A 56,921-nucleotide genomic window follows, 5' to 3' on the forward strand; every position below is an offset into this window, starting at 1 on the left:
TTTCTCGGCGCTGTCGTTTTGGTATGTGCCGAAGTTCGGCCTGCGGCTGGTGCTGTTCGTGGGCACGTTGACGATGGCGATCGGCTTCCTGTGCATGCGCACGCTCGACCTCCATTCGAGTTTCCTCGAGTTGGCGTGGCCCACGCTGATCCTGAGCACCGGCATCGGATTCTGCACCGCACCAACGACCTCGGCGATCATGGGCGCGGTCCCCGACGAAAAGCAGGGCGTCGCGTCCGCGGTCAACGACACGTCGCGAGAGATGGGCGGGGCCCTGGGGATCGCCGTGGCCGGCTCGATACTGGCCGGCCGTTACTCGCACGAGCTGGCGCCCAGGTTGGCGGGGTTCCCCGACCCGGTGCGTGGCCCCGCGACCGATTCGCTGGCCAAGGCCGTCGAGGTGGCCGGGAAACTGGGGCCGCAGGGTGGCCAGCTGGCCGAGGCCAGCAAAGCGGCGTTCATGACGGCGATGCACGCCTCGACGACGGTCCTGGCCGTGATCGTCGCCGTCGCCGCGATCCTGATCGGGCTGTGGGCTCCGGGCCGCGACGGGCGGCAGCTGAGTCTGGTGCGCCGGCTCGTGGGTTGCCGGCGAATGCTTGCTGAAGATCCGCTGAAAACGCCTCGGGCGACCCCGGATGGGCGATACTCTGCGCGAAGCGGTGTCCGTGATGGGGAGGCGGACGACGTCGAGACAGCCGGGGGAGCCGAATGTCGTATGTGATCGCAGCGCCCGAATATGTGGCTAACGCCGCATTGGATTTGGCGAACATCGGATCCGCGATCAGCGACGCAAACTCCGCCGCTTTGGGCCCGGTATCCAGCGTGGCACCCGCGGGCGCCGACGAGGTGTCGGCCGGCATCTCGAGCCTGTTCGACGCGCACGCCCAGGTCTATCAGGCGCTAAGCGCCGCCGCGCAGGCCTTCCACAGCCAGTTCGTCCAGTTGATGAGCGCCGGCGCCGAGCAATACGCCCTCACCGAGGCGGCGAACGCCTCTCCCCTGCAAACCGTCCAGAACATGGTGGCGGGCAATGTCCCCGGGCAGGCGCTCTCGACCGCGCAACCGCTGGCCGGCACCGCGGCCTCGGCGGGCTCCGCGGCGGCGGGAGTGCCCGCGGCGGCGGCGGGGGCCGCCGGTGGCGCGGCGCCGGCCGCACCGGCGACACCCCTGGCGGCGGCGGTCACGCCGGCTCCAGCGGCACCGGTCGCGCTGGCGCCGACCGGCACGCCGCTCGCGGCGGCGCCGGCGGTGGCGCCGGCGGTCGCGCCGCTTGCACCGGCGGGCACGCCGGCCGCCGCGGTGCCGGCTGAAGTCGCCACACCCGCACCCGTTGGCGCGCCGGTGGCGGCGGCGCCGGTGGAGGGGCCGATCGAAACCCCGGCAATCTCTCCGGTGACGGCCGCGCAGGCGATGCCGGTCACCACGCCGCTCACCGCGGCGCCGGCGGCAACCCCGAACTATTCCCCGGCGACGCCGCCCTACTCCCCGACGGCGGCGGCCGCTTCCCATGAGGAGCAACCGGCGGCGACCGGCGCACCGATCGAGATGCACCCCTACTCGGCCTGATTCACGGGCTCCCGCTCGGAGCCGCCAGCCATCCGGCGAAAACGGCATTGCGGTGTTGCGGCGGGTCTAGCATTAGCTCCAGCAAAGTCAAGTTGGGAGCGCGTGAAATGACTTTTCTGATCGCGGCACCCGACGTAATGCAAGTAGCCACACAGGATTTGGCCGGAATCGGCGCCGCGCTGCGGCAGGCCAACGGCGCGGCGGCGGGCACGACCACCGAGATCATCGCGGCGGGCACCGATGAGGTGTCCACCGCCATCGCGTCGGTGTTCGGGGCACATGCCCAGCAGTACCAGGCACTGAGCGCCCAGTTGGAATCGTTCCACCAACAGTTCGTGCAGCTGATGGGTGGCGGCGCGTCGCAATATTCGCTCGCCGAGGCGGCCAACGCCACCCCGCTGCAGACCATCGAGCAGGACATCCTCAACGTGATCAACACGCCCAGCGTGTTGTTGACGGGGCGCCCGCTGATCGGTAACGGCACCAACGGGAAGCCCAACACGGGAGCCAACGGTGCCGACGGCGGCTGGTTGTGGGGTAGCGGTGGGAACGGCGGGTACGGCGCCAGCGGCAAAAGCGGCGGTAACGGCGGAGCCGGCGGCTTTTTCGGCGGTGTCGGCGGGACCGGCGGGGCGGGCGGCGCGGGCGGCGGCGCGGGGGGCAGCGGCGGGGCCGGTGGGTTGTTCGGTGGCGTGGGCGGCGCGGGCGGTGCCGGGGGGAGCAACGCCGCCGGCGCCGGTGGCGTGGGCGGGCACGGCGGGACGGGTGGACTGTTCGGCACTGGCGGGCCCGGTGGTTCCGGCGGTACCGGGGTTACCGGCGGCAGCGGCGGTGGGGGCGGCAACGCCGCCCTGATCGGCAACGGCGGCGCGGGCGGCAACGGCGGTTTCGGCACGGCCCAAGACGGCGCCGGCGGCAACGGCGGCGACGCCCAGCTGATTGGGTTCGGCGGTAACGGGGGAAACGGCTTCACCGCCGGCACGAACCCGCCCGGCGTCGGCGGCCAAGGCGGCTTGCTCATCGGCGTGCCCGGCGCGGACGGTGTCGTCTTCAGTCCATAGCTCGACTCACGCAACGAATTCCGCTGCGCGGTGGCCGACCATCACGATGGTCGCGTGCGGACCGCGACTCGTGATCGCGGGCAGGATGGAACCGTCTATCACCCAAAGGTTTTCGATGCCCAACACCCGGCAGCCCGGGTCGACGACGGCGCCCATCGGCGCGGTGCCGCACAGGTGTTGCGACGTCGACCACACCGGCGACCCGACAGACGTTGCGGCACCGGCCAACTCGCGGGCCAGTTCACTCCCCCGGCGCAGCGCGGCGACGTCGTCGGGCTCGCTGTCGTAGCGATGCTCGATGTGCGGCGGCACGTCTGGGTCCGGTGAGACGAGCGTGATGCGACCGCGCGCTCGCGGCCGCATGAGCGCCACCCCGATGTGCGGCCAGTCGGGGTGGCCCGCGGTGCCATCGCCGGTCATCGCCACGAATCCGCCCGTGTACGGCCGGATCTCGATCCCGTCGGCGGTGCTGAGCACGACCTCCACCACGGGCCGGCCCGGGGCCACCGCCCAGTTGGTCGGCAACACCCACTCCGGGTGGTCGCTGAACGACGTCGCGACCGGCAGCGGCGCCACCACCGGAACGCCCACGGCGCGCAGCATCGCTTCGTCGCCGATGCCGGACAGCATCAGCAGGTGAGCCGACTCAATGGCGCCGGCGCACAACACGATTCGGTCGGCGAACAGCGTCGCCCGGCCCTGCGGGCCGACCACGTCGACGCCCACCGCGGCGGCGCCCGCGAACCGCAGCCGCACCGCGCGGGTCCGCTCCAGCAATGTCAGGTTGGGCCGCCCAAGCGCCGGTAGCAGGTACGCGGCCCCGGAGCCGGTGCGCACCCCGTCGACGATGTTCAGTGGGACCGCGCCCAGGCCCGAAACCAGTTCCGGCCCGGCGTCATTGAGATCGTCGATCCAAGGGAATCCGGCGCGTTCGGCCGCCGCAATGAATGTTTCCGTGGTACCGGTCATTTCGCGTGTCCGGCGCACCGCGATGGGCCCGGACTTACCGTGGGCCGGCCCGTCGAAATCGAGGTCGGTCTCGATCGCGCGGAAGTGCTCGAGCACATCCGGCCACGCCCAGCCGGGAACCGCTGCGCGATCGAAGTCGCGCGGCAAGCCGCGACAGAAGTAGCCGCCGTTGATCGCGCCCGACCCGCCGACGGTGGCCCCGCGCACGATCGGCAACTTGAGGGCGTGCCGATCGGTCAGCGTGGTCAGGTAGCGCCGGGCCAGGGGGCTGCCGACCCCGATCGGCAGCTGCAACCCGTTGGCGGTCAGGGCCAGCAGTTCCGGGTCGGCGAGTGCGGGCCCGGCCTCCAGGACGGTGACGGTGCGGGCGGGGTCGGCGGAAAGGCGTTCGGCAACAACGGATCCACCGCTGCCGGCACCGACGATCAGCACATCGCTGCGCGGGGCGGCCACGGTCAAAGCGGTTAAGTGCGAATCTGCGGCTTGAGCGCGCGCACGTTGCGTTCGCGCACCACACCCCACCACAGCCCGAGGCCGTAGGCCAGGTCGTCGACCCGCTTGAGCAACACGTAGGTCAGCAGCCCGATGGGTTCGGCGTCGTCGCCGGTGGCGTCCCGGCGGCGCAGCCAGTCCACCACGCCGTCCATGACGGCGGCCACCAGCACGACGCGTCTGCAGTGGCGCGACAGGATGGCCGCGACCAAGGCCAGCGGCCAGTAGTGCCGGCACAGGGCTGACGCCAGCTGCAGCGCCGCCGACCACAGTCCGCGAGTCGCGATCGTGAGGACGTCCACCAGCGAGGTGTCGGCGCCGCGCATCGCCTTGGCGATCCGCCGACCCGTCAGCAGCGCGACGACGATCGAGGCGAGCTGGCTGAGGCTCGTCCCCAACGCGACGAGGATCCAGGCCATCAGCGCCCAGCCGGAGATCACCACCGGGGCCGTCTTGTCCGGGTGGCGAACGGACAGCGGGGCCGCCGAACCGCCATAAAAGGCCTTGCGCGCGAGCCAATCCCGTAGCTCGGTGCGGTGATCGTGGGCCACCTGTGCGATCGGCTCGTAACGCAGCCGGGCGCCCGCTTCGATGAGCCGCCAGCACAGGTCGACGTCCTCGCCGGACTGCATCGTCTCGTCGAACCCGCCGACGCCGCGGATGGCCGAGCGGCGGCAGATGATCGCCGCGCTGGGGACGTAGGACACCGTGCTGTGGGGCAGGACCGGGGCTTCGCGCTCCCCCAGGTCCAGGGACGAGTGCACCGCCTCATAGCGCGCCACCACGTTCTCGCTGTGCGACAGGCCCACGATGCGCGGCGCGACCAGGGCGACGGTCGGATCGCAGAAGTGACCGAGCAGGGCCTCCAGCCAGCCGCGGCGCGGCGCGACGTCGGAGTCCAGAAACGCCACGAAGTCGGTGGTGCAGGCGGCCAGCCCGGTGTTGCGCGCCGCCGCCGGACCCTTGCTGTGGGCGTGCCGCAGCACCTCGACGTCGCAGTGCGCGCCGATGAAGTCTTCCGGCTCGATCGGAGGGGACGAACCGTCGTCGACCACGATGACGCGCAACCCGCGCAGCGAACTGACCAGGCGCCGCACCCCGGAGACGTTGTCCCGCACCGGGATAACCACCGTGACGTCGCGGTGCGACGGGCCGCCCGCCGGCCGGGGATGCGCCACGGTGGCGTCCAGGAGGGTGCGGGCCAGCTGGGCGCTGACGTCGTCGCGAACCTTCAGCCGGCCGTCGGAGAGCATGCTCTGGGCGGCGGGAGCCAACTTCAGCAGGCGAGTCGGTGAGCCGCCCAGCAGGGCGGAGCCGTCGCCGAGCACCCGCACGCGGCGATCGACCTGGACGGCGAACCCGTCCGGCAATCGGGTAGCGGTCATGTGATCATCCCGTCGGGCCCGGGCGACCACCGGGCGACTCGACGGACACAGTCGTCGACCATCTCGGCGAAGATGCGCTTGCCCTCGGCGGCCGTCGCGGTGGTCGGGTCCCCCAACACCCCGACCCGGCTGACCGCCGCGACGCCCCCGCGGCGCATCGAGGGGAGCAGGTCTCCCAACGGCGCCCGGTTGCCGATGAGCCACCGGTCGGTCAGCACGTCGGCCGGTGAGATGTGGAGCAATACCGATGTTTCGGTATGGCCGGCGTGGGCGTCGCCGCCGGGGGCGACGCAGGGGCACCATGCGGCGTCGCGGCCCTCGGCGCGCAGCGTGCTCACCGCGCCGCGCAACGCGCCGACGTTGCCGCCGTGGCCGTTGACGAAGACGAGCCGCGGGGCCCAGCAGGCCGCTGACCTGCCGTACTCCACCAGCAGCGCGGTCAGCGCTTCGGTGCCGATCGAGATCGTTCCGGCGAAGTCTTGGTGCTCGCCGCTGGCGCCGTAGGCGATGGCCGGCGCCACCAACCAGTCCTGCTCCAGGCGGGCCCTGGCCCCGCGCGCGACCGCCGCCGCAATCCGGGTATCGGTGTCCACCGGGAGGTGTGGACCGTGTTGTTCGGTCGACCCCAGCGGGACCATTAACGACGGCGAGGTGCCGAATAGCTGGCTCGACGCCATCGTCGCTAATTCGCCGAGTACGGGCACTGGCTGATGGTAGGACGAATTCACCTGGCGTGCACCAATTGTTGACCCTACAAAATTATTTTTTTCTGGGTTGTTCACCGAGCGGTCGAATTTGATGGCTCGTTCGTCACGGTTGCCTCGCAAGCACCACAATTTTCGCCGCCGTCGATTCACGCTAGAGGACCATTTCGCGCTGCTGGTGAAAACCGCTCATGCTCAATCTTGGGAAAAAGGCCCGACGTGCCCAGGTTTAGGCCGGCGGCACCCCGAGCGCCCGGGTGAAGCCGGCCGGCACCAAGAGGTCGCCCGGGCTGAGGTCGTGTACCGAGGAGCGCCCCAGACCCATCAGCGCCGAGTCGATGCCGCCGCGCAAGATGTCGAGGACGTTCTCCACACCGGCCTGGCCGCCGGCCGCGAGGCCCCATAGGTATGCCCGGCCGATCATCACAGCGCGCGCCCCGAGCGCCACCGCCTTGACGACGTCGCTGCCGCGGCGGATGCCGCCGTCGAGCAGCACCTCGACCTGGTCCCCGACCGCCGCGGCCACGGCGGGCAGCGCGCGGATCGACGCCGGCGTGCCGTCCAGGTTGTTGCCGCCGTGATTCGACACGGAAATCGCCGAAACACCGGCGTCCACAGCCCTTTTGGCGTCGTCGACGCGCATCACGCCCTTGAGCATGAACGGTCCGCCCCACAGCTGGCGCAGCCAGGCGATGTCGTCCCAGGTCGGCGGCGGGGTGCCCATCCACTCCCCGTATGCGGCGAAGAACGGCGGACCGGGCTCGCCGCGGCGCGCCTGGTTGGGCACCCGCAGGTCCGGCGGGCGCAGCGTCTTGCCGTACTTCCACAACCAGCGGGGCTTGAAGACCGCCTCCGGAGACTGCCGCAGGATGGTCCGCAGGTTCATCTCTTCGGGGATCTTCGGACTGCCCCAGTCGCGCCCGTGCGAGAACGACCAGTCGGTGGTGACGATCAAACCGACCGCGCCGGCCTGGCGCGCGCGTTCCACGCGCTCGGCGATGGCGTCGCGCCCGCCGAGCCAGTACACCTGGAAGAAGAGTTTGGGATTGGCGGCGATGACCTCTTCGATCGGCTTGCTGGCGAACGAGGACAGCCCCATCGCCGTTCCCCGCGCCGCGGCCGCGCGCGCGACGGCCACCTCGCCGTCCGGATCGACGGCTTGGACGCCGGTCGGCGAAATGACCACCGGAAACGAAATATCCTGTCCCATAACGGTAGTCGATTGGTCGCGCTTTTCCGGCGCGCCGACGACATGGGGCGCGAATCCGAGTTCGTTAAACGCTTCGACGTTGCCCGCGACGGTGATTCCCTTTTCGCTGCCCGCAAGCAGCGCCGAATAAACGGATTTCGGCAGCCGCCGCTTCGCGCGCTGCTGGGCGATGGCGACCGTTTCGAACCATTGGTCGGCCATGGCTATACGGGGCTTTCGTTGCACAGCCGCGCCGGCGGTCGCGACAGTGTCAGAAGTACTGGCCCGCTCGTCTTCCGGGAGTGGTCGGCGCGGGGCCGCGGTGTGCTGCGGTCGCGCGACAGCGCCTGCTCGCTGTGGCCCTGGACGCATTCGGGGTCCGGCCCGTCCATCGGCAGGCCGGTGAAGAACTTGGCCGCCATGCAGCCGCCCCGGCAGCTGTCGTAGTGCCCGCAGCTGCCGCAGGCCCCCGCCGACTGCGGTTCGCGGAGTTCACGAAACAGCGGCGCGTTCTTCCAGACGTTGTCAAATCCCCCGTCGGACAGGATGTTTCCGGCCAGGAAGCGGTCGTGGATGGCGAACGGGCAGGCGTAGACGTCGCCCACGGGGTCGATCAGGCACACCACCCGGCCGGCGCCGCACATGTTCAAACCGGCAAGGGCACCGGAGGAGCCGAGCGGCGCGAGGTGGAAGAAGGAGTCACCGGTGAGCACCCGCTCCCCCTTGGCGACCAGCCAGTCGTAGAGCTGGACCTGCTGGGCGGCGGTGGGGTGCAGCTCTTCCCACACGTCGGCGCCCCGGCCCGAGGGCCGGAGCCGGGTGATCCTCAGGGTGGCGCCGTAACGGCTTGCCAGCGCGGCGAATTCGTCGAGCTGGTCGACGTTGTGCCGGGTCACGACGACCGAGATCTTCGCATCCTTGAAGCCAGCGGCCGCGAGATTCTCCAGCGCCCGCACCGCCATCGCGAACGAGCCGGCGCCGCGGACGGCGTCGTTGACCTCCGCGGTGGCGCCGTCGAGCGAGATCTGGACGTCGACGTAGTCACTGGCCGCCAGGCGCGCCGCGACCTGCGGCGTGATCCGGACGCCGTTGGTGGAGAACTTCACGCCGACGTGGTGCGCGGTCGCGTAGTCGACCAGCTCCCAGAAGTCGGGCCGCACGGTGGGTTCGCCGCCGCCGATGTTGACGTAGAACACCTGCATGCGTTCCAGCTCGTCGATGATGTCCATGCACTGGCGGGTGGACAGCTCGCGCGGGTCGCGCTTGCCCGACGACGAGAGGCAGTGCACGCAGGCCAGGTTGCACGCGTAGGTCAGCTCCCAGGTCAGGCAGATCGGGGCGTCCAGCCCGCGCTCGAACTGCTCGATCAGCCGCGGAACCGTGACGGTCATTGAGCCTCCTGAAGTACCAACATCTTTGAATCCGCCAACACACCCAGCGCGTGCAGGTAAGGCTCCTGCCCCGGGTCGTCCACGCCCGCGGCACGGCAGGCCGACCGGACGTCGGGATGGTCGGCCAGCGACCGCACCACCGTGAGGATGGTGCGGTTCTTCAGGAAGGACAGCTTGCGGGTGCCGAAGTGATAGAGCAGCGCGCCGAACGGCTCCGGCCGCACCGCCACCTGCGGATGCAGCCGCCAGCCGCGATCGGGGTCGAACACGCGGATCAGTAGACCCCGCACATCCCGTCGATGGACACCTCTTCCACGAGGGTCTCGGTCACGAGCTCGGTCTCGGTCTGGTTTTCGTGCTCCATGAAACTTTTCCTCCCGTTGGGACTCGACAAGGATGGATCGTTCTGGACACAATATGGCATCGAGTGCCGCAATGGAAGGGCGGGTCCGAACATGCCGCAGCCGCGGGTGGGCCGACGCCGTTCGACGACGCCGGGGCACATCACCGACGTCGCCCTCGACCTGTTCGCCGCCCGGGGGTTCGCCGAGGTGAGCGTCGACGACGTCGCGCACGCGGCCGGCATCGCCCGCCGCACGCTGTTTCGCTATTACGCGTCCAAGAACGCGATCCTGTGGGGCGACTTCGACGCCCACCTCGCGCACCTGCGGGAGCTGCTCGACAACGTCGACCCGCGGGTGCCCCTCGACGAGGCGCTGCGCGGGGCGCTGTTGGCGTTCAACACCTTCGACGAATGCGAAACGGTCCGCCACCGCCAGCGCATGCGGGTCATCCTGGAAACCGCGGAGCTGCAGGCCTATTCGATGACCATGTATGCCGGCTGGCGCGAGGTGATGGCGGGCTTCGTGGCCCACCGGCTGGGCGTCAAGACGACCGACCCGCTGCCGCAGACCGTCGCCTGGACGATGCTCGGGGTGGCGTTGAGCGCCTACGAGCACTGGCTCTCCGACGAATCCGTCCCGCTGCCGGCCGCGCTCGGCGATGCGTTCGACGTCGTCGGGGCCGGGCTGGAAAGGCTGGACCGATGAGCGGGGGCACCGAGCACCTGCTGCACATGCTGCGCTCGCAGGGCCGGTTCTGCGCGGGCTCCGGCTCCCCGATGTACGGGGAGCTCTTCGAGCTGGTGGCCGGCGACGTCGAGGCGGGCGGCGTCTTCGCGACCATCCTGTCCGGGCACGAGGACGCACCCTCGCGCCACGCGGTGCCGCTTCGGCTGCTCGGCGGGCTGCACCGGTTGGTGCTCGACGGCCGGGCGCCGCAGTTGCGGCGCTGGTATCCCAGCACCGGCGGCGCCTGGGACGCGGCGAGCGCGTGGCCCGAAGTCCTGCGCACCGTGGCGGAGCATGCCGACCCGTTGCGCGCCGCGCTCCATCAGCCGCCGCAGACCAACGAGGTGGGCCGATCCGCCGCGCTGATCGGTGGCCTGCTGCTGCTCAACCGCGGATTGGGTTTGCCGATAAGGCTTTTCGAGATCGGATCGAGCGCGGGGCTGAACATGCGCGCCGACCACTACCACTACCGGCACCAGGCCGGCAGGTGGGGGCCGCCCGACTCGCCGGTCACCATCAACGACGCGTGGCGCGGCGCCCTGCCGCCCGACGGCCCCCTGCGCGTCGTCGAGCGAAACGGCTACGACATCGCGCCCATCGACGTCACCGGCGCCGAGGGGGAAGTGACCGCGTTGAGCTACGTCTGGCCCGACCAGGACGCCCGGTTGCGCCGGCTGCGCGGTGCCATCGCCGTCGCCCGGAACGTCCCGGCGCGACTCGAGCGCCGCACGGCGGCCGAGGCGGTCGCCGGCCTGACCCTCGCCGCCGGCGCGCTGACCGTGCTGTGGCATTCGATCACCTGGCAGTACCTGTCCGACGAGGAGCGCGCCGCGGTCCGCGACGCGATCGAGGCGCTCGGCGCCCAGGCCGACGCCCGGTTCCCGTTCGCGCACCTGACGCTGGAGCCCGCGCGGGACGGGCCCGGCGCGCCGATCCGGTTTTTGGTGCGGGCCCGCAGCTGGCCGGGTGGCGAGTTCGCGGTCCTCGCCGAGTGCCATCCACATGGCCCGCCCGTGAATTGGCTGCAGGTTTCGCTGGGTTAGTTCTGAGCCTCGGGGTTCGCGATCCGGACGGGCGCCCCATCCAGCCAGGCGACGACGGCCTCGACGGTGTCTTCGTAGAAGGCGCTGAGCATTTCGCGGGTGACGTAGCCGAGGTGGGGAGACAGCGTCACGTTCGCCAGCGCCCGCAACGGATGGTCGGGCGGCGGGGGTTCGGTGTCGTAGACGTCGAGCCCGGCCCCGGCGATGCGACCGGTCCGCAGCGTGTCGATCAGCGCGGCCTCGTCCACGATGGGGCCGCGCGAGGTGTTGATCAGGTAGGCATGCGACTTCATCAGGGCCAGCTCGGGCCGGCCGACCAGCCCGCGGGTGCGCTCGGCGAGCACCAGGTGGATCGAGACCACGTCGGACTCGGCGAAAAGTGCCGCCTTCTCGACCCGGCGGGCGCCGGCCGCCGCGGCGGCCTCGTCGGTGAGATTCTGGCTCCACGCAATCACTTGCATGCCAAAGACTTTCGCGTATTCGACCATGCGCTTGCCGGTCCGGCCCAGCCCGAGCAGCCCAAGCGTCTTGCCGGCCAAGGTCATACCGGTGGTCGACTGCCATCCCCCGTCGCGCATCCGCCGATGTTCCTCGGCCAGATTGCGCACCGTCGCGATCAACAGGCCCCAGGCCAGTTCCGGGGTCGCGTCGCGAACCGAGGAGAATCGCGGGTTGGCGAAATCCGAGTGGGCGACCAGCACCCCGCGCTCGGTGGCCGCGGCCATGTCCAGGTTGGGCAGGCTCCGGCCGACGATGGTGATCAGCTTGAGGTTAGGCAGCCGCTCGATGAGCGTGCGCGGCAGCGCCATCCGCTCGCGCAGGGTGCAGATCACGTCGAAGGGCCGCAACGCGTCGGCGGCCTCGGCCTCGGACAGGTGGCGGTCGAAAACCGTGAGCTCACAACGGGTCCGCACCGACGACCAGTCGGCGAGGTCAAGGGCCACGCCGGCGTAATCGTCGAGTATCGCGACTTTCGCCATCCGGGCGCGCTCGCCCGCCGTCAGCCCAGCACCTCGGCGATGGGTGCGGCGGCGGCGATCTTGGCGCGGACCTTCATGACCTTGCCGGGCATCCCACCGCCGACCACGCCGACCAGCACCCCGTCCCGCTCGTAGTAGGCCAGGAACTTGCGGCCGTCGTCCTCGACGAGGTGGACGGTGTCGGTGGCCTCGGGCTCGCCCAGGCACTGGATCTTGACGTCGTACTGGTCGCTCCAGAAATACGGCACCACCACGGCCGACGGCACGTCCTGTCCGAGCATCGCGGGCACCACCACGCGGGCCTGGTCGGCGACGTTGCTCCAATGTTCCACGCGCGCTTGGTGTCCCGTCGTGTCGCGCCAGGAGGCGACGTCGCCCAGGGCCCACACGTTGGGCGCGCTGGTGCGCCCGGCCTCGTCACAGATGACTCCGTTGTCGACGTCGACGCCGCTGCCCTCGAGCCACTCGGTCGCCGGTCGCGATCCGATGCCGACCACGACCAGATCGGCGGCGAGTTCCGTCCCGTCGGTCAGCACCACGGTGTCGACGTGCCCCTCGCCGCGCACCTCCGCCACCCCGAGCCCGAGGCGAACGTCGACGCCCTCGTCGCGATGCAGCCGCGCCACCAGCTGCCCGATCTGCTCGCCGAGGATCGCCGCCAGCGGCGTCGGCTGCGGTTCGACCAGCACCACGTCCACGCCCAGGCTGCGCAGGCTGGCCGCCACCTCGCAGCCGATGAAACCGGCGCCGACGACGACGGCGCGCTGCGCGGCGGACGCGTGCTCGCGCAACGCCATGCTCTCGTCGAACGAGCGCAGCACCCGGATCCCGTCCAGATCTCCGAACGCGGGAATGCGCCGGGGCACCAGCCCGGTGGCGATGACGAGTTCGTCGTAGCCGAGCGCGGTTCCGTCGGACAGCGTCACCGTCTGCTTTGCCGTGTCCAGCGCGGTGGCCGCGGCACCCAGGCGCAGCGTGATGTCCTTCTCGTCGTACCACTCGCGCGGTTTGAGGGCCACGTCGTCGACCTCTTTGCGCAGCACCTCCTTGGACAGCGGCGGGCGGTCGTAGGGCAGGTGCACCTCGTCGCTGACGATCGTGATGCGGCCGGCGTATTCGGACCGGCGCAGTTGCTCGGCCGTGCGGGCAGCGGCGAGCCCACCGCCCACGATCACGATGCCCTTTTCAGTCACGTGGAGTTCATACCACGGTGGCCGGTCAGTACTTCAACGCGCCCTTGTCGACGGGGACCTGCGTGCCCGACAGTGTGCCCGAGCCGTCACCGGCCAACCAGACGACGACGTCGGACACCTCGTCCGGCGTCATGAATCCCTTGTACTGCATCGGCATTGGCGGGAAGCTGTGCACGTAGCGGGGGTGCTTGGCAAAGATTTCCATCATCGCCTCGGGCTCGATCATCGGGGTTTCGACCGAGTAGGGGTGGATGGAGTTGACCCGGATGCCGTATTCGCCGAGTTCGATCGCCAGGGTGTTGGTCAGGCCGGTGAGCCCGAATTTGCTGGCGGCGTAATGGCCGTTGCCGGGCGTGGCCTTCAGGCCCGCGGCCGAGCTGACGACGACGATGGAACCGCCGTTGCCGGCCTCGATCATCGCGGGAATCGCGGCGCGCAGGGTGCGCCAGGTGCCGGTCAGGTTGATCCCGATCACGGTGTCCCACTGCTCGTCGGTGAGTTCCCAGACCCGGCCCCAGCCGAGCACCCCGGCGTTGGCGACCAGGACGTCGAGCCGCCCGAATTGTTCGACGCCGTCGGCCACCAGTTGACGCACCGCGGCGTCGTCCCGGATGTCGACCTCGCGAGCCAGCACCTTGCGGCCCTCGGCTTCGACCAGGCGGACGGTCTCGCTGAGATCCTCGGGCGTCGCCGGCGTGTAGGTCAGGGTGTCCGAAGCCCGCGCGCAGATGTCGAGCGCGATGATGTCCGCGCCCTCCCGGGCGAGCCGCACCGCGTGCGACCGGCCCTGCGCCCGCGCGGCGCCGGTAACGAATGCCACCCGTCCTTGCAGTGATCCAACCTGTGCAGCCACGAAGACAGGCTAGCAGCGGAACTGAAACGTGTTCTAATGCGGCCCGGATTCAGATTTCGGAGATGATCTGGGCCCGCCGGCTGTTGTACTCCTGGTCGGTCAGCGCGCCGCTGGCACGCAGCGTCTCCAGCTCCTGGAGCCGCTGCGCGATCGACGGTTGCTGGGGCGTGGCGCCGGGTGCGGGACCGCCCGCGGCGGGCTGGGGGGCCGGGGCCTGTTGTTCGGCCGCCCGGCGCACCACGGCCGAGATCTGCTGACGCAGGACCGGATTGGACCGCAGGTCGCCCGCCTGGTTGAGCGGGACGTTGTTGGCCTTGAGGATCTGCAGGATCTCCATCAGCGGGCCGGCCTGCCCGCTGAGGTCGTAGGTCCGGTTGTCCTCGCTCAGGGTGAACTGCGCGGGCACCAGCCCGTTGACCAGGGCGCTGCGCTCCCAGTCGATGCGGTATTCCTGCGTGGTGGGGTTGACCAGAACCACCACCTTGCGGGCGTTGAGGTTGCCGAGCCGGGTGAGGTGGGCGATGACGCGGTCCTCGCTGTCGAACGGCAGGAACCCCGGCCCGGAGATGTGCAGGTGCACCTTGACCACTTGCTGGTTGTTGATCCACGTCCCCGTCTCGGTCAGCCCGGTGATCTGGGCGAGCGCCAGCACGCCGGTCTGCTCGAGCTCCGCGTTCTTGGCGGACGACTTCGCCCCGAAGTTGGCCAGCGCGATGGCGATCACCACGTCGGCGACGGTGATCAGCAGGCCGACGTAGAGCATCCACGACAGCAGGTCACCGAAACCCATGGTGAAGTAGACGACCAAAAAGATCGGTCCGACCAGGCCGCCGCACAGCAAAACGATCAACTGTGCCTTCAGGTAGCGCGCCAACACGTGTCTCTCCTCGCCTCGCTGGGAAGTCCGTGTCAGATTAACGCTGCCGCCAGCGCCACGCTCGCAAAGCGAGCGCCCGTCACTCCTCGGCGGGCTCGGACGCCGCGGCCGGTGCGGGAGAGTAGGCCGGTGTGCCGGGTCGTACCGCCGCGGCAGGGGCGGCGGATGCCGTCGTGGGCAGCCCCGCCAGCGGGGTGATCGGCGAAGCGGCCGCGGCCGTCTCCCCGATACCGAGGTCTTCGGCGCCGGCGGCCTCCATGGCGGCGCCGGACTCGGCCAGCGCACCGCTTCCACCGGCCGCGGGGACCCCGCCGAAGTTTTGGCCCGCGACCAGGCTGCCCGTGAGGCCGGCCCCGCCGGGACTGAACGATCCCGCGGTGCCGACGGGCGCGGCGGCGGGGTCGGCGCCGACGCTGCTGATCAGCTGGCCGGCCACGCCGCTACCGCCCGCGCCGAAGGCTCCGGGCGCGACGCTGGCGGCGGTGGTCGGGGCCCCGGCGGCGCCGGTGCCCGCCTGGACGGCCATCGCCGCGGCCTGCGCGGGGGCGCTGACCACGCTCATCGCGCCTTGCTCCACGGTCTGCAGCGGCGACGCGTTCGTGGCCTCGGCGAGCGCATACTGCACCCCGCCGCTGCTCATCAGGTTGACAAACTCCTGGTGGAACAGCGCTGCCTGGGCACTGAGCGCCTGGTAGACCTGCGAATGGGCGTCGAACAGCGCGGCTATGCCGGCCGAGACCTCGTCGGCGCCGGCGGCCAGGACCCCCGAAGTGGGGCCCAACGCGGCCGCGTTGGCGGAGCTGATGGTGGACCCGATGTTCGCCAGGTCGGATGCCGCTCCAGCCAGGTATTCGGGCGTCGCGAAAACGAACGACATCCGAACCTCCCGGGCACGTCAGCGACGAAAGCAATAATCGCCCGGCCATTTGACACGGACGCAATAAGCTGAACCTATATTAACCCGCGCGGCCCGCCTCCAGTTTGGCCAATTACGCGGCCCAAAAACGCACGAGGCCCGGGCTGCCCTTATCGGCGGCCCGGGCCTCGTGTGACAGAGATTTACTTGATGATCTTGACGACCCGGCCGGCGCCGACGGTGCGGCCACCCTCGCGGATCGCGAACCGCAGGCCCTCGTCCATGGCGACGGGCTGGATCAGCTTGACCGAGATGTTGGTGTTGTCACCGGGCATCACCATCTCGGTGCCCTCCGGCAGCGTCACCACACCGGTCACGTCCGTCGTGCGGAAGTAGAACTGCGGGCGGTAGTTGTTGAAGAACGGCGTGTGCCGGCCGCCCTCGTCCTTGGACAGGATGTAGACCTGGCCCTCGAACTCGGTGTGCGGCGTGGTGGTGCCGGGCTTGGTCACGACCTGGCCGCGCTCGACGTCCTCGCGCTTGATACCACGCAGCAGGAGACCGACGTTGTCGCCGGCCTGACCCTGGTCGAGCAGCTTGCGGAACATCTCCACACCGGTGACGGTCGTCTTGGTGGTGGTCGGGCGGATGCCGACGATCTCGACTTCCTCGTTCACGTTGACCACGCCGCGCTCCACACGACCGGTGACCACGGTGCCGCGGCCGGTGATGGTGAAGACGTCCTCGACGGGCATCAGGAACGGCTTGTCGGTCTCGCGGACCGGGTCCGGGATCGACTCGTCGACGGCGTTCATCAGCTCCTCGACGGACTCGACCCACTTGGCGTCGCCCTCGAGCGCCTTTAGCGCGGATACCCGCACCACCGGGGCGTCCTCGTCGAACTCCTGGGCGGCCAGCAGCTCGCGGACCTCCAGCTCGACGAGCTCGAGCAGCTCCTCGTCGTCGACGGCGTCGGCCTTGTTCAGCGCGACCAGGATGTAGGGCACGCCGACCTGGCGGGCCAACAGCACGTGCTCGCGGGTCTGCGGCATCGGGCCGTCGGTCGCGGCGACCACCAGGATCGCGCCGTCCATCTGGGCGGCGCCGGTGATCATGTTCTTGATGTAGTCGGCGTGGCCCGGGGCGTCGACGTGCGCGTAGTGGCGCTTCTCGGTCTGGTATTCGACGTGCGCGATGTTGATCGTGATACCGCGCTGACGCTCCTCGGGCGCGTTGTCGATCTGATCGAACGCCTTCGACTCGTTCAGGTCCGGATACTTGTCGTGCAGGACCTTGGTGATAGCCGCGGTCAGGGTGGTCTTGCCGTGGTCAACGTGACCAATGGTCCCGATGTTGACGTGGGGCTTGGTCCGCTGGAACTTCGCCTTCGCCACTGTTATGTCCTCCGACTTGTTGGTGCTTTGTTAAGCAGTGTTGATTTTCTGGGTTTCGGCCGCGGTGTTAACCGGGCCAGCTTACTCGCAAGCGCTAAAGCTGATTGCTCGGCCTCACTGGCCCGTCGCCTTCGCGATGATCTCCTTCGACACGTTCGCCGGAACCTCGGCGTACGAGTCGAACACCATGGAGTAGTTCGCCCGGCCTTGAGTCTTGGACCGCAGGTCGCCGACGTAGCCGAACATCTCCGACAGCGGCACGTGCGCCTTCACGACGCGCGCACCCGCCCGCTCCTCCATGGCCTGGATCTGGCCACGGCGGGAGTTCAGGTCGCCGATCACGTCGCCCATGTAGTCCTCGGGCGTGGTGACCTCGACGGCCATGATCGGTTCCAGAATCACCGGCTGCGCTTGCGCCGCAGCCTTTTTCAGCACCTGCGAGCCGGCGATCTTGAACGCCATCTCCGACGAGTCGACCTCGTGGAAGGCGCCGTCGAGCAGGGTGACCTTGAGGTTCACCAGCGGGTAGCCGGCCAGCACGCCGTACTGCATGGCGTCCTGCGCGCCGGCGTCCACCGACGGAATGTATTCGCGCGGGATGCGCCCACCGGTGACCTTGTTCTCGAACTCGTAGGTCGCGCCGTCCTCGCCGTGGAACGGCTCGATGCTGATCAGCACCTTGGCGAACTGGCCGGAGCCACCGGTCTGCTTCTTGTGGGTGTACTCGACCTTGTCCACCACCCGGCGGATGGTCTCCTTGTACGCCACCTGCGGCTTGCCGACGTTGGCCTCGACCTTGAATTCGCGGCGCATCCGGTCCACGAGGATGTCCAGGTGCAGCTCGCCCATGCCGCCGATGACGGTCTGGCCGGTCTCGACGTCCTGGTGCACCTTGAAGGTCGGGTCCTCCTCGGCGAGCTTCTGGATCGACAGGGACAGCTTCTCCTGGTCGCTCTTGGTCTTGGGCTCGATGGCCACCTCGATCACCGGGTCGGGGAACGTCATCGACTCCAGCACGATCTGGTGGTTCGGGTCGCTCAGGGTGTCGCCGGTGGTGGTGTCCTTCAGCCCGATCACCGCGTAGATGTGCCCGGCCGAGGCGGTCTCCACCGGGTTCTCCTTGTTGGAGTGCATCTGGAACAGCTTGCCCAGCCGCTCCTTCTTGCCCTTGGTGGCGTTGATGACCTGGCTGCCCGAATCGACCTTGCCCGAGTACACCCGGACGTAGGTGAGCTTGCCGAAGAAGGGGTGCGTGGCGACCTTGAATGCCAGCGCCGAGAAGGGTTCGTCGGTCGACGGGTTGCGCACGACCTCCTCGTCCTCCTTGCCCGGCGCGTGCCCGACGGCCGGCGGCACGTCCAGCGGCGAAGGCAGGTAGTCGATCACGGCGTCGAGCATGGGCTGCACGCCCTTGTTCTTGAACGCGCTGCCGCACAGCACCAGGTAGGCCTCGGAGCTGATGGTGAGCTTGCGCAGCGCACCCTTGATCTCCGCGACCGACAGCTCCTCGCCGCCGAGGTACTTCTCCAGCAGCGCCTCGTCGGTCTCGGCGACGGCCTCGAGCAGCTTGGTGCGGTACTCGTCGGCCTTCTCCGCCAGCTCGGCCGGGATGTCGATGGTGTCGTAGGTCTCGCCGAGCTTGGTCTCGCCGCGCCACACCTTGGCCTTCATCTCGACCAGGTCGACGACGCCCTCGAAGTCACCCTCCGAGCCGACGGGCAGCTGGATCGGGATGACGTTGGCGCCGAGGCGCTCCTCCATGGTGCGCACGGAGAAGTAGAAGTCGGCGCCGATCTTGTCCATCTTGTTGACGAAGCAGATGCGGGGCACGTCGTACTTGTCGGCCTGCCGCCAGACCTGCTCGGACTGCGGCTCGACGCCCTCCTTGCCGTCGAAGACGGCTACGGCGCCGTCGAGTACGCGCAGGCTGCGCTCCACCTCGACGGTGAAATCGACGTGGCCGGGCGTGTCGATGATGTTGATCTGGTTGCCGTTCCAGAAGCAGGTGGTGGCCGCGGAGGTGATGGTGATCCCGCGCTCCTGCTCCTGCTCCATCCAGTCCATGGTCGCGGCGCCGTCGTGCACCTCACCGATCTTGTAGCTGATACCGGTGTAGTAGAGGATGCGCTCCGTCGTCGTCGTCTTGCCGGCGTCGATGTGCGCCATGATGCCGATGTTGCGGACCTTGGTGAGGTCGGTCAGCACGTCCTTCTGTGCCACAGAAGTCTTCCCACTCTTTCGATTGCTTGGTTGCTGTCTAGTTGCGCCCGGCCACTATGCCGGTTGCGCTTCTACCAGCGATAATGCGCGAAGGCGCGGTTTGCCTCGGCCATCTTGTGGGTGTCCTCACGCCGCTTGACGGAGGCCCCGAGGCCGTTGCTGGCATCCAGGAGTTCGTTTGCCAGCCGCTCGATCATGGTCTTCTCCCGGCGCTGCCGCGAGAAGCTGACAAGCCAGCGCAGCGCCAGCGTGGTGGACCGATCCGGGCGCACCTCGACGGGCACCTGGTAAGTGGCGCCACCCACGCGGCGACTGCGCACCTCGAGGGCGGGCTTGACGTTGTCCAGTGCGCGCTTGAGCGTGATCACGGGATCCGTGCCGGTCTTTTCGCGGGCTTGTTCGAGCGCTCCATAAACAATGCGCTCGGCGAGCGATTTCTTCCCCTTGAGCAGAACTTTGTTCACCAACTGGGTGACCAGCTGCGACCCGTAGACCGGGTCGTTGACCAGCGGACGCTTGGGTGCGGGCCCCTTGCGCGGCATCAGCTCTTCTCCTTCTTGGCGCCGTAGCGGCTACGAGCCTGCTTGCGGTTCTTGACGCCCTGGGTGTCGAGCGAACCGCGGATTATCTTGTACCGGACACCCGGCAGGTCCTTAACCCGGCCACCACGCACCAGCACCATCGAGTGCTCCTGCAGGTTGTGACCCTCGCCGGGGATGTACGCCGTGACCTCGACCTGACTCGTCAGCTTGACGCGCGCGACCTTCCGAAGCGCCGAGTTCGGCTTCTTCGGGGTGGTGGTGTACACGCGGGTGCATACGCCACGGCGCTGCGGGCTGCCCTTCAGAGCCGCGGTCTTGACCTTTCCGATCTTGTCCCGACGACCCTTGCGGACCAGCTGCTGAATGGTTGGCATCTAGGAGGCTTTCTGTGTCGAAGTTTGCGTTCTGGCTCGGCTATTAAGTCTGTGTACTGCAGTTTTGCCCCGCCCCGGACTAGCTCCTGTACCCCGCGGCCGGGTGTGTCGCAAGCGCTCAGCACGGAGTTCGATCCGATACGTCGTGGACATGCGAATTAGCCCGGCATTCGTTCCCTTACGTCAGGCGCCGTAAGCCGCCAGGCACGAGCTACCACAATACCCGCCGCCGGTCTCGCAGGTCAAAGCGGCGATCATCGGACTAATTCGGGGCCGCATGCTGGTGCGCGGAGCGCCTTTCCAGCCCCTCCAAACCGCGGGCCAGCCGCAACACCATGTCGGAGAACAGCGCGTCGGTGTCGATGTCGTCCATGACGCCGGTCATCTCCAGCAACACGAAGCCGTGCATCGCGGACCAGAACTCCAGCGCGGCGTGGAAGGCCTCGACGCCGTCCAGACCGTAGGACCTCAGCACGGCGATCACCGGGGCGGCGGCGCCCCGGGTGGCGGCCGCGTACTCGGGATCGTCGCCGCCCAGCGGCATCCGGGTGAAGGCCGAGTACCGACCGGGGTGGTGATGCGCGTAGCTGCGGTAGGCGGCGGCCATCACGAGCACGGCGTCGTCGCGGGCGCGCCCCTCGCCGACGCGGTTCAGCATGGTGATGATGTCGTCGATGACCCGGATCCGCACCGCGCGACGCAGGTCCTCCAGGCTGTCCACGTGGTTGTACAGCGACGGCCCCTTGGTGCCCAGCTGCGTGGCCAGCGCGTTGATGGTCAGCGAGTCCCAGCCCTCCCGGTCCAGGAAGGTCAGCGCGCCGTCGACGATGCCGTCGCGGCTCAGTTTGCCCGGGCGGGAGCCCGACTTCGCGGCGCGCTGGCGCCCAGCCGCCGACGGCGGTTCCGGAGCTGCCATGGCGATCGCCCTTCGATTGATCCCGGGTGGGTTGACTAATGACTCTAGTTGACGGCGGCCGGGAAACTCGTAGGCTCATTCGAGCGGATTCACCCGTCTTTAAAAGGGGGCGTGCAGTGAACTGGTTAACCGTCGCGGGGCCGCTGGTCACCTGTGCCGTCGTCGCAGCCGCCCCCGCCGCTCCGGCGCCGGACGCGCACGCCAAGAACGGCGACACCCATATCACCGGGCAGGGCGTCGAGCAGACCCTGGACTGCAACGACGCCACCCTGATCGTCAACGGCACCGCGAACATCATCAACGCCAAGGGAAACTGCTGGGCGGTCACGGTCATGGGGTCGGGCAACACCGTCATCGCGGACTCGGTCACCCACGACATCACCGTGTACGGCTACGACGAGACCGTCTTTTTTCACGGCGGTTCGCCGGTCCTCTGGGACCGCGGACGCGAACTGGGCATGACCAACCGGCTCCAGCAGGTGCCGGGCTGAGGCACGGCAGAATTCAACTCCGGAATCGAGGATCGATGCGTGACCACATCACCGACCGCTCGTCCAGGCTGGCCGCGCTCGCCCTGGCGCCGGCCGCCGCGGCCCTAGTGCTGGCGGGGTGCAGTTCGACGGCCAATCCGCCCGGCGGGGCGACGACGACCACGACGAAGAGCACCGCCCCCACGACGAGCGGCGCGGCCGCGCCGACGAGCTCGAGCGGGGCGAGCACGACCGCCTCCATCGAGATCGGGAACTCGCTGAACTACGGGTCGATGGGGACCACGGCCACCCTTGATTGCGCCGACGGCAAGTCGCTCAACGTCGGTGGCTCCGACAACACGCTGACCGTCACCGGCACCTGCGCGACGGTGACCATCGGCGGCGCCAACAACAAGATCACCTTCGACAAGGTCGACACGCGCATCAGCGTGGTGGGGTTCAACAACACCGTCACCTACAAGGACGGCGCCCCCAAGGTCGACAACCTCGGCTCGGGCAACACCATCAGCAAAGGCTAGGGCTGCCAGGTTAATTCGCGGGCGTACCGTGGCGCCCGGCGCCCGCGGCGAAGCGCCCGGCGCCCTCCGCGGCCTCCGCGGCGACCCGCGAGATGCTGGCGAATTCGAAGTCGATCGCCTCGGCTTCCGGCCTTCCCCACTGATGTAGCGCCGACAGCCGATCCGAACGCAGGCACTGCTGCGGCAGGGCCGCGAGCTGTGCCGCCAGTTCCTCGGCCGCTTGGCGCGCTTGGCCTTTGGGCACGACGCGGTTGGCCAGCCCCATCGTCAGCGCCTCGTCGGCTTGGACGCCTCGGCCGGTGAGGATCATGTCCATGGCGCGGCTCTGCCCGATGAGCCTGGGCAGCCGCACGGTGCCGCCGTCGATCAGCGGGACTCCCCAGCGCCGGCAGAATACGCCGAACACGGCGTCCTCCTCGGCGACCCGCAGGTCGCACCACAGGGCCAGCTCCAGTCCCCCGGCGACGGCGTAGCCACTGACCGCGGCGATCACGGGCTTGGACAGCACCATCCGCGTCGGCCCCATCGGCCCGGGGCCGGTGCGGTGCACCGCGTTGGCGTCGGGCGTGCCGAAGGACTTCAAATCGGCCCCGGCGCAAAAGGTTCCGCCGTCGCCCCAGAGCACGGCGACCGATGCGGCGTCATCGCGGTCGAAGTCTTCGAACGCCGCGTAGAGCGCGGCGGCCGTGGGGCCGTTGACGGCGTTGCGCGCCTGCGGCCGATCGAGGATCACCGTGGTGACCGGGCCGTTTCGCTCGATACGCACCGGATCGTTCATTTTGCCTCCGCAAATAGTGGTTCCCGCCGCTGCAGCAGTTCAGTGGCGAAGCCGTGGTACGCCGCGCGCAGCCGCGCACCGGGCCAGTCGGCGGGCAGCAGTTCGTCGGGCAAGACCGGATCGGTGAGCAGGTGTCGCACCGTCGCCGCGGCCACCACGAACCGCGCGGGTACGTCCGGCGCGGCGGCCATCTCGTCGAGCAGCCGGTTGCCGGCCCCGGCCCACGCCGGCAGGTCCCACAGCTGCGCGGCCAGCTCGGCGGCGTCGTCGACGCGCGCCCGCAGGACCCGCACCCGGGCGTCGATCTCGGGATCGAGGTCGGGCTCCAGGTTGTCGGGGCGCATCCACACGCCCTCGCGCAGTTCACCGAAGCGCTTGTCGTGCATGGCGTTCCGCAGCGCGGCCCGGGTGCGCGCGTCGCCGCCCACGCTGGTCACGATCAGCGTGACCCACTCCCCGCCCCACGGGCGGACCCGTGGGTCGATGGCGTCGTCCTGGCGGCGTTGGCGGGCCAACAGGCGATCGGAGAGCCGGTAGCCGTCGGCGGAGCGGATCAGGTCGCCGGCACCGACCATGCGGGTCAGCGCCACGCGCAGGGTCGTCTCTTTGATCCCGAAATCCGAAGTGAGCCTGACCAATTCGCTGGCCCGAGCATGCGCCGGGTGGGCGCCGAGCAGCACGCTGAGCACCACCGACCGGGCCGTCATGTCGGGCATGGTTTACACCTGTGACGCGCGGCGGCCGTAGTCACCGAAGGGCTCGTCGCGATGACGAACCGCCTCCCGGAAGCCGTGCTGCACCGCGTCGGCCACGAAGGCGTGCCCCTCTGGCGTGTGCCGCGCGACGCCGTCGAAGACGGTGCTGACCATCCTGCTGGTGGCCACCCCCTGTTGCAGCAGAGCCGAATTGAGCGCGAGCTTGACCATGATCAGCTGGTTGACCGGCATCGCGGCGATCCTTTCGACCAGCCGCTCGGTCCGCTCGTCGAGGTCCTTGGGGTCCGGCGCCTCCACGGCCAGGCCCCACTCGGCGGCCTGCGCGCCGGTGATGCAATCGCCGGTGAGCAGCAGGCGTTTCGCGCGCTGGTCGCCGAGCCGGTGGGCCCACAAGCCGGCGGCGGGGACGCCCCACACCCGGGTCGGCGGGTAGCCGATCTTGGCGTCGGCGGCGGCGATCACCTGGTCGGCGTGCAACGCGATGTCGGTGCCGCCGGCCACGCAGTACCCGTGGATCTTGACCACCGTCGGCTTGTCGGCGTGCATGAGGCTGGAAAAGCCGCGCACGAACCGGCTCATCATCTGGTAGTCGATCATCGGGTCCCACGGCTGATTCGGCAGGTGGTTGACCGCCTGGGCCTTGCCGTCCAGCACGGTGCCCTGATACGCGCCGGTCCCCCCGGCCGACCCGGTGCGATCGGCGTAGGCGGACAGGTCGAAGCCCGCGCAGAAGCCCTCGCCGCGCCCCGACACCAGGATGACGTGGACGCCCGGGTCGAGGTCGGCGCGCTCCACCAGCGCCGAGAGCTCGAGCGGGGTGTCCGCGACGATCGCGTTGCCCTTCTCCGGCCTGTTGAAAGTGATGCGCGCAACCCGGTCGGTGACCTCGTAGGTCATGGTCTTCAGGTTGTCGAAGTCGACCGGCCTGATGGCGTGAATCATGTTGCGGCTCAGCCCTTTACCAGGGAGCGCTCCAGGATGGGGGCCAAATCCAGCCCTTCCGGCATGGTGCCGAACGCACCGCCCCACCGGCCGTCGAGCCGGGTGGCCAGGAACGCCTCGGCGACGGCGGGGTGGCCGTGCCGCACCAGCAGCGAGCCCTGCAGCGCCAGGCAGATGTCCTCGGCGACCTTGCGGGCGCGGTAGGCGATGTTGTCCAGGTCGGCCAGTTGCTGCCGCAGCTTTTCCACGTGGCCGTCCAGTCGGTGATCCTGGCCCGCGGTTTGGGCCAGCTCGGCGAACAACACCTCGACGCACTCGGGGCGGGTTGCCATGGCGCGCAACGTGTCCAGCGCGCTGACGTTGCCCGAGCCCTCCCAGATGCCCATCAGCGGCGCCTCACGGAACAGTCGCGGCATGCCGGAGTCCTCGACATAGCCGTTGCCGCCCAGGCATTCCAGCGCCTCGGCGGCGTGCGGGGTGGCGCGCTTGCACACCCAGTACTTGCTGGCGGCCAGGCCGATTCGGCGCAGCAGCGCCTCGGTCTCGTCGCCGCGCACCGCCTTGTCGGTGGCGCCCGCCATCCGCATCGCGACGATCGTGGCCGCCTCGGCCTCGACGGCCAGGTCGGCCAGCACGTTGCGCATCAGCGGCTGGTCGATCAGGTAGGCGCCGAACGCCTTTCGGTGCTGGGCGTGGTGGATGGCGCGGGTCAGGCCGGTGCGCATGCTGGTGGCGCTGCCGAGCGTGCAGTCCAGCCGGGTGAGGTTGACCATCTCGATGATCGTGGGGACGCCCCGGCCCTCCTCGCCCACCAGCCACGCGGTGGCGCCGTCGTACTCCACCTCGCTGGACGCGTTGGCGTGATTGCCCAGCTTGTCCTTGAGCCGCTGCAGGAACATCCGGTTGCGGGTGCCGTCGGGCAGTATCCGCGGCAGCAGGAAGCAGGACAGCCCGCCCGGCGCCTGCGCCAGCACCAGGAAGATGTCGCACATCGGCGCCGAGGTGAACCACTTGTGGCCGGTCAGGCTGTAGCTGCCATCGCCGTTCGGGGTTGCCTGGGTGGTGCCGGCGCGCACGTCGGAGCCACCCTGCTTCTCCGTCATCGACATGCCCGCGGTGATGCCGGCCTTCGTGGTGGCCAGTTTCAGCTCGGGGTCGTACTCGCGACTGGTCAGCAGCGGCTCGTAAACCGCCGCCAGTTCGGGGTTGTGGCGCAGCGCCGGGACGACGGCGTACGTCATCGAGACGGGGCAGGTGTGTCCGGGCTCGACGTTCCAGACCGACATCTTGGCCGCGCGCACCACGTGCGCGCCCGCCCGCCCGTCGGCCCAGGGTGCCGCATGGATGCCGTGGGCGATCGCCGCGCGCATCAGTTCGTGGTAGGCCGGGTCGTACTCGATCTCGTCGACGCGGTGCCCGTATTGGTCGTGGGTGTGCAGCACGGGCCGGTTGCGGTCGGCGAGCTCGCCCCAGCGCTGCGCTTCGCGGCTGCCGGCAAGCGCCCCAAGCTCATTCACCTCTTCCAGACCCCACTGCCCGCCCTCGCGGATCAGGGCCTCGACGAGCACGGCGGACGTGGCCGGGTTGTAGTTCTCCAGGGACGGAACCTGGTTGGTCACGACATGGGTATCGGGCATGCCACCCATGTTACAGTTTTCCGACAGTCGCACAAGAGCTGTAATGATCAACGCGGGTGCGCCGCGAAGAATTGCCACAGCGTCTTGGTCGCGAATGGCGGCCACTCGTGGCCGCCGCCGTCGACGGTGATCAGGACGACGCCCCGGTTGTCGGCGCACGCGGCCGTCGAGGTCGTCACCGGCCCGTTGCCGGTAGTGGTGGGGGCGCCGCATCGATCGACGTTGCGCCAGAACGCATTGACCTCGGGCACCGACGGGCCGTTGATGACGCTGAAGCCCTGCCCGCCGCCGTACGGGACGAGCCGGTCGGCGGTGCCGTGAATGTGGATGACCGACGCCGGGTGTGGGTTCCGGCAGGTGTTCAGCTGTGTTCCGGCGACCGGGCCGATCGCCGCGAAAATGTCGGTGGCGCAGGCCAGCGTGAGGGACATGATGGCGCCGTTGCTCATGCCGGTGGCGTACACCCTGGCGGGGTCGATGCCGACGTTACGGGCGATGTCGGCGACGGCCGCGCTGATGAACGCGACGTCGTCGACGCCTCCGCGTCCCGGGTGCCCGCAGCAGCCCTCCCCGTCGACGTTCCAGGCCCGGTCGAGGCCGTCCGGATAGGCGACGACGAACTTGGCGGAATCGGCCAAGCGGTCCCAGTCGTAACCCCTTTCGGCTTGCGCGGCACTGCCGGAATAGCCGTGCATCACGACGACCAGCGCGGCCGGCGCGGGCACTCCCGTGGGCTTGTAGAGCCGGTAGTCGCGATCGTGCCCACCGATGTTGATGTGGTGCAGGCTGGTGCCGGTGACGAATCCCGACGGCAGGTCGGGCCACGGCGAGCAACCGGCGATCAGGATTAGCACTCCGAAAAGCGTCGCCAGCCGACCGAGCATGGGCCGTGGATCAGCCGCCGGCGTTTTCCCGCAGGAACGCGATGTCGTCCTTGCGGCCCTCGTCCGCGGTCTCGCAGATCACCGGGGCGTCGGCGGCCTTGACCACCGCGACGAGCAGCTCGGGATCGATCTGGCCGGTGCCGAAGTTGGCGTGCCGGTCGGCGCCGGAGCCCGCGGCGTCCCTCGAGTCGTTGCAGTGCACCAGGTCGATGCGGCCGGTCAGGGCCTTGATCCGGTCGACCGCGTCGATCAGCTCCTCACCCGCGGCCCACGCGTGGCAGGTGTCCAGGCAGAAGCCAATGCCCTTGTCGCCGATGTGATCCCAGAGCCGGCCGATGGTGTCGAAGTGGCGGGCCATGGCGTGGTCACCGCCCGCCGTGTTCTCCAGGTACACGCGCACGTCGGTTTCGAGGTAGTCCAGCGCCTTGACCCACCGCTCGAAGCCGGCCTCCATGTCGTTGTCGTCGGCGTGACCGCCGTGGACGATCACCGCCGTCGCACCGATCGCCGCGGCGGCGTCGCAGGTGTCCTGCAGGATCTTGCGCGACGGTATGCGGATCCGGTTGTTGGCCGACGCCACGTTGATGAGGTACGGCGCGTGGACGTACAGGGGCATGGCGGATGCCTTGAGGGTCTCGGCGTCGTCGCGCGGCTTGGGCTTCTTCCAGCTCTGCGGGTTGCCGAGGAAGAATTGCACCGCGTCGGCGCCGTCGGCCTGGGCGGCGGCCAGGGGATCGTCCTGGTGGACGTGCGAACCGATGAGCACGATGGCCAGTGTAGTAAGCGGTGCCGACGCCGCCACCCGCCTGAGCGCGCGCACGAAAAAGCCCCGGACCTCTTCTTGGGCCCGGGGCTTTTTCGTGTGTTGACTAGCGGTAGTCGCTGTACCCGTAGTCGTCCAACGGAACCGCGGCTCCGGTGGCCTGGCCGAAGTCCGGGCTGTAGTAGTGATCCTCGTAGGACGGGATCGTGTACGCCGCGGCGCGGGCCTCCTCGGTGGGCTGCACCTGGATGTTGCGGTAGCGGTTGATGCCGGTACCGGCCGGGATCAGCTTTCCGATGATCACGTTCTCCTTCAGACCGTTGAGCTTGTCGCTGCGGCAGTTGATCGCCGCATCGGTCAGCACTCGGGTGGTCTCCTGGAACGACGCCGCGGACAGCCACGAGTCGGTGGCCAGCGACGCCTTCGTGATACCCATCAGAACCGGACGCCCGGCGGCGGGCTCGCCGCCCTCGGCCACCACGCGGCGGTTCTCCGCCTCGAATTCCGCACGGTCGATCAGCGAGCCGGGCAGGAACTCCGTCGAGCCCGAGTCGATGATGGTGACGCGGCGCAGCATCTGGCGAACGATCACCTCGATGTGCTTGTCGTGGATCGACACACCCTGCGCGCGGTAGACCTCCTGGACCTCGCGGACCAGGTGGATCTGCACCTCGCGGGGGCCCTGCACGCGCAGCACCTCGTGCGGGTCGGCCGAGCCTTCCATCAGCTGCTGGCCCACCTCGACGTGGTCGCCGTCGGACAGCACTCCCTCGGAGCCGTCGTCGTGCTTGTACACGCGCAGCCGCTGCCGCTTGGAGAGCTTGTCGTAGACGACCTCCTCGCCGCCGTCGTCCGGAACGATGGTGATCTTGTAGAACCGCTCACCGTCCTCGAGACGGACCCGCCCGGTGACGTCGGCGATCGGCGCCTTGCCGCGCGGGACGCGGGCCTCGAACAGCTCCTGCACGCGGGGCAGACCGCCGGTGATGTCCTCACCGACACCACCCTGGTGGAAGGTCCGCATCGTCAGCTGGGTGCCGGGCTCGCCGATGGACTGTGCCGCGACGATGCCGACGGCCTCGCCGATGTCGACCAGCTTGCCGGTGGCCATCGAGCGCCCGTAGCAGGTCGCGCACACGCCGGTGCCGGTGGTGCAGGTCAGCACCGAGCGCACCTTGACCGACGTGATGCCCGCCGCCAGCAGGGCGTCGATCTCCGGGTCACCCAGGTCCTCGCCTCGCGCGACGACGACGTTGCCCTTCTCGTCGACCGCGTCGGTGCCCAAAGTCCGCGCGTACGCCGAGGTTTCGATGTACGGGTCGCGGATCAGCGTGCCGTCGGGCTGACGCTCGGCCAGCTCGACGACGATGCCGCGCTCGGTCTCGCAGTCGTGCTCGCGGACGATGACGTCCTGGCTCACGTCCACCAGACGACGGGTCAGGTAGCCGGAGTCGGCGGTACGCAACGCGGTGTCCGCCAAGCCCTTTCGAGCGCCGTGGGTGTTGATGAAGTACTCCAGCACCGTCAGGCCCTCGCGGAACGACGACTTGACCGGACGCGGGATGAACTCACCCTTCGGGTTGGTCACCAGACCCTTCATGCCGGCCAGCGTTCGCGTCTGGGTGAAGTTACCCGTGGCACCCGAGTCGACGATCGTGATGATCGGGTTGTCGGCGGGGTAGTGCTCGCGCAGCGCCTGACCGACCTCGTCGGTGGCTTCCTTCCAGATCTCCACCAGCGCCTCGTTGCGCTCGTCGTGGTTCAAAGCACCACGCTGGAACTGCTTTTCGACCTTGTCGGCGCGCTCCTCGTAGTGGTCGAGGATCTCCTTCTTGCGCGGCGGAACCAACACGTCGGCCATCGAGACCGTGACACCGCTGCGGGTCGCCCAGTAGAAACCGGCGTCCTTGAGCTTGTCGACGGTCTGCGCCACCACGATCATCGGGTAGCGCTCGGCCAGGTCGTTGATGATCGAGGCCTGCACCTTCTTGTGCATCTGCTTGTTCACGAACGGGTAGGCCACCGGCAACAGCTCGTTGAACAGCACCCGGCCCAGCGTGGTCTCGGCCATCCAGGAGTCGCCCGGCTGCCAGCCGTTGGCGCCGAAGAGCTCCGCCTCGATCTCGGCGGGCGGACGCAGCTGGGTCAGCCGCACCTTGATCTTGGCCCGCACCGAAAGCACTCCGCGGTCCGACGCCATGATCGCCTCGGCCGGCGAGGAATACACCCCGACCTCGGGTTGGTCCTTGGCGGCCGGTGAGTATTCGCCGGTGTCGCCGTCGACCTCGGTGGTCAGGAAGTACAGCCCGGTCACCATGTCCAGTCGGGGCATGGCCAACGGGCGGCCCGACGCCGGCGACAGGATGTTGTTGGAGGACAGCATCAGGATGCGGGCCTCGGCCTGCGCCTCGGCGGAGAGCGGCAGGTGCACCGCCATCTGGTCACCGTCGAAGTCGGCGTTGAACGCCTCACACACCAACGGGTGCAGCTGAATCGCCTTGCCCTCCACCAGCATCGGCTCGAAGGCCTGGATGCCCAGCCGGTGCAGGGTCGGCGCACGGTTCAGCAGCACCGGGTGCTCGGCGATGACCTCTTCGAGGACGTCCCACACCTGGGGGCGCTGCCGCTCGACCATCCGCTTGGCGCTCTTGATGTTCTGCGCGTGGTTGAGGTCGACGAGCCGCTTCATCACGAACGGCTTGAACAGCTCCAGCGCCATCAGCTTGGGCAGGCCGCACTGGTGCAGCTTGAGCTGCGGGCCGACCACGATGACCGAACGGCCCGAGTAGTCGACGCGCTTGCCCAGCAGGTTCTGCCGGAACCGGCCCTGCTTGCCCTTGAGCAGATCGGAGAGCGACTTCAGCGGGCGGTTGCCCGGCCCGGTGACCGGGCGGCCGCGGCGGCCGTTGTCGAACAGCGCGTCCACCGACTCCTGCAGCATCCGCTTCTCGTTGTTGACGATGATCTCGGGCGCGCCGAGGTCGATCAGCCTCTTGAGCCGGTTGTTGCGGTTGATCACGCGGCGGTACAGGTCGTTGAGGTCGCTGGTGGCGAACCGGCCACCGTCGAGCTGGACCATCGGCCGCAGCTCCGGCGGGATCACCGGCACGGCGTCGAGCACCATGCCCATCGGCGAATTGCCCGACTGCTGGAAGGCGGCGACCACCTTCAGCCGCTTGAGCGCGCGAAGCTTCTTCTGCCCCTTACCGTTTCGGATGACGTCACGCAGGTTGTCGGCCTCGGCGTCGATGTCGAAGTTCTCGATCAGCTTCTGGATCGACTCGGCGCCCATGGCACCGGTGAAGTACTCGCCGTAACGGTCGACGAGCTCGCGGTAGAGGTTCTCGTCGACGATCAGCTGCTTGGGGGCCAGCTTGGTGAAGGTGCTCCAGATGTCCTCCAGCCGGTCCAGCTCGCGCTGGGCGCGGTCGCGGATCTGGCGCATCTCCCGCTCGCCGCCGTCGCGAACCTTGCGCCGGGCGTCAGCCTTGGCGCCCTCGGCCTCGAGCTCGGCCAGGTCCGCCTCGAGCTTCTGCGCGCGGGCCTCCAGCTCGGCGTCGCGCTGGTCTTCAACTCCCTTGCGCTCCACCAGCATTTCGGCCTCGAGCGTGGACAGCTCGTTGTGCCGCATCTCGTCGTCGACGGACGTGATCACGTACGCGGCGAAGTAGATGATCTTCTCGAGGTCCTTCGGCGCCAGGTCGAGCAGGTAGCCCAGGCGCGAGGGCACACCCTTGAAGTACCAGATGTGCGTGACGGGCGCCGCCAGCTCGATGTGGCCCATCCGCTCGCGGCGCACCTTGGCGCGGGTCACCTCGACGCCGCAGCGCTCGCAGATGATGCCCTTGAAGCGGACGCGCTTGTACTTGCCGCAGTAGCACTCCCAGTCGCGAGTAGGTCCGAAGATCTTCTCGCAGAACAGGCCGTCCTTCTCCGGCTTCAGCGTGCGGTAGTTGATCGTCTCCGGCTTCTTGACCTCGCCGTAAGACCATTGCCTGATGTCCTCCGCGGTGGCCAGGCCGATACGGAGTTCATCGAAGAAGTTGACGTCGAGCACGTAACTCCCTTTCCCCTTGCGGGTTTAGTAACTAATTAAGCCAAGTCCTCAACAGAGGCGGATTCGTTGCGGGACAAGTTGATTCCCAGGTTGGCGGCGGCCCGCTCCAGGTCCTCGTCCTCGCCCTCGCGCAGCTCGATGGCCGCGCCGTCACTCGACAGCACCTCGACGTTGAGGCAAAGCGACTGCAGCTCCTTGAGCAGCACCTTGAACGACTCGGGGATGCCCGGCTCGGGAATGTTCTCGCCCTTGACGATCGCCTCGTACACCTTGACCCGGCCGACGGTGTCGTCGGACTTGATGGTCAACAGCTCCTGCAGCGTGTACGCGGCGCCGTAAGCCTGCATGGCCCAGCACTCCATCTCACCGAACCGCTGACCACCGAACTGCGCCTTACCGCCCAGCGGCTGCTGGGTGATCATCGAGTACGGGCCGGTGGAGCGGGCGTGGATCTTGTCGTCCACCAGGTGGTGCAGCTTCATGATGTACATGAAGCCGACGGTCACCGGGTACGGGAACGGCTCGCCGCTGCGGCCGTCGAACAGCACCGCCTTGCCGTCGCCGTTGACCAGCACCTCACCGTCGCGGTTGGGCAACGTGGCCGACAGCAGCCCCTGCAGCTCGGCCTCCTGCGCGCCGTCGAACACCGGTGTGGAGACGATGGCGTTCGGCTCGGCGTGCAGCAGGTCCTCGGGCAGGTTGGTGGCCCAGTCGGGCACGCCCTTGCCGGTGTCGACCTTCCAGCCGCTGTGCGCGCACCAGCCGAGGTGCGTTTCCAGGATCTGGCCGATGTTCATCCGTCGCGGCACCCCGTGAGTGTTCAGGATGATGTCCACCGGGGTGCCGTCCGGCAGGAACGGCATGTCCTCGACCGGCAGGATCTTGCCGATCACGCCCTTGTTGCCGTGCCGGCCGGCGAGCTTGTCGCCGTCGGAGATCTTGCGCTTCTGGGCCACGTACACGCGGACCAGCTCGTTGACCCCGGCCGGCAGCTCGTCGTCGTCCTCGCGGGAGAACACCCGGATGCCGATGACCTTGCCGGACTCGCCGTGCGGCACCTTCAGGGAGGTGTCGCGGACCTCGCGGGCCTTCTCGCCGAAGATCGCCCGCAGCAGCCGCTCCTCCGGGGTCAGCTCGGTCTCACCCTTCGGGGTGACCTTGCCGACCAGGATGTCGCCGTCGCGAACCTCGGCCCCGATCCGCACGATGCCGCGCTCGTCCAGGTCGGCGAGGACCTCGTCGGAGACATTGGGGATGTCCCGGGTGATCTCCTCGGCGCCCAGCTTGGTGTCGCGGGCATCGATCTCGTGCTCCTCGATGTGGATCGAGGTCAGCACGTCCTCTTCGACCAGGCGGTTGGAGAGGATGATCGCGTCCTCGTAGTTGTGGCCCTCCCACGGCATGATCGCGACCAGCAGGTTCTTGCCCAGGGCCATCTCACCGTTTTCGGTGCAGGGGCCGTCGGCGATCACCTGGCCGGCCTCGACGCGGTCGCCCGCGTCGACGATCGGCGACTGGTTGGCGCAGGTGCCGTGGTTGGACCGCGCGAACTTGCGCATCCGGTAGGTGTGCCGGGTGCCGTCGTCGGCCATCACGGTGATGTAGTCCGCGGAGACCTCCTCGATCACTCCGGCCTTGTCCGCGACGACGACGTCGCCGGCGTCGATCGCGGCGCGCAACTCCATACCGGTGCCCACCAGCGGCGCCTCGCTGCGAACCAGCGGAACCGCCTGGCGCTGCATGTTGGCGCCCATCAGGGCGCGGTTGGCGTCGTCGTGCTCGAGGAACGGGATCATGGCGGTGGCCACCGACACCATCTGGCGCGGCGACACGTCCATGTAGTCGACCTCGGACGAGGGCACGTACTCGACCTCGCCCGCCTTGCGGCGAACCAGGACGCGCGGCTCGACGAACCGTCCGCTGGGATCGATCGGCGAGTTGGCCTGCGCCACCACGTGGCGGTCCTCCTCGTCGGCCGTCAGGTAGACGATCTCGTCGGTGACCACGCCGTCGACCACCTTGCGGTACGGCGTCTCGATGAACCCGAACGGGTTGACCCGCGCGTACACCGAAAGCGAGCCGATCAGACCGATGTTCGGACCCTCCGGGGTCTCGATCGGGCACATCCGGCCGTAGTGCGACGGGTGCACGTCACGGACCTCCAGGCCGGCGCGCTCACGGGACAGACCGCCCGGGCCCAGCGCCGACAGGCGGCGCTTGTGGGTGAGGCCCGAAAGCGGGTTGTTCTGGTCCATGAACTGCGACAGCTGGCTGGTGCCGAAGAACTCCTTGATCGCGGCGACCACCGGGCGGATGTTGATCAGCGTCTGCGGCGTGATGGCCTCGACGTCCTGGGTGGTCATCCGCTCCCGGACGACGCGCTCCATCCTGGACATGCCGACCCGGATCTGGTTCTGGATCAGCTCGCCGACCGTGCGCAGCCGCCGGTTGCCGAAGTGGTCGATGTCGTCGGTCTCCACCGGCACCTCGACGCCGCCGGGGACGGTCATCACCGACTGCCCCTCGTGCAGGCGAACCAGGTACTCGATGGTGGCGACGACGTCCTCTTCGGTCAGCGTGGTCGTCGTGATCGGGTTCTCGGTGTTCAGGCCGAGCTTCTTGTTGACCTTGTAGCGGCCCACCCGGGCCAGGTCGTAGCGCTTCTCCTTGAAGAACAGGTTCTCCAGCAGGGTCTGCGCCGACTCCTTGGTCGGCGGCTCGCCCGGACGCAGCTTGCGGTAGATGTCCAGCAGCGCCTCGTCGGTGCCGGCGGTGTTGTCCTTCTCCAGCGTCGACATCATGATCTCGGAGAAGCCGAACCGCTCGGTGATCCGCTCGGCGGTCCAGCCCAGCGCCTTGAGCAGCACGGTGACGGGCTGGCGGCGCTTGCGGTCGATGCGCACGCCGACGGTGTCGCGCTTGTCGACGTCGAACTCGAGCCAGGCGCCGCGGCTGGGAATCACCTTGACGCTGTGCAGCGTCTTCTCGGTGGACTTGTCGATCGTCTCGTCGAAGTAGACGCCCGGCGAGCGCACCAGCTGGCTGACGACGACGCGCTCGGTCCCGTTGATGATGAAGGTGCCCTTCTCGGTCATCATCGGGAAGTCACCCATGAACACCGTCTGGCTCTTGATCTCGCCGGTGTTGTTGTTGATGAACTCGGCCGTGACGAACAGCGGGGCCGCGTAGGTCATGTCCTTGTCTTTGCACTCGTCGACCGGCGCCTTGACCTCGTCAAAGCGGGGATCGGAGAAAGACAGCGACATCGAGCCCGAGAAGTCCTCGATCGGCGACAGCTCGTCGAGGACCTCTTGGAGGCCGCCCTTGGGGCTGGGGTCGCCGCCGGCGACGGCCTTGTTGCGCCATTCGTCGTGGCCGGTCAGCCACTTGAACGAGTCGGTCTGCACGTCAAGAAGCCCCGGAACCTCGAGCGGTTCGCGGAGCTTGGCGAAAGAAACTCGGTTGGGTGCTCCGGGCACGGAGCCGTTTGTGGAACTTGAGTTTTTTGAACTCTGGCGACTCTTGCTCTGGCGGGAATCTGCCAAGATGCGTCCTTCCAGCACCTCGTGCGACTCACGGTTTCCGGGGACACCGGGTGCGTTCGCCGCAACAATTTTGTCGGTTCGGCCGGCGAACGATCTGCCCAGATCTCACGCGCACAACTAAATAGCTAAGCCGCGGGAGGGGGCTCAGGCTAAGACCACGGTGTCAGGTGGCGGGTGAGGTGGGCAGGAGGTAGCCAGCGCAACGTCCAACAATAGCGCAGGAGCGCGCATTCCTCAACTACCCACAACAATCAACCCAGGGACATCGGCGCTGGCTCGCAATCTCGACTTCCCGTGGGTACATGCTGCCCAACAGACTGACCCGTTTAGGCCCGATCGTCAAGAGGGCGGGCCGCCAAGTTGCACCGAGTTATCGCAAATTTTCCTACGCCTCACCGAACTCGGTCGCCTTGAACCTGTGGGTGCCCTCGAGGTCGTCGAGGATCGCCGCCTGGGCGTTCTTGGGCAGGGTGTGCAGGATCTCGCGCACCCGGGCCTGGCGCCGCGCGACGGCTTTGCGCTCCGGCATGCCCGGCGTCGCGACGATCTGGGGGGGCACTCCCTCGATCTCCTCGACGCCGCCGGCGTGGTGACCGGCGTCGAGCAGCGCCTGCTCCTCGGCCATGGTGGCCTCGTCCTTCTCCTCGGACATGCCGATCGGCCCGATGCGCCGGCCGTTGAGGAACTGCCGCACCACGGGCTCGTCGCTGGTCAGCAGCACTTCGCGCGGGCCGAACATGACCAGCTTGCGGCGAAACAGCATGCCCATGTTGTCCGGCACGGTCCGGGCGATGTTGATGTTGTGCGTGACGATCAGGACGGTGGCGTCGATCTGGGCGTTGATGTCGAGGATCAGCTGGCTCAGGTACGCGGTACGAACCGGGTCCAGACCGGAGTCGGGCTCGTCGCACAGGATGATCTGCGGGTCCATCACCAGGGCCCGGGCCAGGCTGGCGCGCTTGCGCATACCGCCGGAGATCTCCCCGGGGAACTTCTTCTCGTCGCCGCCGAGACCCACCAGGGTCAGCTTCTCCATGACGATGTCACGGATCTCGCTTTCCTTCTTCTTCGTGTGCTCGCGCAGCGGGAACGCCGCGTTGTCGAACAGGTTCATCGACCCGAACAGCGCGCCGTCCTGGAACATGACGCCGAACAGCGTGCGGATCTCGTAGAGCTCCTTGGCCGAGCACTCGAGGATGTCCGTGCCGTCGATCATGATCGAGCCGCGCTCCGGACGTAGCAGACCGATGAGGGACTTCAGGAACACCGATTTGCCGGTACCCGACGGCCCCAACAGGACGCTGACCTCCCCGGCGGGGATATCCAACGTCACGTCTTCCCAAATTCTCGAGGGACCGAAGGACTTCGTGAGCCCCCTCACCTCGATAGCGACGCCCATGGGGAATCCTTCCGTCGACGCTCGTGCCCGCCACCTGCCCTTTTGTGTGGCATCAGTCACTGTAGCGCACGTCAGGCACCCGGCATCAGGCTTGGATCGCACCGCCGGAAAAAATTGGCCGACCTGAGACTTGGCGCCGCGCCCCTATTCGACGCGAGTTAGCCGGAAGGCGCCCAGTTGCCGTGGAATCCCATCGGTACCCGCTGCGGCAGATGCACGGTAGCCACCGATTCGAGGGTCTGCGCATCCAGCAGCACCAGCTGCCCTTCGTCGCGCCCGCGGTGGTAGCCGTAGCCCATCAGGATGCCGTCGTCCTCGGGCCGGTCCCCGGGGTCACGTGCGGGGTTCGGCACGAAAGACATCTCGCCGAGCAAAAGCTCGGGGTCGAGTTCGGCCACGGTGGCCGATCCCGAGACGTAGTCGTGCTTGTACAGCGGTGTCGCCGGCTGCGGACCGCCCGCGGCGGAGAAGCCGCCCTCGATGCCGACGGCGTAGCCGAAGCGGTGCCGCTTGCCGAGGCGCGTCTCGTTGATCCGCGGGAATTCCTGCGAGCGCTCGTCGCGGCATTCGGTGGCCACCGCGCCGGTCGCCAGGTTGACGGTCCAGCGGTCCAGCCTGGGCGTGGTGTCGCCGGGGCCGCGCCGGTCGCGGTCGAACATCCGCTCGTAGCGCACCACGTCGAGCACCAAAACCTCTGCGCCATCTCGCATTTCGGAGTAGGCGTTGAGCGGGTGGTAGACGTAGCAGGGTTCGATGTCGAACCAGCGGACGTCCTTACTGGCGCCCTCGCGGGGCATCACGCCGATGCGCGCCGGGTAGTCGGGGTTCCACGCGTACGGCATCCGGTCATCGTGTTTCGGGTTGCGGTTCATCATCGCGGTGATCGGGCCCGGCACCCGGACCCGCCCGACCAGCGACTGCAGCGCCAGCCGGGCCGGTACGCCCAGCCAGCGCGGGATGTTCCTGGGAAGCACCTGCACCGGGTCGAACGTCACCGGCAGGTCGTAGATCACCACGTATTTGTCGGTCAGCGAGAAGTCGTGCATCATCGGCGACCCGCTCACCTCGATGTCGACCGTGCGGCGGGCGCGCCCGCTGGTGTCGATCACCGAGTACTGCACGGTGCGCCCGCGGGCGAAAGAGTAAGACACGGCGTGCAATTCGCCGGTGTCGGGATCGCGGTGCGGATGGGCGGTGTAGCCGCCCTCCAGGGTGCCGTCGAAGTCACAGGTGCCGACGGTGTCGAGGTCCTCGGTCAGCTCGAAGTTGGCGGCCCCACCCTCGACCAGCGCCAGGGTGCGCCCGGCGTGGGCCAGCACGTTGGTGTTGGCCCCGAAGGACAGCATGCCCGCCCGCGGGTTGAGCCGGGCCGGCGCTGGCTCGCCGAGGGTGGCGCACACCGAGAGGCTGCGCACCCAGCGATTGCGGTACCAGCGGGCCTCGCCGCCGCGCAGCGCAACCCCGTGCACCATGCCGTCGCCGCTGAACCAGTGATAGGTGGCCGGGTCGACCTCTTCGGCCGGGTTCGGCCCGTTGCGCAGATAGCGCCCGTCGAGGTGCTTCGGGATGTGCCCGGTGACCTCCAGATCGGTCGCGGTCACTTCGGCGCCCACCGGCGCCAAGAAGCCCTCGAGATACGGGTTCGCGGATCGGGTGGCTTGCGCGGATGTCACTGCTAAGCTCCTATAACATTGATATTTCAGTGTTATAGGGACCGTACGCCCGTGATGAGAACATGGCAAGAATGACTTCGGAGACCGAGCGCAGCGTTCGTGACGAGATGCTGCACGCCGCCGTCGGCCTGCTCGACGAACAGGGGCCCGACGCGCTGCAGACCCGCAGGGTCGCGGGCGCCGCGGGGACCTCGACGATGGCGGTCTACACGCATTTCGGTGGGATGCGGGGCCTGATCGCCCAGGTTGCCGAGGAGGGCCTGCGGCAGTTCGACGCCGCGCTGACGCTGCCCGAGACCGATGACCCGGTCGCCGACCTGTTCGCCGTGGGCGCCGCCTACCGGCGCTACGCCATCGAGCGTTCGCACATGTATCGGCTGATGTTCGGCAGCACCAGCGCGCACGGCATCAACGCACCCGCCGGCAACGTCCTGACGCTGACGGTCGCCGAGATCGAGCGGGACATCCCCAGCTTCGCGCACGTGGTGCGAGCGGTGCAGCGGTCTATGCGTGCGGGGCGAATCACGGTCGGTTCCGCGGCTGACGACGCGGCGGTGGTGGCCACGGCGGCCCAGTTCTGGGCGTTGGTGCACGGGTTCGTGATGCTCGAACTGGCCGGCTTCTACGGGGACGACGGCGCGGCCGTCGCGCCGGTGCTCGGCTCGATGACGTCGAACTTCCTGGTCGCCCTGGGAGATTCACACGAGCGCGTGCGCGAGTCGCAGCGAGCGGCCTTCGGCCTTCGCTGAGCGCACGAAACCCCCGGAAGGGCGCTTCCGGGGGTTTCGTGACGTAGTGCTACTTGACGGTGACGGTGGCGCCGGCGGCCTCGAGCTTGGCCTTGGCGTCGTCGGCGGCCTCCTTGGCCACCTTCTCCAGCAGCGGCTTGGGCGCGCCGTCAACGAGGTCCTTGGCCTCCTTGAGGCCCAGGCCGGAGACGATCTCGCGGACCACCTTGATCACGCCGATCTTCTTGTCACCGGCGGCCTCGAGGATGACGTCGAACTCCGACTGCTCCTCGGCGGCCTCGGCGGGCGCGCCACCGGCGGCCGGACCGGCGGCGGCGACGGCGACCGGGGCGGCCGCGGTGACCTCGAAGGTCTCCTCGAACTTCTTGACGAAGTCCGAGAGCTCCAGCAGGGTCATTTCCTTGAACACGTCGAGCAGGTCGTCGGCGGTCATCTTTGCCATGGTGTGGGTCCTTCCTTGTTTTTCTACGTTGCGGTCGGTTGTTATTCGGCTTCGGCCGGGGGTTCGGCGGTTTCCGCGGTCTCGGCGGGCGCTTCTGCGGCCGGGGCCTCGGCGGCCGGGGCCGGCGCGGCGGCCTCGGCGGGCTTCTTCTCCTGCAGCGCGGCCAGCAGCCGGGCCATCTGGGAGGCGGGGGCGGCGAACAGCCCGGCGGCCTTTGCCAGGTTGCCCTTCATCGCGCCGGCCAGCTTGGCCAGCAGCACCTCGCGGGACTCCAGGTCCGCGATGCGCTCGACTTCGGAGACGGTCAGCGGGTGGCCATCCATGTAGCCGCCCTTGATGACCAGCGCCTTGTTCTCCTTGGCGAAGGTCTTGATCGCCTTGGCGGCGTCAACCGGCTCGCCGCTGACGAACGCGATGGCCGTCGGCCCGGCGAACAGCTCGTCGAGACCCTCGATGCCGGCATCGGCGGCCGCCCGCTTGATCAGCGTGTTCTTGGCCACCGTGTAGGTAGCCGATCCCGCCAGCGAGCGGCGCAGCTCGGCCAGGTTGGCCACCGTCAAACCGCGGTACTCGGTGATCAGGGTGGCCGTCGAGTCCTTGAACTGCTCCGCGATGTCTGCAACGGCGGTGGCCTTGTCAGCCCGGGCCATGCATACCTCCTGAGGTCAAAGTTGTCGGTGATTCACCGCAAGAACGACGAACGCCCCGGCGCAGGAAGCGGCCGGGGCGTACAAATTCGCCGGCGTGCGCCGGCGTTCTGCCTCGTCCTCCTGCGTGGGCCGCCGGGATGTTCCCGGACCTTCAACCGATTGCTCGGTGACCGACGGTCTTCGGTGGATCGGCAACCAGGATAGCCTGACCCCCCGCGGTCAGCCAAAACGGTGCAGCTACGCGAGCCCGGCCAGCCTGGCGGCGCCCACCAGCCCGGCCTCGCCGCCCAGTGCCGCGGGCACCACCCGCAGGCCGGCCAGGAACTCCAGCCCGGCGTACTCGGTCAGCGCCGACCGCAGCGGGCCGAAGAGCAAGTCCCCGGAGTTGGCCACACCGCCGCCGATGACGACGAGGTCGAGGTCGCAGACCGCCCCGACCGACGCGATCATCGCCGCCAGCGCGGTGGTGCCCCGCCGAAACGCCCGCTGCGCCACCGGGTCTCCGGCGGCCGCCGCGGCGGCCAGCTCCCGGGCGCCGGCGCCGGGCGGCGCGGCCCAGCCGTTTTCCCGCGCCCAGCGCACCATCCACGGTCCGGACGCGACGGTCTCGACGCAGCCGCGCCCGCCGCACGCACACGGCCGGCCGTCCTGCTCGACCACCACGTGACCGACGTGGCCGGCGTTGCCGGTGCGCCCGGTGTACGGGACGCCGCCGAGCACCAGCCCCCCGCCCACGCCGGTGGACACCACCATGCCAAGCATGAAGCGGGCGCCGCGGCCCGCCCCGAGCCAGTGCTCGCCCAGCGCCATGCACACGCCGTCGCCGCCGAGGCGGACGGGCACGCCGGGGACCGCGGCCGCGACCCGGTCCCGCAGGGGGAAGCCGCGCCAGGAGCGGATGTTGACCGGGCTGACGCTTCCGGCGTGCAGGTCGATGGGCCCGGCGCACGCGATTCCCACCGCGGTGACGGCGCCGTCGGCGACGCGCAGCGTGTCGGCGATGATCGCGGCGACCGCGGCCCAGACCTCCTCGGCGGATCCGCCCGGCGGCGTGGGCCGGATCGCGGTGTGCACCAGCGTGCCGCCGGGGTCGGTCAGCCCGGCGGCGATCTTGGTGCCGCCGATGTCGAGGCAGAGCGTGCGGGCGGCCATCAGTGGCGGTGCGTGTTGTCGGGTTGGCGTGGGTCGCCCGGGTGCTCGTAGCCGGGGGCGAGGCGGACCAGCGCGGCGCGCCGCGCGTCCAGCCACACCCGGAAGGCGCGCCGGCGCGCGGCGCCGCGCAGGTGGTCGGCGATCGCCGAGCGCACCTCCGCCAGGGGCGGCGCGGCGAGCGCGGGGGCCCGCCAGCCGTGCGGGCCCGGTCGCGGCGCGGCGAAGCGCAGCGGGTTGCGGGCGTGGTAGTCGGTCACCTCGTCGGCGCCGACCCCGACCGCGGCGGTGACGTCGGCGAACAGCGCCCGGGCCAACGGATCCGCCAGCGCGGCGGCCGCCACGCTGCCGATCTCGAGGCGTGCCGCCGCGTCGGGCAGCAGCTCGGCCTCGGCGGGCGCGCCGGTCGCGGTGAGGCCCCGGGCGGCGGCCTCGGCGGCGACCACCCGCTCGGTCACGATCAGCTGGGTGAGCCAGCGCCGCAGCTGCCGTCCCTCCCCGGTGCCGGGCGCCGGCAGCGCGGCCGCGCCCCGGCCGCGGCGCAGCCGCGCCTCGGCCGCGTCGACCTCGCCGACGGGTACCGGTTCGCCGGCCACGGTCGCCACCAGTCCGACGCTCATGTCACGGTCACCTTCACCGCCGGCGAGTACACCAGCCGGCCCGCGCAGCCCACCCGGACCAGCGCCCACCACTGCCCGGGATCCAGCCACGCCGGCGGGGTCAGGTCGAAGCCGAGCTCGACCGTCCCACGGGCGGGCACGACGGCGCCGAGCGCATTGGGCCCCATCCACTCCCAGGTGCCCCAGGGGCTGATCAGGTGCGCCTCCGCGGCCAGAGGGGCGCGGGCGTGGGTGCCGACCGTCACGGTCAGCCGGGCGGTCCCGCCCGCCGCGAGCTCGACGTCGCCGGGCTCGTCGGCGAGGTACAGCAGCTCGCGCTCGTGGTGTGCGCCCACGTCGACGACGCAGACGTCCTCGACCTCCTGACGCCACGCCGCCGGGACGCCGTCGCCGGTCAGGCACAGCCGGGCGCGCAGCGGGTAGAGCCCGGGCCGCGCCCGCGCCGGGATCGTCACCGTCACCTCGGCCTCGCGATGGTCGCCCACGCCCAGCGTGAACGGCAGCTCCGCCGGTGTCGCCGTCCAGCCGTCCGGGCACAGCACCGTCACCGCCCCGTGCAGCGTGGCGTCGCTGCAGTCGCCGGCCACGGTGAGCCGCAACGCCACCTCGGCGCCCGGCTCGGCGGTCACGCGCTGCGGGTGCAGGTGCGCGACGGCCGGCAGTCCCCCCAGCGGGGCGGGTCCGCGGTTGTGCAGCCAGTAGCGCGCGTACAGCGGTTGCGCGGCCTCGGCGTCCGGCGCCAGCGGCGCGTATTCCGTTGCCGCGCTTTGTGTTTCGAGGTGGGCCAGCACGGTGGCCACCTGATAACCGTGCAGCTCTAGCGATTTCGCGCGCCCGCCACGCGTTCCCAGCGGCCTTTCCAGCAGGTCGGCGAACGCCAGCCCGCGCACCGTGGCCGGCTCGGAGCCGAGGGTGACGCGGGTGCGTTTCCCGGTCGTCTGCACCAGCCTCAGGGCCACCGCGCCCCGGTCGACGGGCCGGGTGCGCCCCGCCGCCAGCGGGTTGCCGGCGGCCTTGAGGGCCGCCAGCTGCACAGAACCGGCGGGCTCGATGTGCAGCAGCGACCCGCTCGTCGGGAGCGCGCCGTCCGCTTCGCCGGGCGGGACGGCGAGCAGCGGATGGCCGAATTCCGCGCTGCGCGCGGGGATCTCGGCCTCCCGCCAGTCGCCGTCGCCGCAGGCCAGCGCGTAGTCGAAGACGTGGGTCCAGTGCTGGAGCTGGAAGTTGGAGCCGTCGGGCGCGGTGCGGCGCGGATCGTCGATCCAGGTTCCCGACGGCCAGCCGGTGCAGGACCGCATCAGCGCGGTGTGCAGCGTGCCGTCGGTCTCGACGGCGAAGCTGGGCACCCCGCGGTTGAGCAGCGCGACGGTGCGGGATTCGAAGCGTTCGATGCCCGCCGGCGCCCGCTGGTTGACCAGGATCTCCGCGCTCCCGAGCTCGTCGACCACCGACGCGATCGCGGCGGCCAGGCCGCCCTCGTCGCTGGCGTCGATCACCAGCACCGGCAGCGCCCGCGGCGGGCGCAGGTCGGCGCCGGGGACCCAGGCCGCGGCCAACGGCGTCTCGGCCGGTACCCAGACCCTGGCCCGCCCCGTTTCCGCCAGCTGGCGCTCGAGTTCGGCAGCGTATTCCGGGTCCGCCTGCGCCAGAACGGCTTTGGCAAACGCGTTGCGGGCCGGCCCGCCCAGCGCGATACGGACGTCGGGCAGGTTCGAGTCGACGTCGAGGCAGCCGTAGCGCGGCTTGTCGGCGCCGCTGCAGGTCGCCGTGACGCCGGCGCGGACCAGCGCCACCATCAGCTCGCGCGCCAGCGGCCCGGACTGCGCCTCCGCCGGCGACACCACCTCGGCCACCGACACCGCCCGCACTGAGTTATCCGAGGCGCCGACCCGGACCCGCACCGCCGACGACAGGCCGAACCAGCCGTAGGCCGGGTTGTCCAGCGTCCACAGGTGCCGCGCCGTGTCCACCGAGCGGGCGCCGTCGTGCAGCAGCGCGAAGCCGCGGCCGACGACGGCGTCCCCCACTTCGCTGACCGGCATGGCGCCCGGCACCGGGCACGGCCAGCGCAGCCGCAACAAGTGGTCCTCCCCGGCGAATTCGTCGATGGCCGTGCGGCAGTCCAGCCGCGCCAGCCCGTTCCACAGCGTCAGGGTTTGGGTGTAGCGCAGCTGCCCGCCGATGCGGCCGTGCACCACGAGGCGCTGACCGAGCGGGCCGCGGTAGGCCCGCACCCGGGCCGGCCACGCCGACGAGCCCACCACCGGCCCCTTGGGCAGCAGGTGCCACGGCCCCTCCCCCTGCCGGGGGTGCGACGGGTATTCCTCGTAGAGGGCCAGCTCGTTGCCCACCCGGCCGTCGGCGATCAGCTGCCGGCCGGCGGAGGACACCAGGGACACGATCCCCCCGCCGCGCGCCGGGTCGGCCTCCAGCCGGTAGTGCTCGTTGCCGATCGCCGAGCCGGGCACCGGTTCCCACCCGGCAGCCCCGCCGCCCGGCACCAGCCGATAGGCCCGCCAGCCCAGCGATGGCACGTCGCGCGCCAGCCAGGTGACCGACCGCCCGTCGTCCGCCACGTGCGCCGGCAGCTCGGTGCCGTCGGGATCGAGCACACGCACCCCGGCGCCGACCGGCGCGCCGAGCCGCGCGGTGACGATATCGGTTCGCTTGTGCGCCAATGGGTTCCACACGACCACGTCGCCGCCGACGGCGCCGGACAGCGCCGCCAGCGAGTTGTCCCGCGCCGCGCGGCCCAACTCCCACGCGTCGCGCCAACCGGTCAGCAGGTCCAGATAGACCTGATCGGACTCCGAGCCGGTGATGGCGTCGTGGTGCGCGCCGTACGCCAGCTGCACCCAGGCCTTGGCGAGCGCGGCCTGCGGGTACTCGGCGCCGGTCAGCAGCGCGGCGAACACCGCGAAGCGCTCGGCCTCGAGCACGGCGTTCTCGGCCGCCCGGTTGGCCTGTTTGGTGTCGATGTACGAGACGTCCTTGCCGGTGTAGATCGGGTTCATGTCCCGGGTCTGCGGGGACGGCTCGCAACCGCGCTGCGCGAGTTCGGCGCGCACCGCGGCGAAAAAGTCCCGCGGTATCGCGCACACGAACCGCGGCCACGTGTAGCGCGCTGCCCAGTCGCGATGGATCGCGGTGACCCATTTGTTGGGCGGCGTGTAGTCGGTCCCGACCGGCAGCAGCACGTTGCGGGTCAGGGCGACCTTCTTGAGCCGATCGAACAGCGCGCGGGTGGCCTCCTGCGCCTCCGCGAGCGAGACCGACGCGTCCATCCCCCAGCCCGCCCCGTAGTGCGCGGGCATGTAATGCGTGAGCAGGCCGCGGCCCGACGGCGCGATCCACTCGAACTCGCTGCAGAACTGCATGCGATCCATCTCGCCGCCCTGGGTCGGGCCCCACTGGTGGTGCGGCCCGCGCGCCCACGAACTCGACGTCAGGCCGGCGTCGGCGGCCAGCCCGGGGAATTGCGGGTCGTGGCCGAACACGTCGAGCTGCCACGCGGTGGCCGGGTCGGCACCCAGCACGTCACGCTGAAATCCCATGCCGTGCACCAGGTTCCGGATCGTTGTCTCCGGGCTGGTGAGGTTGGTGTTGGGTTCGTTGTAGGTGCCGCCCATCACCTCGACGCGGCCCTGCGCGATGAACCGGCGCAGGTCGGCGCGGTCCTCGGGGTGGGTGTCCCAGTACGGCTTGAGGTAGTCGACCTCCGCCAGCACGAACTTGTACTCGGGCTCGCGGCGGGCCATCTCCAGGTGCGCGCGGACCAGTTCGAAGCCGTTGGCCTGCCGTCCCGGCGGGTCTTCGGCCCATTCGCTGGTGTAGGCGCCCTGCGTGTTCCACCAGACCGGGTCGTAGTGAAAGTGACTGACCATGAACATGGTCCAGCCGGGCTCGGCGACGGTGAACTCGAACGGCTTGCCGACGCGCCCGGCGCGCGCCCGCGCGGAGCGCCGCTGGCCGACGACCGGGCGGTCGACCGTGACCGGGACCTCGACGACGTCGCTTCCGGGCTGGGCGATCGCCTCGCCGCTCAGGCCGTCGCCGTCGACGCGGACCGGCGTCGGCTCGGCGCAACCCGCCAGGCCGACGCGCGCCAGCTGCAGCGGCGCGTCCGGCGGCCCGACGAACAGTTCGGTCGATTCCGCCAAAACCACCCGCATGCCAAGAGCATGTCACCCCGTGGTGGAAAGCTCGGTGACATGGCCGACCTGACGACTCAACTGGCGGATCAGCTCGACTGGCACTGGCGCGAACAACTGCGCCCGCGGCTGGACGGCCTCACCGACGACGAGTACTTCTGGCAGCCGGTACCCGACTGCTGGAGCGTGCATCCGGGGGGATCGGTGGACTTCGCGTATCCCCCGCCCATTCCGACGCCGTTCACCACCATCGCGTGGCGCATGGCCCACGTCATCGTCGGGGTGTTCGCCGTGCGTGCCCACAATCATTTCGGCGGGCCGCCCGCCAGCTATCAGGACTGGGACTACGCCACCGACGCCGCCACCGCGCTGAAGCAACTCGACGAGGCGTACGCCGCATGGATGACCGGTGTGCGGTCGCTTTCGACCGCGGAGCTGACCCGCCGCTGCGGGCCGGCCGAAGGGCCGTACGCCGACTACCCGCTGTCCGAGCTGGTCTTGCACATCAATCGAGAAGCGATTCACCATGGTGCCGAAATCGCATGCCTGCGCGACCTTTACCTCCACAGCCGAACCGTCGACAAGAGGGACTGACAGATGCCCGCACTCGCCCCGCCCGTTACCGACGAACGCAACGCCCTGCGCGAATTCCTGGCGTTCCACCAAAGCGCCTACTTCGCGGTCTCATACGGCCTCACCGACGAACAGGCCCGCTCGACGCCTTCGGTCAGCGCGCTGTCGGTCGGCGGGCTGGTCAAGCACGCCACCGCCATGCAACGCAACTGGATGGCGCGCGTGGCCGCCGCGCCGGAGCTGCCGCCGAAGGATCCCCGCCCGTTCGAGCAGATCGCCAAGGAGTTCGGCGACCAGCACGTGATGCGGCCCGACGAGACGCTGGCCGGGCTGCTGCGGGCGTTCGAGGCCCAGAACGAGGAATCGCTGCGCCTGGTCGAGACCGCCGACCTCGACGCCACGGTTCCCGTGCCGCAGGACATCCCCTGGTTCCCCAAGGACCAGAAGGCGTGGTCGGTGCGCTGGGTGATCCTGCACGTGATCAACGAGCTGGCCCGCCACGCCGGGCACGCCGACATCGTCCGGGAATCGATCGACGGCGCCACCATGTACGAGCTGATCGCGGGGCTGGAAAATTGGCGGATCGAAGGGTGGGTCCAGCCCTGGCGGAAATAGGGCAAATACGTAACGGCATCGCGCGCCGCGAGACGCCGCACGGCCCCGTCGAGCTCTACTACGAGGATCTCGGCGACCCGGCCGCGCCGCCGGCGCTGCTCATCATGGGCCTGGGCGCCCAGCTGCCGATGTGGCCCGACGGCTTCTGCGCGCAGCTTCTCGACGCCGGCTACCGCGTCATCCGCTTCGACCACCGCGACACCGGGCTGTCGGCCAAGATGCACGGGCTGCGGGCGCCGGGCTCGGTATACCGACGCGTCGGGCGCTACCTGCTGGGCAGGCCCAGCCGGGTGCCCTACACCCTGATCGACATGACGGCGGACGTGGTGGCGTTGCTCGACCACCTGGGCGTCGCCCGGGCCCACGTGGTGGGCGCCTCGCTGGGCGGGATGATCGCGCAGATCCTGGCCGCCACCGAGCCGCACCGGGTGGCATCGCTGGGCATCATCATGTCGAGCACCGGCAAGCCGTTCGCGGCGCTGCCGGCCTGGCGCGTCATCCGGCTGGCCTTCGATTCGCCGGCCAAGGACGCCTCGCCGGAGGAGAAGCTGGCGGCCGAGGTGCGCAACGTCGCGGTGTTCAACGGCCCCAACTTCCTGCCGCCCCACGCCGAGCTGCGCGACCGGGTGCGCCGGCTTGCGGAGCGCGGCAGCTACCCGCCGGGCATGCTGCGCCAATTCGACGCCATGCTGGGCACCGGCAGCCTGCTCGGTTACAGCAAGGCGATCACCGCCCCGACCGTCGTGCTGCACGGCTCGGCGGACCCGATGGTGCGGCCGCGCAACGGGCGCGCCGTCGCCGCGGCCATCCCAAAGGCGCGATTCGTGGTGATCGACGGGATGGGACACGACCTCCCCAAACCGGTGTGGCGGCCGATCATCGAGGCCCTCACCGAGAACTTCGCGCTCACCGAAACGCGGTGAGCGCGCTCACAGGAATTGGGACTTGACACGCTCGATTTGGCAGACTGCTGAGATGACTACTACCAAACACCGCGAGGTGGCCAAGCTGGACCGGGTGCCGTTGCCGGTCGAAGCGGCCCGGGTAGCAGCCACCGGCTGGCAGGTCACCCGCGCCGCCGCGAGCATCGTCACCAAGCTGCCCGGCAAGGGGCCGTGGCAGCAGAAGGTGATCAAGCAGCTCCCCCAAACGTTCGCCGACCTGGGGCCCACCTACGTGAAGTTCGGGCAGATCATCGCGTCCAGCCCCGGCGCGTTCGGCGAGTCGCTGTCGCGCGAATTCCGCGGCCTGCTCGACCGGGTGCCGCCCGCCGACGCCAAAGAGGTGCACAAGCTGTTCGTCGAGGAGCTGGGCGCCGACCCCGCCGAGCTGTTCGCCGAGTGGGACGAGACGCCGTTCGCGTCGGCGTCCATCGCGCAGGTGCACTACGCCACCCTGCACAGCGGCGAGGACGTCGTCGTCAAGATCCAGCGGCCGGGCATCCGCCGCCGGGTCGCCGCCGACCTGCAGATCCTCAAGCGCTTCGCCCAGGCCGTCGAGCTGGCCAAGCTCGGCCGCCGGCTCTCGGCGCAGGACGTGGTCGCCGACTTCTCCGGCAACCTGGCCGAGGAGCTGAACTTCCGGCTCGAGGCCCAGTCGATGGAGGCGTGGGTATCGCACCTGCATGCCTCCCCGCTGGGCAAGAACATCCGGGTGCCGCAGGTGCACTGGGACTTCACCAGCGACCGGGTGCTGACCATGGAACGGGTGCACGGCATCCGCATCGACGACGTCGCCGCCATCCGCAAGGCCGGGTTCGACGGCACCGAGCTGGTCAAGGCGCTGCTGTTCTCCCTTTTCGAGGGCGGCCTGCGGCACGGGTTGTTCCACGGCGACCTGCACGCCGGCAACCTCTACGTCGACGACGCGGGCCGCATCGTGTTCTTCGACTTCGGCATCATGGGCCGCATCGACCCCCGCACCCGCTGGCTGCTGCGCGAGCTGGTGTACGCGCTGCTGGTCAAGAAGGACCACGCCTCGGCCGGCAAGATCGTGGTGCTGATGGGCGCCGTCGGCACCATGAAGCCCGAGGCCCAGGCCGCCAAGGACCTGGAGCGCTTCGCCACCCCGCTGACCATGCAGACGCTGGGCGACATGTCCTACGCCGACATCGGCCGGCAGCTGTCGACGCTGGCCGACGCCTACGACGTCAAGCTGCCCCGGGAGCTGGTGCTCATCGGCAAGCAGTTCCTCTACGTCGAGCGGTACATGAAGCTGCTCGCACCGAAGTGGCAGATGATGTCCGACCCGCAGCTGACGGGCTATTTCGCCAACTTCATGGTCGAGGTCGGCCGCGAGCATCAGACCGACGTGGAGGTCTAGGGGACCCCCAATGGAAATTCGCACCGGCGCCGCGATATCCGGCGACCTCAAGCTCTACTACGAGGACATGGGCGACGTCGACGACCCGCCCGTCCTGCTGATCATGGGCCTGGGTGCGCAGCTGCTGCTGTGGCGCACCGGGTTCTGCGAGAGGCTCGTCGCCCAGGGCCTGCGAGTCATCCGGTACGACAACCGCGACGTCGGCCTGTCCACCAAGACGCCCAAGGCGGGCTCCGGGCAGCGCCTGGTCCCGCGGCTGGCGCGGTTTTGGCTGGGGCTGCGCGCCGAGGCGGCCTACGCGCTGGAGGACCTGGCCGACGACGCGGCCGCCCTGCTGGACCACCTGGGCATCGAGCGCGCCCACATCGTCGGGGCGTCGATGGGCGGCATGATCGCGCAGGTCTTCGCGGCGCGGTTCGCCGAGCGGACCAAGAGCCTGGCGGTCATCTTCTCCAGCAACAATCGCCCGTTCCTGCCGCCGCCCGCCCCGCGCGCCCTGCTGGCCGTGCTCAAGGGTCCGCCGCCGGGTTCGCCGCTCGACGTGATCGTCGACAACGTCGTGCGCGTCACCAAGATCACCGGCAGCCCGCGCTACCGCGCGCCCGAGGAGCAGGTCCGCGCCGAGGCCGTCGAAGGCTACGAGCGCAGCTATTACCCATGGGGCGTCGCCCGGCACTTCAGCGCAATCATGGCCAGCGGCAGCCTGCTCGGCTACAACCGGCGCACGGTCGCACCGACGGTGGTCATCCACGGCCGCGCCGACAAGCTGATGCCGCCCTCCGGCGGCCGTGCCGTCGCGCGCGCCATCAACGGCGCTCGACTAGTCTTGTTTGACGGCATGGGCCACGACCTGCCTCAGCAACTGTGGGATCGGCTGATCAGCGTGCTTACTAGCAACTTCGCCGACGCCAGCTAGGGGCCGGGCCCGGGCGGTTTTCTTCAGTGCCATTGTGATTTCACGGGCACTCTAACCGCGTTGTACGGTTGGCATTAGGAGGGTGTCGAATAATGGCGAAGCTGAAACCGTATTACGAAGAGTCGCAGTCGACATACGACATTTCCGACGACTTCTTCGGCTTGTTCCTGGACCCGAACATGGTCTACACGTGCGCCTACTTCGAGCGCGACGACATGACGTTGGAAGAGGCACAACTCGCCAAGCTGGATCTGGCGCTGGACAAGCTGAACCTCGAACCGGGAATGACGCTGCTCGACGTCGGCTGCGGGTGGGGCGGGGCGGTGGTCCGCGCCGTCGAGAAGTACGACGTCAACGTCATCGGTATCACGTTGAGCCGAAATCACTACGAGCGCAGCAAAAACCGGCTGGCGGCGATCCCGACGACTCGGCACGCCGAGGCCCGGCTGCAAGGCTGGGAAGAATTCGACGAGAAGGTCGACCGCATCGTCACCTTCGAGGCGTTCGACGCCTTCAAAAAGGAACGCTGGCCCCTCTTCTTCGAGCGCGCCTACGAGATCCTTCCCGACGACGGCCGGATGCTGTTGCACAGCATATTCACCTATCCGCAGACGTACTGGCGCGAGCACGGCATCACGGTGACGATGAGTGACCTGCGATTCTTTCGCTTCCTGGGGACGGAAATCTTTCCCGGCGGCGGGATGTGCGGCGAGGCCGATATCGTCGACAATTCGGAGGCGGCCGGGTTCTCGGTGGAGAAGGTCCAATACCTGCAGGCGCACTATGCGCGGACGTTGGACATGTGGGCGGCCAATCTGCGCGGCAATCGCGAACGCGCGATCGCCCTCCAGTCCGAGGAGGTCTACGACCGCTACATGCGCTACCTGACGGGCTGCGCGAACCTCTTCCGCAAGGGCATCTCCAACGTCGCCCAGTACACCCTCGCGAAGTGACTGATCCGTGGCCAAGGACCTGACGCCGCACTTCGACGACGTGCAGGCGCATTACGACCTGTCCGACGACTTCTTCCGCCTGTTCCTCGACCCCACCCAGACGTACAGCTGCGCCTACTTCGAGCGCGACGACATGAATCTGGAAGAGGCGCAGATCGCCAAGATCGACCTGGCGCTGGGCAAGTTGGGCTTGCAGCCAGGCATGACGCTGCTCGATGTCGGCTGCGGCTGGGGCGCCACGATGCGCCGGGCGATCGACAAGTACGACGTGAACGTCGTGGGCCTGACGTTGTCGAAAAACCAAGCGGCCCACGTGCAGAAGTCGTTCGACGAAATGGAAGGCCCGCGTAGCAAGCGCGTGTTGCTCGCCGGCTGGGAACAGTTCGACGAGCCCGTCGACCGCATCGTCTCGATCGGCGCGTTCGAGCACTTCGGTCACGAGCGCTACGACGACTTCTTCGCGATGGCGCATCGCGTTTTGCCCGACGACGGCGTCATGATGCTGCACACGATCACCGGGCTGACGGGACCGCAGTGCGTCGAGCGTGGCATCCCGCTCACGTTCGAGATGGCCCGCTTCATCAAGTTCATCGTCACCGAGATCTTCCCCGGCGGGCGGCTGCCGTCGATCGAGATGGTGGGCGAGCGTTCGGCCCAGGCGGGGTTCACGCTGACCCGCCGGCAGTCACTCCAGCCGCATTACGCGAAGACTCTCGACATGTGGGCGCAGGCGCTGCAGGACCACCGCGACGAGGCCATCGCCATCCAGTCCGAAGAGGTCTACGAGCGGTACATGAAATACCTGACTGGCTGCGCGAACGCGTTCCGGGTCGGCTATATCGACGTCAATCAGTTCACTCTGGGGAAATAGCGGTGGCGCGCGTCACATTGGGACGAACCGTTCGATAAACCCTGTGGGCGCGCGACTTCAAAAGCGAAGGTTGGGGCCGGCCGCGTGTAGGGTTCCGGGGGACGGCATCGAGTCAGGAGCCGGTGCAGTCGGGAGGACATGATGCTCGAGAATCGGGTGGGGGCCACGCTCAAGCGGTCGAACCTCGACAATGTCCAGTCGCACTACGACCTGTCGAACGAATTCTTCGCCCTGTTCGTCGACCCGACCCGCACCTACAGCTGCGCGTATTTCCCGCGCGAGGGCATGACCCTGCACGACGCGCAGCTCGCCAAGCTCGACCTGTCCCTCGACAAGCTGGGGCTGCAGCCGGGGATGACCCTGCTCGACGTGGGCTGCGGCTGGGGCTCGGTGCTGAAGCGCGCTGTCGAGCGCTACGACGTCAACGTGATCGGGCTGACCCTGTCGAAGAACCAGCACGCGTACTGCCAGCAGCTGCTCGACGGGATCGACAGCAACCGCTCGCGACGGGTACTGCTGCGCGACTGGGCCGAGTTCGACGAGCCGGTGGACCGCATCGTCGTCATCGAGGCGTTGGAACACTTCGGTTTTCACCGCTACGACGATTTCTTCAAATTCACCTACAACGCCCTGCCCGACGACGGCGTCATGATGCTGCACTCGATCACCGGGCTGCACTTCAAGCAGGTGACCGCGCGCGGACTGCCGGTGACGATGGAGATGGCGAAGTTCATGAGGTTCATCGTCACCGACATCTTCCCGGGCGGCCGGCTGCCGACGATCGAGACCGTCGAGGAGCACTGCGCGAAGGTCGGTTTCCGGGTGACCGACCGCCAGTCGTTGCAACTGGACTTCGCCAAAACCCTGGACTTCTGGGCCGAGGCCCTCGAGGCGCGCAGGGACGAAGCCATCGCCATCCAGTCCGAAGAGGTCTACGAGATGTACATGAAGTACCTGACCGGGTGCGCCAGGGTGTTCCGCACCGGTTACGTCGACTGCAACCAGTTCACGTTGGAGAAGTGAGCTTCGGTATCGTGGCCCGTCAGTGATCTCGACGACGCACACGCCCCCGCGGTGTGAGGCAGTGAACTTCCAGGAGAGCAAGACGGAACATGGCTGATCAACCGACTGGCCCGACCAAGACGCGGACCCGCTCCGAGGACATCCAGGCCCACTACGACGTCTCGGACGACTTCTTCGCCCTGTTCCAGGACCCGACCCGGATCTACAGCTGCGCCTACTTCGAGCCGCCGGACCTCACGCTCGAAGAAGCCCAGATCGCCAAGGTCGACCTCAACCTGGACAAACTGGATCTCAAGCCCGGCATGACGCTGCTGGACATCGGCTGCGGGTGGGGCTCGACCATGAAGCGCGCCGTCGAGAAGTACGACGTCAACGTCATCGGCCTGACCCTGTCCAACAACCAGTACGCCCGCTGCGAGCAGGTGCTCGGCGAACTCGCCACCGACCGCTCCCGTGAGGTGCGCCTGCAGGGCTGGGAGGACTTCAACGATCCGGTCGATCGGATCGTGTCGATCGAGGCGTTCGAGCACTTCGGGCACGAAAACTACGACGACTTCTTCAAGCGGTGTTTCAACATCATGCCCGACGACGGCCGGATGACCATCCAGAGCAGCGTGAGTTATCACCCCTACAACATGGCCGCCCGCGGCAAGAAACTGACCTTCGAGACGGTGCGCTTCATCAAGTTCATCATCACCGAGATCTTCCCGGGCGGTCGCCTGCCGTCCACCGAAATGATGGTCGAACACGGCGAGAAGGCGGGCTTCACTGTCCCCGAACCACTTTCGCTACGGCCGCACTACATAAAGACGCTGCACATCTGGGGCGATGCGCTGGAGTCCAACAGGGAAAAGGCCATCGAGATCACCTCCGAAGAGAACTACGACCGGTACATGAAGTATCTGCGCGGCTGCGAACACTACTTCGCCGACGAGATGCTCGACTGCAGCCTGGTGACCTACCTCAAGCCGGGCGCCGTCAACTAAGTTTCCGCGGCGGGTGTCGGATTTCCGGCAGCGCCGTTCGTCGACTAGTTAGAGAGTGGAGCACGGGGCTTCGCTCACTACCGGAGGTGACGAACATGCAATATTTCGCCTTGTTGATCAGCAGGGAACAAGAGCGCACGCCCGACGATGCGGCCGCCGCGATGGCGGAATGGGAGAGTTTCCACGCCAAAGCCGGCCCCGCGATCAGGTCCGGAGACGCCCTGGCTCCCGCCGCCGCGGCGGCTGTCATCAGCGGCGGCCCGGACGCGCCGGTGGTCACCGACGGGCCCTTCGCCGAGGCCGCGGAGGTGGCTTGCGGCTACTACGTGTTCGAAGCGGAAAACCTCGACGAGGCGCTGGCGCTGGCGCGCGACGTCCCGCTCGCCAAGTTCGGGGCCGTGGAAGTGTGGCCCGCCGTCCACTCAATCGAGTTGTCCCGCAAGCTCACCGGCAACGACTGGCTCGCGCTGCTGCTGGAACCGCCCGCATCCGCACACACACCCGGCACACCGGAGTGGGAGGCGGTGGCGGCGAAGCACGCCGATTTGCACGCGGCCGCGGGCGATCACATCATCGGCGGCGCCGCATTGCACGACCGGTCCACGGCGACGACCGTGCGGGTGCGCGACGGCGAGGTCCTGATCACCGACGGGCCATATATCGAAGGCGCCGAAATCGCCACGGGCATCTACCTGATCGGCGCCGCGGATCGCGACGAAGCCGTCAAGCTCGCGTCGATGATCCCCGCCTCGACGGTGCAGTTGCGGCAGCTGGCCGGGATCTCCGCGCTGTAGATTCGCCGATGACAGGCCTGGACGGCGTCTTCCGCCGGGAGTGGGGTCCCGCCGTCGCCGCGCTCGCGCGGTGGTCCGGGGACCTCACGGTCGCGGAGGACGCCGTCCAGGAGGCCTGCGCGGAGGCGCTGCGCACCTGGTCCCGCGACGGCGTGCCGGACAGCCCCGGCGGCTGGCTGGTGACCGTCGCGCGCAACCGCGCCCGGGACCGGCTGCGCCGCGAATCCGCGCGTCCCGGAAAGGAATTGGCCGCCGTGGTTGACGAGATTCGGGCGCGCACCGATCACACCGACCCGCACCCCGTCGTCGACGACGAGCTGCGGATGATGTTCACCTGCGCGCACCCGGCGCTGGACCGGCAGTCACAGCTGGCGCTCACGCTGCGGTTGGTCTCCGGGTTGACCGTCGGCGAGATCGCCCGCGCGCTGCTGCAGACCGAGGCGGCCATCGGCCAGCGAATCACGCGCGCCAAGAACAAGGTTCGGCACGCCAACATCCCGCTGCGGGTGCCGCCCGCCGAGCTGCTGGCCGAGCGCACACCGCACGTGCTCGGTTGCATCTACTCGGTCTTCACCGAGGGCTATTGGTCGACCGGGGGCCCGTCGGCGATCCGCGACGAACTGTGCGACGAAGGCGTCCGGCTGGCGCAGGAGCTGTGCGGGCTGATGCCCCACGAGCTGGAGGCACACGCGTTGGCAGCCCTTGTGCTGCTGCACGATTCGCGACGCGCGACCCGGGTGGACGCCGACGGGATGCTGGTGCCGCTCGAGGAGCAGGACCGTCGCCGCTGGGACCGCGGCCGCATCGCCCGCGGGCTGGACCGGCTGCGGCGGGCCGAGGGATCGACGGGGCCGTACCTGCCGCAGGCGGTGATCGCCGCGCTGCACGCGACGGCGCCGTCGTGGGAGCAGACGGATTGGGTCACCATCTGCGCGGCCTACGACCGGCTGCTGTCGATGACGGACTCCCCGGTCGCGCGCGCCAACCGCGCGCTGGCGGTCGGTTTCCGCGACGGCCCCGAAGCGGGCCTGGCCGCCCTGGACAGGGCGGCGGAAGACCCGCGGCTGGGCCGCTCGAATCTGGTCGCGACGGTGCGGGCCGACCTGCTCCGGCGCGCGGGCCGAACCGCGGAGGCCGTGACGTGGTACCGAAAGGCGTTGCAGTCCAACGGCTCCGAGCCAGGCCGCGAGTTCCTGCGGCGGCGCATCGCCGAGTGCGGCGGCTAGGCCTCCGCGAAGTTGCGGGTGACGGCCGGGTCCACCGGAATGCCCGGGCCCGTGGTCGTCGACACCGTGATCTTCTTCAGGTAGCGACCCTTCGACGACGACGGCTTGAGCCGCAAGACCTCGTCGATGGCGGCGCCGTAGTTCTCCGCCAGGCTCTTCTCGTCGAACGAGGCCTTGCCGATGACAAAGTGCAGGTTGGCCTGCTTGTCCACGCGGAAGTTGATCTTGCCGCCCTTGATGTCGGACACGGCCTTGGCGACGTCGGGGGTGACGGTGCCGGTCTTGGGGTTCGGCATCAGGCCGCGCGGACCCAGGATCCGGGCGATGCGCCCCACCTTGGCCATCTGGTCGGGGGTGGCGATCGCGGCGTCGAAGTCCAGGAACCCGCCCTGGATCTTCT

52 protein-coding genes (2 of these 52 cut by a window edge) are annotated in these 56,921 nt (G+C 69.0%); 19 read left to right on the plus strand and 33 right to left on the minus strand.

All coding sequences use genetic code 11. From position 1 onward, the window contains the following. From AC5Y2S_RS10345 to AC5Y2S_RS10355, 3 genes are all read left to right on the plus strand, one after another. Positions 1 to 724 carry the final stretch of an MFS transporter gene (locus tag AC5Y2S_RS10345; protein ID WP_499956022.1) on the plus strand. It extends 887 nt beyond the left edge of the window, so the window shows 724 of its 1,611 coding nt (coding positions 888-1,611); its start codon lies beyond the left edge, outside the window; it ends in the stop codon at positions 722 to 724. Then, on the plus strand, positions 712 to 1,569 hold the full coding sequence (locus tag AC5Y2S_RS10350; protein WP_499956023.1) for a PE family protein: 858 nt from the start codon (positions 712 to 714) through the stop codon (positions 1,567 to 1,569). The genes AC5Y2S_RS10345 and AC5Y2S_RS10350 overlap by 13 nt, the downstream gene beginning before the upstream one ends. Before the next feature lie 107 nt (positions 1,570 to 1,676). After that, entirely contained in the window at positions 1,677 to 2,630 is a 954-nt protein-coding gene (locus AC5Y2S_RS10355) for a PE family protein (protein ID WP_499956025.1), read from the plus strand. 6 nt (positions 2,631 to 2,636) lie between these two features. On the opposite strand, the gene mftG is transcribed toward AC5Y2S_RS10355, so the two are convergent. The 7 genes from mftG to mftA form a co-directional block, all read right to left on the minus strand. Next, on the minus strand, positions 2,637 to 4,058 hold the full coding sequence (mftG, locus tag AC5Y2S_RS10360; RefSeq protein WP_499956027.1) for a mycofactocin dehydrogenase MftG: 1,422 nt from the start codon (positions 4,056 to 4,058) through the stop codon (positions 2,637 to 2,639). Between the two features lie 5 nt (positions 4,059 to 4,063). Then, positions 4,064 to 5,476, minus strand: coding sequence for a mycofactocin biosynthesis glycosyltransferase MftF (gene mftF, locus AC5Y2S_RS10365; protein WP_499956029.1), 1,413 nt, complete (start codon positions 5,474 to 5,476; stop codon positions 4,064 to 4,066). After that, positions 5,473 to 6,204: a mycofactocin biosynthesis peptidyl-dipeptidase MftE gene (gene mftE / locus AC5Y2S_RS10370; protein WP_499956030.1), complete on the minus strand. Its 732-nt coding sequence runs from the start codon at positions 6,202 to 6,204 to the stop codon at positions 5,473 to 5,475. Before mftE ends, mftF begins: the two co-directional genes overlap by 4 nt. Before the next feature lie 205 nt (positions 6,205 to 6,409). Beyond that, positions 6,410 to 7,591 carry a pre-mycofactocin synthase MftD gene (gene mftD, locus AC5Y2S_RS10375; protein ID WP_499956031.1) on the minus strand — a complete coding sequence of 394 codons (1,182 nt, stop codon included), beginning with the start codon at positions 7,589 to 7,591 and terminating at the stop codon, positions 6,410 to 6,412. Positions 7,592 to 7,593: 2 nt separating this feature from the next. Further along, positions 7,594 to 8,760: a mycofactocin radical SAM maturase gene (gene mftC / locus AC5Y2S_RS10380; protein ID WP_499956032.1), complete on the minus strand. Its 1,167-nt coding sequence runs from the start codon at positions 8,758 to 8,760 to the stop codon at positions 7,594 to 7,596. Next, a complete protein-coding gene (gene mftB, locus AC5Y2S_RS10385; protein WP_499879134.1) occupies positions 8,757 to 9,029 on the minus strand; it encodes a mycofactocin biosynthesis chaperone MftB in 273 nt (90 codons plus the stop codon). The genes mftC and mftB overlap by 4 nt, the downstream gene beginning before the upstream one ends. A 5-nt stretch (positions 9,030 to 9,034) precedes the next feature. Further along, positions 9,035 to 9,124 carry a mycofactocin precursor MftA gene (gene mftA, locus AC5Y2S_RS10390; RefSeq protein ID WP_499901718.1) on the minus strand — a complete coding sequence of 30 codons (90 nt, stop codon included), beginning with the start codon at positions 9,122 to 9,124 and terminating at the stop codon, positions 9,035 to 9,037. 91 nt (positions 9,125 to 9,215) lie between these two features. Here mftA and mftR point away from each other — a divergent pair, with 91 nt between their 5' ends. Together mftR and AC5Y2S_RS10400 are read left to right on the plus strand one after the other, a co-directional pair. After that, a complete protein-coding gene (gene mftR / locus AC5Y2S_RS10395) occupies positions 9,216 to 9,809 on the plus strand; it encodes a mycofactocin system transcriptional regulator MftR (protein WP_499956033.1) in 594 nt (197 codons plus the stop codon). Further along, positions 9,806 to 10,873 carry a DUF2332 domain-containing protein gene (locus tag AC5Y2S_RS10400; RefSeq protein ID WP_499956034.1) on the plus strand — a complete coding sequence of 356 codons (1,068 nt, stop codon included), beginning with the start codon at positions 9,806 to 9,808 and terminating at the stop codon, positions 10,871 to 10,873. The genes mftR and AC5Y2S_RS10400 overlap by 4 nt, the downstream gene beginning before the upstream one ends. Here the strand turns inward: AC5Y2S_RS10400 and AC5Y2S_RS10405 are convergent. The 10 genes from AC5Y2S_RS10405 to AC5Y2S_RS10450 form a co-directional block, all read right to left on the minus strand. After that, a complete protein-coding gene (locus AC5Y2S_RS10405; RefSeq protein WP_499956036.1) occupies positions 10,870 to 11,853 on the minus strand; it encodes a D-2-hydroxyacid dehydrogenase family protein in 984 nt (327 codons plus the stop codon). The two genes, AC5Y2S_RS10400 and AC5Y2S_RS10405, sit on opposite strands and share 4 nt — an antisense overlap. Positions 11,854 to 11,873: 20 nt before the next feature. Further along, complete coding sequence (locus tag AC5Y2S_RS10410; protein ID WP_499956038.1) at positions 11,874 to 13,046, minus strand: NAD(P)/FAD-dependent oxidoreductase; 1,173 nt, start codon at positions 13,044 to 13,046, stop codon at positions 11,874 to 11,876. A 25-nt stretch (positions 13,047 to 13,071) separates the two neighbouring features. Next, positions 13,072 to 13,899 carry a mycofactocin-coupled SDR family oxidoreductase gene (locus AC5Y2S_RS10415; protein ID WP_499956040.1) on the minus strand — a complete coding sequence of 276 codons (828 nt, stop codon included), beginning with the start codon at positions 13,897 to 13,899 and terminating at the stop codon, positions 13,072 to 13,074. A 49-nt stretch (positions 13,900 to 13,948) separates the two neighbouring features. After that, positions 13,949 to 14,776, minus strand: coding sequence for an SHOCT domain-containing protein (locus tag AC5Y2S_RS10420; protein ID WP_499956042.1), 828 nt, complete (start codon positions 14,774 to 14,776; stop codon positions 13,949 to 13,951). A gap of 79 nt (positions 14,777 to 14,855) precedes the next feature. Continuing rightward, positions 14,856 to 15,653 (minus strand): PE family protein, encoded by a 798-nt coding sequence (locus tag AC5Y2S_RS10425; protein WP_499956044.1) that lies wholly within the window; start codon positions 15,651 to 15,653, stop codon positions 14,856 to 14,858. A 182-nt stretch (positions 15,654 to 15,835) separates the two neighbouring features. After that, the gene (gene tuf, locus AC5Y2S_RS10430; RefSeq protein WP_499956046.1) at positions 15,836 to 17,026 is read right to left on the minus strand and encodes an elongation factor Tu; all 1,191 of its coding nucleotides are present in this window, start codon (positions 17,024 to 17,026) and stop codon (positions 15,836 to 15,838) included. Between the two features lie 114 nt (positions 17,027 to 17,140). Continuing rightward, the gene (gene fusA, locus AC5Y2S_RS10435) at positions 17,141 to 19,246 is read right to left on the minus strand and encodes an elongation factor G (RefSeq protein ID WP_499901726.1); all 2,106 of its coding nucleotides are present in this window, start codon (positions 19,244 to 19,246) and stop codon (positions 17,141 to 17,143) included. A 71-nt stretch (positions 19,247 to 19,317) separates the two neighbouring features. Further along, positions 19,318 to 19,788, minus strand: a complete 471-nt coding sequence (rpsG, locus tag AC5Y2S_RS10440) for a 30S ribosomal protein S7 (protein ID WP_067012878.1) — start codon at positions 19,786 to 19,788, stop codon at positions 19,318 to 19,320. Next, positions 19,788 to 20,162: a 30S ribosomal protein S12 gene (gene rpsL / locus AC5Y2S_RS10445; protein ID WP_003879423.1), complete on the minus strand. Its 375-nt coding sequence runs from the start codon at positions 20,160 to 20,162 to the stop codon at positions 19,788 to 19,790. The genes rpsG and rpsL overlap by 1 nt, the downstream gene beginning before the upstream one ends. A 262-nt stretch (positions 20,163 to 20,424) precedes the next feature. Beyond that, positions 20,425 to 21,078 carry a TetR/AcrR family transcriptional regulator gene (locus tag AC5Y2S_RS10450; RefSeq protein ID WP_499956048.1) on the minus strand — a complete coding sequence of 218 codons (654 nt, stop codon included), beginning with the start codon at positions 21,076 to 21,078 and terminating at the stop codon, positions 20,425 to 20,427. Between the two features lie 116 nt (positions 21,079 to 21,194). Here AC5Y2S_RS10450 and AC5Y2S_RS10455 point away from each other — a divergent pair, with 116 nt between their 5' ends. Next, positions 21,195 to 21,569, plus strand: coding sequence for a DUF3060 domain-containing protein (locus AC5Y2S_RS10455; protein ID WP_499901728.1), 375 nt, complete (start codon positions 21,195 to 21,197; stop codon positions 21,567 to 21,569). A 35-nt stretch (positions 21,570 to 21,604) separates the two neighbouring features. Continuing rightward, a complete protein-coding gene (locus tag AC5Y2S_RS10460; RefSeq protein ID WP_499956050.1) occupies positions 21,605 to 22,087 on the plus strand; it encodes a DUF3060 domain-containing protein in 483 nt (160 codons plus the stop codon). A 10-nt stretch (positions 22,088 to 22,097) separates the two neighbouring features. Here the strand turns inward: AC5Y2S_RS10460 and AC5Y2S_RS10465 are convergent, their stop codons facing one another. The 10 genes from AC5Y2S_RS10465 to AC5Y2S_RS10510 all read right to left on the minus strand — a co-directional run bounded on the left by AC5Y2S_RS10465 (position 22,098) and on the right by AC5Y2S_RS10510 (position 38,481). Further along, positions 22,098 to 22,865, minus strand: coding sequence for a crotonase/enoyl-CoA hydratase family protein (locus AC5Y2S_RS10465; protein WP_499956052.1), 768 nt, complete (start codon positions 22,863 to 22,865; stop codon positions 22,098 to 22,100). Continuing rightward, complete coding sequence (locus AC5Y2S_RS10470) at positions 22,862 to 23,581, minus strand: PaaX family transcriptional regulator C-terminal domain-containing protein (protein ID WP_499901731.1); 720 nt, start codon at positions 23,579 to 23,581, stop codon at positions 22,862 to 22,864. Before AC5Y2S_RS10470 ends, AC5Y2S_RS10465 begins: the two co-directional genes overlap by 4 nt. 3 nt (positions 23,582 to 23,584) lie before the next feature. Beyond that, positions 23,585 to 24,523, minus strand: coding sequence for a crotonase/enoyl-CoA hydratase family protein (locus AC5Y2S_RS10475; RefSeq protein ID WP_499956054.1), 939 nt, complete (start codon positions 24,521 to 24,523; stop codon positions 23,585 to 23,587). A gap of 8 nt (positions 24,524 to 24,531) precedes the next feature. Then, positions 24,532 to 26,160, minus strand: coding sequence for an acyl-CoA dehydrogenase family protein (locus tag AC5Y2S_RS10480; protein ID WP_499956056.1), 1,629 nt, complete (start codon positions 26,158 to 26,160; stop codon positions 24,532 to 24,534). Between the two features lie 47 nt (positions 26,161 to 26,207). After that, positions 26,208 to 27,044 carry a CE1 family esterase gene (locus AC5Y2S_RS10485; protein ID WP_499956058.1) on the minus strand — a complete coding sequence of 279 codons (837 nt, stop codon included), beginning with the start codon at positions 27,042 to 27,044 and terminating at the stop codon, positions 26,208 to 26,210. 10 nt (positions 27,045 to 27,054) lie between these two features. Further along, positions 27,055 to 27,810, minus strand: coding sequence for a deoxyribonuclease IV (locus tag AC5Y2S_RS10490; RefSeq protein ID WP_499956060.1), 756 nt, complete (start codon positions 27,808 to 27,810; stop codon positions 27,055 to 27,057). Positions 27,811 to 27,913: 103 nt separating this feature from the next. Next, positions 27,914 to 31,864 (minus strand): DNA-directed RNA polymerase subunit beta', encoded by a 3,951-nt coding sequence (locus tag AC5Y2S_RS10495; protein WP_499956062.1) that lies wholly within the window; start codon positions 31,862 to 31,864, stop codon positions 27,914 to 27,916. A gap of 35 nt (positions 31,865 to 31,899) precedes the next feature. Continuing rightward, positions 31,900 to 35,409, minus strand: a complete 3,510-nt coding sequence (rpoB, locus tag AC5Y2S_RS10500) for a DNA-directed RNA polymerase subunit beta (RefSeq protein WP_499901738.1) — start codon at positions 35,407 to 35,409, stop codon at positions 31,900 to 31,902. Between the two features lie 385 nt (positions 35,410 to 35,794). Next, a complete protein-coding gene (locus tag AC5Y2S_RS10505; RefSeq protein WP_499956064.1) occupies positions 35,795 to 36,808 on the minus strand; it encodes an ABC transporter ATP-binding protein in 1,014 nt (337 codons plus the stop codon). A 158-nt stretch (positions 36,809 to 36,966) separates the two neighbouring features. Next, positions 36,967 to 38,481, minus strand: a complete 1,515-nt coding sequence (locus tag AC5Y2S_RS10510; protein WP_499956066.1) for a carotenoid oxygenase family protein — start codon at positions 38,479 to 38,481, stop codon at positions 36,967 to 36,969. Positions 38,482 to 38,552: 71 nt separating this feature from the next. Here AC5Y2S_RS10510 and AC5Y2S_RS10515 point away from each other — a divergent pair, with 71 nt between their 5' ends. Next, positions 38,553 to 39,230 (plus strand): TetR/AcrR family transcriptional regulator, encoded by a 678-nt coding sequence (locus AC5Y2S_RS10515; protein ID WP_499956068.1) that lies wholly within the window; start codon positions 38,553 to 38,555, stop codon positions 39,228 to 39,230. Positions 39,231 to 39,279: 49 nt separating this feature from the next. Here AC5Y2S_RS10515 and rplL read toward each other — a convergent pair whose 3' ends face one another. The 5 genes from rplL to AC5Y2S_RS10540 form a co-directional block, all read right to left on the minus strand. After that, the gene (gene rplL, locus AC5Y2S_RS10520; RefSeq protein ID WP_499956070.1) at positions 39,280 to 39,672 is read right to left on the minus strand and encodes a 50S ribosomal protein L7/L12; all 393 of its coding nucleotides are present in this window, start codon (positions 39,670 to 39,672) and stop codon (positions 39,280 to 39,282) included. Positions 39,673 to 39,713: 41 nt separating this feature from the next. After that, the gene (gene rplJ, locus AC5Y2S_RS10525; protein WP_499956072.1) at positions 39,714 to 40,322 is read right to left on the minus strand and encodes a 50S ribosomal protein L10; all 609 of its coding nucleotides are present in this window, start codon (positions 40,320 to 40,322) and stop codon (positions 39,714 to 39,716) included. Positions 40,323 to 40,559: 237 nt separating this feature from the next. After that, positions 40,560 to 41,474 (minus strand): ROK family protein, encoded by a 915-nt coding sequence (locus AC5Y2S_RS10530; protein ID WP_499956074.1) that lies wholly within the window; start codon positions 41,472 to 41,474, stop codon positions 40,560 to 40,562. Next, a complete protein-coding gene (locus tag AC5Y2S_RS10535) occupies positions 41,474 to 42,091 on the minus strand; it encodes a DUF7158 domain-containing protein (RefSeq protein WP_499956076.1) in 618 nt (205 codons plus the stop codon). The genes AC5Y2S_RS10530 and AC5Y2S_RS10535 overlap by 1 nt, the downstream gene beginning before the upstream one ends. Continuing rightward, positions 42,088 to 46,263 (minus strand): glycoside hydrolase family 38 N-terminal domain-containing protein, encoded by a 4,176-nt coding sequence (locus AC5Y2S_RS10540; RefSeq protein ID WP_499956078.1) that lies wholly within the window; start codon positions 46,261 to 46,263, stop codon positions 42,088 to 42,090. Before AC5Y2S_RS10540 ends, AC5Y2S_RS10535 begins: the two co-directional genes overlap by 4 nt. Before the next feature lie 39 nt (positions 46,264 to 46,302). Between AC5Y2S_RS10540 and AC5Y2S_RS10545 the strand changes: the two genes are divergently transcribed. From AC5Y2S_RS10545 to AC5Y2S_RS10595, 11 genes are all read left to right on the plus strand, one after another. After that, positions 46,303 to 46,836 carry a DinB family protein gene (locus AC5Y2S_RS10545; RefSeq protein WP_499956080.1) on the plus strand — a complete coding sequence of 178 codons (534 nt, stop codon included), beginning with the start codon at positions 46,303 to 46,305 and terminating at the stop codon, positions 46,834 to 46,836. A 3-nt stretch (positions 46,837 to 46,839) separates the two neighbouring features. Further along, positions 46,840 to 47,430 carry a DinB family protein gene (locus AC5Y2S_RS10550; protein ID WP_499956082.1) on the plus strand — a complete coding sequence of 197 codons (591 nt, stop codon included), beginning with the start codon at positions 46,840 to 46,842 and terminating at the stop codon, positions 47,428 to 47,430. A gap of 5 nt (positions 47,431 to 47,435) precedes the next feature. Then, complete coding sequence (locus AC5Y2S_RS10555) at positions 47,436 to 48,353, plus strand: alpha/beta fold hydrolase (RefSeq protein ID WP_499956516.1); 918 nt, start codon at positions 47,436 to 47,438, stop codon at positions 48,351 to 48,353. Between the two features lie 52 nt (positions 48,354 to 48,405). Continuing rightward, on the plus strand, positions 48,406 to 49,752 hold the full coding sequence (locus AC5Y2S_RS10560) for an ABC1 kinase family protein (protein ID WP_499956084.1): 1,347 nt from the start codon (positions 48,406 to 48,408) through the stop codon (positions 49,750 to 49,752). Positions 49,753 to 49,762: 10 nt separating this feature from the next. Then, positions 49,763 to 50,668 carry an alpha/beta fold hydrolase gene (locus AC5Y2S_RS10565; RefSeq protein WP_499956086.1) on the plus strand — a complete coding sequence of 302 codons (906 nt, stop codon included), beginning with the start codon at positions 49,763 to 49,765 and terminating at the stop codon, positions 50,666 to 50,668. A 92-nt stretch (positions 50,669 to 50,760) separates the two neighbouring features. Beyond that, positions 50,761 to 51,621 (plus strand): cyclopropane mycolic acid synthase family methyltransferase, encoded by an 861-nt coding sequence (locus AC5Y2S_RS10570; protein WP_499901751.1) that lies wholly within the window; start codon positions 50,761 to 50,763, stop codon positions 51,619 to 51,621. A 7-nt stretch (positions 51,622 to 51,628) separates the two neighbouring features. Then, on the plus strand, positions 51,629 to 52,492 hold the full coding sequence (gene mmaA2, locus AC5Y2S_RS10575) for a cyclopropane mycolic acid synthase MmaA2 (protein ID WP_499956088.1): 864 nt from the start codon (positions 51,629 to 51,631) through the stop codon (positions 52,490 to 52,492). Positions 52,493 to 52,633: 141 nt separating this feature from the next. Continuing rightward, entirely contained in the window at positions 52,634 to 53,515 is an 882-nt protein-coding gene (locus AC5Y2S_RS10580; protein WP_499956090.1) for a cyclopropane mycolic acid synthase family methyltransferase, read from the plus strand. 89 nt (positions 53,516 to 53,604) lie between these two features. Further along, positions 53,605 to 54,501, plus strand: a complete 897-nt coding sequence (mmaA4, locus tag AC5Y2S_RS10585; RefSeq protein ID WP_499956091.1) for a hydroxymycolate synthase MmaA4 — start codon at positions 53,605 to 53,607, stop codon at positions 54,499 to 54,501. 95 nt (positions 54,502 to 54,596) lie between these two features. After that, the gene (locus AC5Y2S_RS10590) at positions 54,597 to 55,295 is read left to right on the plus strand and encodes a YciI family protein (protein ID WP_499956093.1); all 699 of its coding nucleotides are present in this window, start codon (positions 54,597 to 54,599) and stop codon (positions 55,293 to 55,295) included. A gap of 8 nt (positions 55,296 to 55,303) precedes the next feature. Further along, positions 55,304 to 56,521: an RNA polymerase sigma factor gene (locus tag AC5Y2S_RS10595; RefSeq protein WP_499956094.1), complete on the plus strand. Its 1,218-nt coding sequence runs from the start codon at positions 55,304 to 55,306 to the stop codon at positions 56,519 to 56,521. Here the strand turns inward: AC5Y2S_RS10595 and rplA are convergent. Beyond that, on the minus strand, positions 56,518 to 56,921 hold the 3' portion of the coding sequence (gene rplA, locus AC5Y2S_RS10600; RefSeq protein WP_499956095.1) for a 50S ribosomal protein L1. Its footprint extends 304 nt past the window's final position; the window shows 404 of its 708 coding nt (coding positions 305-708); its start codon lies off the right edge, out of view — the gene reads right to left on this strand; its stop codon occupies positions 56,518 to 56,520. The genes AC5Y2S_RS10595 and rplA overlap by 4 nt on opposite strands.

It is taken from the genome of Mycobacterium sp. NGS69, from assembly GCF_059812165.1.

Excerpts from the sequence above, each read along its gene's own strand:
- AC5Y2S_RS10590 (WP_499956093.1), top strand. The coding sequence starts at position 54,597 with ATGCAATATTTCGCCTTGTTGATCAGCAGGGAACAAGAGCGCACGCCC.
- AC5Y2S_RS10545 (WP_499956080.1), top strand. The coding sequence starts at position 46,303 with ATGGCCGACCTGACGACTCAACTGGCGGATCAGCTCGACTGGCACTGG.
- AC5Y2S_RS10465 (WP_499956052.1), bottom strand. The coding sequence starts at position 22,865 with ATGAACGATCCGGTGCGTATCGAGCGAAACGGCCCGGTCACCACGGTG.
- AC5Y2S_RS10480 (WP_499956056.1), bottom strand. The coding sequence starts at position 26,160 with ATGCCCGATACCCATGTCGTGACCAACCAGGTTCCGTCCCTGGAGAAC.
- mftC (WP_499956032.1), bottom strand. The coding sequence starts at position 8,760 with ATGACCGTCACGGTTCCGCGGCTGATCGAGCAGTTCGAGCGCGGGCTG.
- AC5Y2S_RS10570 (WP_499901751.1), top strand. The coding sequence starts at position 50,761 with ATGGCGAAGCTGAAACCGTATTACGAAGAGTCGCAGTCGACATACGAC.
- rpsL (WP_003879423.1), bottom strand. The coding sequence starts at position 20,162 with ATGCCAACCATTCAGCAGCTGGTCCGCAAGGGTCGTCGGGACAAGATC.
- AC5Y2S_RS10350 (WP_499956023.1), top strand. The coding sequence starts at position 712 with ATGTCGTATGTGATCGCAGCGCCCGAATATGTGGCTAACGCCGCATTG.
- AC5Y2S_RS10355 (WP_499956025.1), top strand. The coding sequence starts at position 1,677 with ATGACTTTTCTGATCGCGGCACCCGACGTAATGCAAGTAGCCACACAG.
- AC5Y2S_RS10515 (WP_499956068.1), top strand. The coding sequence starts at position 38,553 with ATGACTTCGGAGACCGAGCGCAGCGTTCGTGACGAGATGCTGCACGCC.
- AC5Y2S_RS10475 (WP_499956054.1), bottom strand. The coding sequence starts at position 24,523 with ATGATTCACGCCATCAGGCCGGTCGACTTCGACAACCTGAAGACCATG.
- mftR (WP_499956033.1), top strand. The coding sequence starts at position 9,216 with ATGCCGCAGCCGCGGGTGGGCCGACGCCGTTCGACGACGCCGGGGCAC.
- mftD (WP_499956031.1), bottom strand. The coding sequence starts at position 7,591 with ATGGCCGACCAATGGTTCGAAACGGTCGCCATCGCCCAGCAGCGCGCG.
- AC5Y2S_RS10400 (WP_499956034.1), top strand. The coding sequence starts at position 9,806 with ATGAGCGGGGGCACCGAGCACCTGCTGCACATGCTGCGCTCGCAGGGC.
- AC5Y2S_RS10535 (WP_499956076.1), bottom strand. The coding sequence starts at position 42,091 with ATGAGCGTCGGACTGGTGGCGACCGTGGCCGGCGAACCGGTACCCGTC.
- AC5Y2S_RS10550 (WP_499956082.1), top strand. The coding sequence starts at position 46,840 with ATGCCCGCACTCGCCCCGCCCGTTACCGACGAACGCAACGCCCTGCGC.
- AC5Y2S_RS10470 (WP_499901731.1), bottom strand. The coding sequence starts at position 23,581 with ATGCCCGACATGACGGCCCGGTCGGTGGTGCTCAGCGTGCTGCTCGGC.
- mmaA4 (WP_499956091.1), top strand. The coding sequence starts at position 53,605 with ATGGCTGATCAACCGACTGGCCCGACCAAGACGCGGACCCGCTCCGAG.
- AC5Y2S_RS10405 (WP_499956036.1), bottom strand. The coding sequence starts at position 11,853 with ATGGCGAAAGTCGCGATACTCGACGATTACGCCGGCGTGGCCCTTGAC.
- AC5Y2S_RS10540 (WP_499956078.1), bottom strand. The coding sequence starts at position 46,263 with ATGCGGGTGGTTTTGGCGGAATCGACCGAACTGTTCGTCGGGCCGCCG.
- AC5Y2S_RS10580 (WP_499956090.1), top strand. The coding sequence starts at position 52,634 with ATGCTCGAGAATCGGGTGGGGGCCACGCTCAAGCGGTCGAACCTCGAC.
- rpsG (WP_067012878.1), bottom strand. The coding sequence starts at position 19,788 with ATGCCGCGCAAGGGGCCCGCACCCAAGCGTCCGCTGGTCAACGACCCG.
- rplL (WP_499956070.1), bottom strand. The coding sequence starts at position 39,672 with ATGGCAAAGATGACCGCCGACGACCTGCTCGACGTGTTCAAGGAAATG.
- AC5Y2S_RS10505 (WP_499956064.1), bottom strand. The coding sequence starts at position 36,808 with ATGGGCGTCGCTATCGAGGTGAGGGGGCTCACGAAGTCCTTCGGTCCC.
- mftA (WP_499901718.1), bottom strand. The coding sequence starts at position 9,124 with ATGGAGCACGAAAACCAGACCGAGACCGAGCTCGTGACCGAGACCCTC.
- AC5Y2S_RS10485 (WP_499956058.1), bottom strand. The coding sequence starts at position 27,044 with ATGCTCGGTCGGCTGGCGACGCTTTTCGGAGTGCTAATCCTGATCGCC.
- rplJ (WP_499956072.1), bottom strand. The coding sequence starts at position 40,322 with ATGGCCCGGGCTGACAAGGCCACCGCCGTTGCAGACATCGCGGAGCAG.
- AC5Y2S_RS10530 (WP_499956074.1), bottom strand. The coding sequence starts at position 41,474 with ATGGCCGCCCGCACGCTCTGCCTCGACATCGGCGGCACCAAGATCGCC.
- AC5Y2S_RS10560 (WP_499956084.1), top strand. The coding sequence starts at position 48,406 with ATGACTACTACCAAACACCGCGAGGTGGCCAAGCTGGACCGGGTGCCG.
- AC5Y2S_RS10460 (WP_499956050.1), top strand. The coding sequence starts at position 21,605 with ATGCGTGACCACATCACCGACCGCTCGTCCAGGCTGGCCGCGCTCGCC.
- AC5Y2S_RS10450 (WP_499956048.1), bottom strand. The coding sequence starts at position 21,078 with ATGGCAGCTCCGGAACCGCCGTCGGCGGCTGGGCGCCAGCGCGCCGCG.
- AC5Y2S_RS10425 (WP_499956044.1), bottom strand. The coding sequence starts at position 15,653 with ATGTCGTTCGTTTTCGCGACGCCCGAATACCTGGCTGGAGCGGCATCC.
- AC5Y2S_RS10565 (WP_499956086.1), top strand. The coding sequence starts at position 49,763 with ATGGAAATTCGCACCGGCGCCGCGATATCCGGCGACCTCAAGCTCTAC.
- AC5Y2S_RS10595 (WP_499956094.1), top strand. The coding sequence starts at position 55,304 with ATGACAGGCCTGGACGGCGTCTTCCGCCGGGAGTGGGGTCCCGCCGTC.
- mftF (WP_499956029.1), bottom strand. The coding sequence starts at position 5,476 with ATGACCGCTACCCGATTGCCGGACGGGTTCGCCGTCCAGGTCGATCGC.